This window comes from Fulvivirga imtechensis AK7 (assembly GCF_000331535.1).
Classification (GTDB): domain Bacteria; phylum Bacteroidota; class Bacteroidia; order Cytophagales; family Cyclobacteriaceae; genus Fulvivirga; species Fulvivirga imtechensis.
This window is the reverse complement of record NZ_AMZN01000016.1, coordinates 1-45,475: the sequence shown is the minus strand read 5'-3', so window position 1 is coordinate 45,475 and position 45,475 is coordinate 1. Positions and strand designations below refer to the sequence as shown.

The window sequence follows — 45,475 nt, the reverse complement described above, 5'->3', positions numbered from 1 at the left end:
CTTCACCCCGGCTACAAAGATTTACCCCCTCTGGGGGCCTCTGGGGGCTCGTTTTTCTCTTAAGTTAACGGCTATGGGAACAGGTCCGGGAGCTGGTGCGAGGGGGTGCAAAAAATTGCCTTGCCGCATAATGCAGCAAGGCGATTTTATTTACGGATATATTATGAATTACTCCCGTATGATCAGTTTTCCTCTCTTTGTAATATCCTCCATGTGTACGAAATAAAGATAAACCCCGTTTTTCAGGTCATAGGTTAAATTACTTACACCCTCTGGCAATATACCATCATGCAGGGTATTCATCAACCTTCCATTCAGGTCGTGAATAGTGACGTTAACTGATGTGGGTTTTTGAAGGGTGATCCTGATATTTCCGGTAGTGCGGCTGGGTTGTGGGTAAACCAGTACGTCATTGGTGTAGCTCTTTGTATCGTTTTCCGACTGTCCCGTTGTTCTGGCCCCGGGGTGTGTTTTGTACCAGGCGCCATTGGTATACCAGCCATCACCACAACGATAAAGATCAGCAGTTTGATTTGCCCCGTTATCGCTGAAGATCACGTTTGCACAATCAGCGCCAGTTAATGTGTATTTGTACCAGCCATCACCAATAGCCGTCATAGACACTCCTGGCCAGGTGGTGGTTTGGCTTGATGGGGTTACATTCCAGAAATATAGCTTAGGGTCGTTGAAACCTCCATTATAGTAGATATCCAGGTTGCCATCATCAACGGGCTTGCTGTCATACCACGTACCATCGACAAACCATCCCTCCTGACAACGCGAAAGATCGGCTGTCTGAGAAGCGCCATTGTTGCTGAAGATCATATTGGCACAATCAGCGCCTTCAAGGGTGTAGGAGTACCAGCCATCATCTTCCGATGCCATGGTTACCCCCGGCCAGGTGGTGGTTTGCGCTGAGGGTGTAACATTCCAGAAATATATTTCAGGATCAGTATATCCGGCTGGCTTGAAGTGTACGGTCAGACCACCACCTATTGATTCAAAGTTATATTCAAAGGTTTCTACGGCAGAAGCAGCCTCCTGATCGTCATAGGCTATTACTTTTAGCGTAGTAGTTGTTGTTAGCTCGATCGCTCCCGTATACAGAGTAGATGCCTGCGTAGGCGTTGTGCCATCCGTAGTATAGTAAATATCAGGAGATGGATCGTTATCATCAGTCGCGGATAAAGTAACGGAAACTACATCGCCAGTCATGAAAGAGCCTCCCGCAGGGTTTGCACTGACATCCGGCACTTCATTTACCGGGCCCCATTGATCTGTATCATACCAAATCCCATCGACATACCAGCCATCTTTACACCTGGACAGGTCTCCGGTTTGAGGGCTGCCACTATTATTAAAGATCAGATTAGTGCAGATTACCCCATCAAAGGTGTATTTATACCACCCGTTTCCATCATCAGTCATGGCAGCGCCTGGCCAAGATACGTCAGGAAGCGCATCAGCAGGCTCTTCAAGCCAATAATAGACCTTTGGAGCACCCCAGGCATCCGGTTTCTTAAAATACACTGTAAAGCCTTCTATAGCGCCTATCTGATAGTTTCTGGTGATGACTAATGATTGTGAACCCTCGCTGTTCACTGCCACTACTTTCACATCTACTGTTTCTGTAAAGGTTACAGGCTCTGTATATACATTCCAGGATGACAAATCACCTGCTGAGGCTGAAGGGTCTGTGGTATAGTAAATGGTAGTCGCCCATCCGTTTGGATCTGTGGCCGTTGCCAGCATAGTAATGGAGGAAGGATCATACCCGCTGGCAGGAGTTACAGCTACTGAAGGAAAGCTTGAGGGGCTGGTTTCCTCTATCAGGAGAATGCCGCTGCTGTGCGCAGGAAAGGTGGCCACCCCTGCCGCTACGGTGGTAACATGGCCGGTGTAAAAATCGCGTAGCTCAGTACCATCTGCATAGATGTTGCCCACCTGCAAGGTAGTGCTTCCGGAAGCGCCAATGGCAACTACTACCCTGTCACTTTCATAGACCCTGGAAAAGGTATAAGGATTATCCCCCAGTTTCTGGTGTGTGCCCGCGCCCACCGACAAATGATTTCTTCGGAACTGTCCGAGGGTTTGCCAGTGCTCCAGAAGTCCCTGATCAATGCTCCCCCAGTTCATAAACGAGCGCGTCCCCTGGTGAGGATCGTCCCCGGTAGGGCCAAAAGGTCGGCCTGTTTCATCGCCATAGTAGATCTGAACGCCACCAGGGAGGAGCAACAGACTGGTACCTGCATTGAAAAGATTATTTCTGTCATACAATTGTGTATCATGAGATGAAATATAGCTTAGAGCATTCCATTCCGGATCGGTATTTAAAGTGCTGGCATACGAAGAGTAAATAGACTCCAGTTGGCTCAGGTTGCCTGCCTGACCCTGGAAATTGAAATTAATCACCGAATTAAAGCCATTATCAATATGATATTGGGATTTCCCGTAGCCGTAACCAAAATTTTCAGCCGTCATCCAGAAGTCGAGATCATCGAGCTTTTTGTCCGGGTTGTTCTGTTTCCACTCCCTTAGCGCCAGTACTGCTTCATCTTTTAAGTGTCTCCAGGCCTCTCCCTCCACGTGCTTTTCGGTATCTACACGAAAGCCGTCAACACCAAATTCACGCACCCAGTCTGTCAGCCATTTGATGAAGTAATAACGAGGGGTTCGAGGGTAGCCGGTACGGTTGAAAAAAGCATCCAACTCAGCTATCTCCTGTGCTTCCTTAGCTGCGTCCCACTTGTTGAGTAGAATATCAGGCAATCCTGCTTGCTGGGTACTTTCTGTGATCACATCCGGCAGTCCGGCCAAACTCATGGTTTTTTCATCACCACCAGGAGCCGGATACCCGGGCAATCCTGAGCGTACCCAGTCACCACCCCACCAGTTGCTCCAATTGGTACATCCACTGGAATAATCTATAAACAGGCCATGTATCGACTCCCACGTTTCACCATTAGAAGGTCTCCAGCCTTTCCACGCAGGATCTACACAGCCAAAGTTGTAGTCGGTCATGTCCTGAAGCGAATTGTAGCCCACATGGTTCATTACAATGTCTATGATCACACGAATGCCTTTGTCATGAGCCGCATCAACAAACGTGCGAAATTCTTCAAAAGTACCGAAGTTATCATCCGTCTCCGTCCAGTCGAGGCCATAGTAACCATGGTAGGCATAATGTCTGAAGCTGCCGTTGCTGCCTGCCACCCAGCCGTGGATTTGCTCATACGGTGAAGATATCCATAAAGCATTGATTCCCAAATCAGTAAAATATCCTTCATCAAGTTTTTGAGTAAGTCCGGCAAAGTCTCCACCATGAAAACTCCCTATCTCGTCAAAGTCGTAAGGATTGCCATTACCATCGAGCCCGCGACCATAGGAATGATCATTGGCAGTGTTGCCGTTATAGAAACGGTCTTGCATCACAAAATAAACTGTTGCATTGTCCCACGTAAAGGGACGGTCACGTTCGGTACTCTGAGCATGCCCTTGTAAGAAAAAGGCAATGCAAAGCACCATCAATAAATTGATTTTTGTCATAGGAGTATGGGTTTTAGGTTAAAAATCCGTTGATCACTCAATCGAATAAACCACAATATCCGGGTTGGGCAATACTTTTTCGTCCTGTCTTATAAACCGGGATAAATTCATTCATAGACCTAAGTGGCAATCTATAATGTGGCACGTGAGACTTTGGAAGCAGGAAGAAGGGAGACAAAAGTTGAGCAAATCTCCCTCAACCCTCAGTTCTCCGCCCTAAGCTACTGCTTTTCTGCTCTTGAAAAATTCTCTCGGGGATTGGTTTTTAACCTTTTTGAAGGCACGGTTAAAAGTACTTTTTGAGTTGAAGCCCGCTTCATAGGCTAACGAAAGATACGTCTTATGATCATTGACGGGGTCACTTACCTTTGCAATAAATTCCTCAATTCTATAAGTATTGATATAGTCGAAGAAATTCATATCAAACCCTTCATTGATCACTCTTGATAGCTGGTGGATATTGATCTCCAGCAGATCCGCTAACTCCTGAAGTGACAGGCCCTCATTTAAGTAGGGCTTTTCCTTTTCCATTAGTTGTTCCACTTGACGGATCAGGTTTTCAAGCTCAGGCTGTGTGGCGGTGAGGTTATGCTTTACCGTAGTCACCTCCTCATTAGTTTTAAAAATTTCAGGATCTCTGATCAACAGAAATGTATACAAATAGATATTGCCTGCGAATAGGAACCAGCTAATATCCACGCAGATATTCACTACAGCAGCCAATTCCAGTGCCATCAATTCTGCAACCCCTCCGATAACATACACCATAAACCAGAAAACCAAAATCAAGCCCTGATAGATGAGCAATGTTTTTACATAAGCCAGTCGTACGAATGGCGCCTTGTTTGTAACTGGCGCTTTCCGGTAAAGCCACACGCCCAGCGACCAGCAAAACAGGTTGAATCCGAAACCGAAGGCTCCGGAAGTAGCGAAAATATACTTAAAGTCATTGTTTACTATATTAAATATAAAATCCTCATAATCAACAATAAAAAATTGAATATAAAAAATCAGCATGAGAGCAATAGGAGTAAGAAAAAGGACATGAGATATAAGACCAGGCCTCACCTCGCTTGACAGCACCTGCCGCACATACAGCAGAAATATGGGTGCATAAAGAAAGTATATAAAATCAGAAAAGACGATCAGTTGAGGATACCAGTTAAAGATATCTCGATAGTAAAGAACCAACCTAAAAAGCAGCGCCAGGCATACCAGACCAATGAGTACTTGCAGAATGGGAGTAGAAGGCTGTAAGCTTCTCACTCCATGCAGCGCAAATATAAGCAAAAGGCCCATCACCACAGGAATGATCAATGTGAGGGTGTATAGCTGGAAGCCTCCTGCTTTTAGATCTTCCCAGCTATAAATTTTATCCTTAACGACCTCTTTTTGATGATCAAACAGTATCGCTCGGTTAGGAATTGCCAGGCCGTTAGTCCTCCCCTCCACAGTTTGCCAATCACCACGCGTATACTTATAATTGAGCGTGTCGCCCGGGTAGCTGATATTGATAAAAAATCCGGAGTCTGTTTTCGTCATGATATGATTGGTATCTCCGGGATCCCAGTTATTGAAATTACCTGTAACGTAAATGTCAGCCGCTTTTGGCGTGTTACCCGGCAACTCGTCTACCCACAAGTGGTAATGCCGCGGATATGCAATATCCTCCCAGGTGCTGATGGTGTCATAAGCTTCGGAATAGGAGTCAGGCACAATGGTCCGCTCATTCCTGATCCCACCTTTCCGGTCTCCTTCTACTCCTGACCATGATCCCCTGGTGTATTTATACCTGATCGTATCGCCATATACAGGTATGTCTATAGCGTAGGTGTTTTTTAGTAGTGGTTTTAATTTGAAATGACTGTTACCCGGCTCCCAATTGTTAATATTGCCCGTAAAAAAAATGTCAGCTCCGTTGGGAGTTGTGCCCGTGGCATCTACCACCACCAGTCTGAAAACACCCTCGGGCTTAATGTCTTCCCAACTGTCTATTTTAAGCTGCAGGGTATCGTTTTTACCTACGAATGCATGAAAGCGGTTGTTGCGTCTTTTCCCCAGGCCATCGCCTTCTACGGCTGACCAGCTACCTCTTGTAAATTTGAAAAATAACGTATCATTAGCTTTTTTTTCAAGGTTGATGTAGTATCTGCCATCGGGCAACTTACGGAGCCTGTAATTTGTATTTGAAGCATCCCATTCATTACAGTTCGAAGCCAGGAACAGGGCTGCTCCGGCAGGTGTCTGATCGGGTAATGAGGTAATAAAAATATGAACAGACTGAGCATATCCGATCCCTGTCATCAGTACCATTATGAGGGCAAGCCAACTACACTTCAACGCCTGTAAATATTGATTACTCATAACGCTTCATTGATCAATTTTCGCTACCTGTTTAGAGGCTTTTATCAATGAATTTAGCTAATTCTGACGTTTTAAATAACGATTTTATTGATTTTCTGCTGCATTAAATCCATGGGAACGATTGCATGGATTGTATCTGGAGTTCGGGCCAAAATTATTATGCAAATATCTGTCACCAAAAGAGATTGATCAGCGTCTCTAAGAATGCCAATTTATGCGTTACGCTTGTCCGAAAATACTCACCCGGCAACTGTACTGGACTCAGCTTTAGGGACATCACACCGTCATGGCACTTCGGTGCGCAGGCACAAGCCCTTACTACGCTCAAGCGGCTACGCGAAGGCCAGCTTGACCTGGACGTTTTCTTTAAGCGCCCCGGAGTTTTCTTACAATCAAACTATCAAAATGATAACAGCAACACGAGACCACTGGTTTCCCGAAAAAGTCAGGTAGTCTGAACCAAATCGCTATAATCCTTCATATTACAGAATTCACTATGCCTTCTTCAATACATTTCTCTTCACCAGTTCGTCAAGTAGCGCTTTATAGTTGGCCTGCAGCAAGTGATCAGCGCCAGTAACAATTTCATTTCCCAGCGGATTGGTATAGTTTCGGATCAGGTTTTTAATTAGAGTAACAGACGCTGCTGTCGGTTGCGGCACAAAATCCCATACTCGTTTAAAGAATATCGATACCGGACTGCTGTCTGTCACAGCATCAGAAAGGTTATTAATGGATTGTTTGACTGCTTTTCTCATGATCTCCAGATTGCTCTTATTCAGTGTGTCATCGCCAGTAAGATTCCACTTATCACCTTTGTTGTTGGTAACGGGCACTCCCCCAGAGTAGCCGTTAAGAGCATCATGGACCAGCTTGGCCACCATGGTATTGCCAATAATATCCGGTTCTTTCTCCATTATGCCCTGCAATAATTTACTAAACCTGCTTGCAGAATCAATATTAGGTCTTGCGACACCAAGTATCAACCGTTCTACTGTTTCATATTTGCTAAAGGTATCCTTCAGCTTACCTGTAAAGGTTTTCCCTGCTATGTTGTCAAACATTTTTACTCCATCGGGGAGTATTTTCCCACTGGAGTTCAGCACTCTGGATTTAAAATACTGTGAAAGATCGTCCTTGTTAAAAAGATGTCCTGCTGCAAAGGCATCTGTTAGAAAATGATCACCAAAAGCATTTACAATAAGTGCATCATCTATGACCGTGCTGTCCACGCCAGCCCTCATAATCCCGATGGCCTTTTGGTGATACCTTTCCCACTCCCCTTTATGATTAGGTTTAGAGCTGGAAAAACTGGCAATATAAGCACTGCTTGTTGGAGCAAAATGTGCGAAATTGTCCTCCGCCAGCTTCAAATACCTTCCACCTGTAGCAGATTGCCAGTCAGTATCTGAAGGGTTTGACCCGCCAGCTCCGCTACCAAGTACCCTGGCCTCGTAATAGCGCTTACTTTTATCGATTAGCGTTTTTAGCTTAGCAAGCTCAGCGGCACCTGCGCGGTTCATCTGGTCATAGCTTTCGTAAAAATCGCCCATTGCGATAAGCTCGGCATAGGTAAATTTTACGCCATTGACGTCAACCTGGTAGCCGGCAGTTACAGGGCCGGCATCTACAAGGCCTGACAGCACATGTTCACCGGTGCCATATTTCGCTTCGCTGTAAACCCTGTCGCTAAAGGAAAGGGAATGCGCGGCAGCCAGAGAAGCTGTGGTAATGGTGATTGTGCCATTGCCCTCAATTTTTGGCTTACTATCGGCCAAAAGTGGGTTAATATTTGACCTTAATGCACTTACTATGTCGCCCCCTACAAATGGTATGTAGTCAGCCTTGGCAATAGTGTCTGAAATAAGCTTCACGGAGTCGTTGTATGCCGTGCTGACAGCGTTGGTAAACGTATACCCCTTCAACCAGTTGTTCCATACCTTAGTCATCATAGGCTCAGGTATGTAATTATTATTTACAGCGCCTGCTACAGCCCTCGCTCCTGCATAAAGCCAGTCGTCATTCAGTCCGGAGGCCTTACAATTCATCATGTAAACAATCCTGATCGGCAATGCCTTGCCAAAAGAATCGCGCAGCGCCCTTATGTCAGTATCACTTATACTGGCGCCATTATAACCACTAAACGATGTACGACTTCCATGCACCAGGGTAAAAATATCAATAATGTATTCCTTGTTAGCCAGGTCGTGCAGGGTAGATTTTAAGTTAGAATAAGTAGCCTTGGAATCTTCAAGGATAATGACCTCACGATACTTTTTACCCTTTGCTTCAGCAAACTTGTTAAGCCACTTTTCAAACTCCTCAGACACATAGTCAATAATTTTTTCAAGTCCCTCCTGCACCAATTTCCCCACTGTACTTTCCCATTGAAAAGGCAAGGCACCAGTATTTTCAATAAAAACTACCAGGGCAGTATTGGTAACAGCCATTTCCCGGGTCATCCATTGCTGGGCGGTGGCTGTTTTGCCGGCAATTAGTGCAGTTTCAAACTCACTTCTCAGCTTTGATTGTATCATCGGCTTAACGGCTTCATACAATCCTTTATGATGTAATTTTCTGTAAGCTTTCTGAACTTCTTCCGAAATCACCCAACTGATAGATGGCTCACCGTTCGGAGGTTGGGGCATATATTTTTCCGTTTTTGACATGAAAGTAGCCATCCACAGACATTTTGCTGCAATCTTTCTGAGTTCATCCGAGAGCTGTTTCTCATCCGTTGATTTTCCAAAGAAAAAATCGAACAGCTCAAGAATAAACACATCACCATCTACAGTGATTTCACTCACCTTCTCATGTTCACCATTAGCTGGCGTGGCTCCGTATGTCAGGCTTTTACTTTTTACCCGCACCTTCTTCGACCGGTAGGTTTTAAGCTCCTTATTTAATGATAATAATCTATTCATGGCTGTAGGTGGTTTTATTCATAAATTAATTAGTGTTTGTAAGAAAACTCTAAGTGGCTTTAAGAAAACGTCAAATTCAAGGCTTGTGAAGTCCCAAAAAGCGGGAACGTACTAGGGTACGAGAGCATTTTTGGGGCAAGCGCAACGCAGACACTGGCGTTTTCTTAGAGACACTAATTAGTTCGATATCTGTTGTAGCAGATATTCTTTTTGTTCCGGAGGAAGCTGGGAAACAGTGTAGCTCCTGTCACTCTTTCTTTGCACTATGTCCTCGGGCTTACCTGAAATACCCCAGTCGGCCAGTGATACGCTCTTCACTTCATGTCTGTTGAATTTCAGTCCTCCAAATGCGTTGATCTCAAATTCGCCCTGAAATTCAAACTGTCCGTTGCCCCATGGATCGTACGTGCCATCATACGCAAATACGATAGGCCACTCACGTGGGTCTTTCATATTGTTCGGTGGTATCTTGTCCAGCTTGGTAAAGCTTACATTCAGAGATGTTTTGCTAAATGCTGTAGTGTTTTTAAGATTCCTTCTCACATAGGCCCCTCCTATCTCTCCGTAGTCATTACCTTCAAATGTCACTTCTATCTCAGCGTCAGCAGCCCCAAATATTGGCTTATCAAAGTTGATCCACAGGATCGGATAGGTATATGATTTCTTAGGCCGGCTGTGAAGTTTTTGCCTTGCCTGTGGCGTGAGCAGCCGTTGTGCCTTATCGGAAACAATAGAAAGGCTTCCCGATTTTGTAAGTGCGGGCTGTAGCAGTGAGGCTCCTCCTAACCCCAGGTTAGCTGCCTCCACAGCAGTAAGGCCTGCTATTCCAAACAGGCCTGCTGCTGCGGGGGTTTTGGCTAATGAATACCTGGAATTAGATAAGGAATATTTTGAAGTGGCTTTTGAGACCTTTTTTCTCATGGGCCTGAAATCAGTTAATTCCTGCTGGATATTTATTATTCGATTCATAGTTGTTGATTTTTTAGTTGCAGATGGCCGGCATACTGAAGCTGGCCATTATTTGTGGCTTTAATGATGGTTTCACCGGTTATATTTTCGATCTCCGACTCTGAGAACTTGAGCCCTGCTACCTCCATATGACGAATTATGGGATAAGAAATAATAAAATGATCGTTGGAAGTGGTGCCAATATCTACCTTCCCACTAAAAAGCTGACATTTGTTCTTTTCACTTTCTGTCAAACCCTCGCAAACAGAGCGGTGGATACTAATTGGAGTATGCGCCACTTCTACCAGCGGCTCTGTCTTCCCTGACACTTCAGGCTTTTCAAGCTTATTGGTGACATCATCCGACTGCTGATGTCGCAATACCACCGCGTGGCTTTCTGAGAGAGTGTCTGACAGCAGTTTTTGTCTCAACACCTTATCGTGTCCGGTCATATAGAATTCTCCACCGACAAATAATCCTGCATAGCACCGCGGACTGTCAGATAGGGAGTTACCTTCAGCTTTTGAGGTTATCAGCACAAGGTCACCGGACAGCAGTTCGGTCGGTTGGAGCACACGCCCTCCGTTTTCCGGAGTGAGGAGCTTTTGCGGATCGTATTTTACCTCAGCCGGGGTCAACTTCTGCTCCTTCTTCACTTCCACTTCACCAGGTACGGCTCCTTTCTCAGCAGTAACCTCAGCTTCTTCAATATTTCCCTTAGTAGTGTGCTTTTCATTGATCTTCTTTAGCTCATCCTGTTCTATTTCACTTTCCATCTTGTCAAACTTCTTCTCCATTGCTATCGATCCCAGGTCATAGGAGTTGGCGTATCGCATACTCTGAGCTATCTTTTCAAATATCTTATGCTCATTTTTCGCAGGATCCATAGCCACTTCTGCTTCCTCTTCCTGTGTCTTTGGTTGCTGCTCAACCGAGGGCTTCAGTTTTTCGGCAGGTGATAGCTCCTGGCGGCCTACCGCCTTCTTCTGGTTGGGGTCAAACACCTTTTTACCCTGCAAAATAGCTTGTATGTCATTGGCAAACTCATCATCTTCCAGTTCATACGGAGTTTTAGCGGCTCCACCTTCTGTTTTTTCCCTGTTCGCTTCAAAGGTTTTCAATGCCTCCTTATCGGAAACATCTATATCTCGCTCGTAATCCCGGGTCGTTTCAACAGGCCCTGTCTGTCCCTTATCAGCCGTTTGCTTCTCTGCCTGGTCAGTCTGATCCTTTTCTACAATTTCAACATGCTTCCCTTCGGGTTGTACATCAGGATTTTTAACGATTTTTTCCAAAATAGCATCGTCCTCTTTTACCTCTTCATAACCCACTTGCACAACCTCGCTGCTTTCAAACGGTTCTACATAAAACGACTCATTCTGCAGTTCGTCAACAAAGCTCAACTGAGCCGAGGGTTCCTGGTGGCGGTAGGCATCATATATGCTCTGGTGATACATTTCCAGGTTGTACGAGAGGCTGATAGCCTTGCCCTCATCATAGTGCCTGCCTTCCACTTTTACCCTTTTTCTTTTGCTTTCCTGCTTAGGGATATATTGTTTACATTCTTTGGCAATCTGAAATAATCTACCTTTTGATGTTGTCATATCTTCAATTGTTAATTTCCAACCTGAAAACTGCATAAGGATCCAGGGTCATCACCAACTCATTTTTACCACCCTTCATGGCTTCCGGATCAACCTCTATCATCACTCTTCTGGCATCTGAGGTTACTATATTTGCCAGTTGATCATTCACTACTGCTACAGGTTCAAATTTGTGGTCAACATGCAGGTTGTCGCCTTCTATCAGCAGTACCGGTTTGTCATTACTCAAACTAAGGCTCACCTTACCCACTGACGGTGGCAATGATCCTCGTTTGGATTTTTTGATCACATCAGCGAGACTTTTGTAGTTTACCTTTTTATCTGTCACCTTTTCCAGATCAACTTTCTTTTTTTCCAGTTGCTCCAGGTCATTGACTGAAGTGATACCCATCTTACGCAAGGTCTTTTTAGTTTCTTTATCTACTTCTATTTCTTCTATTGATTTGCTATCTACCGTTATGGGCTCTTTAGTGGTTTGCCTGATTTGCTGATCAGTTATGGATGCTAATTGTATAGATAACCTGGAAGCGCCGCTCTGCCCCGGCTGTGCAGTGATGAACTGTACTTCTTCTCCGTTATAAGACGGAAAGAGCTGCAAATCCAGTGCTATGTCCTTCACTGTATAAGTGAGGGGCCTGTTGATGGCTTTCACGGCCAGTATTTCCCTCGCTTTATCAAGTTCAATCACCAGCGAATCAATAAATGATTCAAGGTTCCAACGTGTATTAGGTGCTGCGGACATAGTTCTCTTCTCCTGCTATTGAGTATCTACTGTTATGTTTAATTTCATTTGATGAAATACAGGCATGATGGTGGTATCCACATAGTACAGTGGTGGTGAGCTACCAATCTTTATTTCCCCGCTCTCCAGCACACGTATATCAAGTTGCATAGGGAAATCCAGGCTCACACTTTCAGCACGCATCACCATCTCTTCTTCTTCGGAAATAAGATAGCCTTCTATATCGCTCATCTCACTCACAAAGTCTCCCATTTCGAGCATATCCTCATCGATTATCCGATCTGTTTCATAGACGTTATCATCAAACTCCTGCTCCATTGCTTTTTCCGTTTTCGGGTACCTTTTTTGTGTCTACGGGCAGTAGGCTTACTTTTTTATCAAATAATACCTTCTGCCCTTCCAGTTTAATATCGGGAGCGCTCATGCCCTCTGCCATCGGTTGTAGTGGAAATTCCGTATATTTTGACATAGCTATTCTGATTGTGTACCAATAAAATGTACTGATGAAAATCTGGGGAACTGCACCTCTTCTTCCTGAAGTTCAGTGACCATACCACTGGCGTCAGTCGCAACCACTTTCCCCAATATGTAAGACTGAATGTTACCTTCAGGATAGGTCCATAAGGCTGAGGTTTCGCCTTTTCTGCCTCTGAAATCCACACTTACCCTGCCTACCAGACCTGCCTCCTTAATAAACTCCTCACCACTGAAAGCACTCAATTGTTCTTCCGATAGTGATGGTAATTGTTGAAGTTTGAGTAGCTCGTTATAAGCTTCAACACTTACTTCCATCCCTGACTTGATCCTGGCCCTGATCTTTCTTCTATAGCTGTCTCCTTCCTTATCATCCGCCGTATCACTGATCTTTCGTTTTTTTGTTTCCAGCTTTTTAATGTTGGCGTCTTCCTCATTGATATCGTAATAGTATTTACATTCAAAATCGACCTTCCATCTTTCATGGCTGGCAGGCCCGCCTTCCCACACCTTGTGCCAGTAGTTTCTATAAACATTTACATCATTCAATGCGAAATGAGTGACCGATGTATTCCCTGTTCTTTGAAATACATACCCGTCAGAAAACATAATATAGTGATTCATGAAAGTGCCGTAGTTCTTTTTATCTCCTTTCCAGTTAAATGTAAGCTCTACTTTCAGGTCTCTATTGGAAGGCAGCATTTTTACCTCATCAGTGGTAAGCACGATATCACCTATTACAGCTCCTACAGGCACATCTTTTATCTTATACTTTTTCTCAAGCAGTACCTCCATGCTATTGCCATCCTGTACAATCAGTTGAAAAATTCCTTTTGGGATATTCTTCAGTCCATTGACCTTACCTGGTTTCGTTTTACCTGAGTTGAGCTGAACAGGAAAAGTGATTTTCTGTCGCTTGTCGTATACTATTTTGTCCTTACCTGCTATGGATATTGCCTGGGCGTTCAAAAATTTAATCGTAAGTGCATTGCTGAATGTAGAGTCAATAGTTACTGCTGTTTTTACATTCATCGAATTTACTATATTGTCAAATGCGGGGTCATCAACTCCCGGATTGATCTTTTCGAGGTGGTCCAATTCCTGCTTTGTATGTTTCAGACCGGCATCGGCAATGGCATTAAACAGTTTAACCGGCTGATCACCAATAGCTTTTATCATATCCGGTGACAGTACTTTTTCAAGTACCGGCATCAACGCTGGTAGCGCTGCGAGTAGAGCAGGCGCAATTTTGGCCTTGCTGTACCTGGTTCTCCTGTAAGCCATGCCCTGAACGATCTTATCAAACCCGGCGTCATCCACACCAGGATTGATCTTTTCCAGGTGCTCCAATTCCATTTTTTGGAATTTTAAAGCACTATCGGATACCGCTTTAAAAAGTTTAACCGGATTGTCACCAATGGCCTTGATGGTTTCTGGTGACAGCACCTTTTCCAGTAGCGGTGCCAGTTGCATCAACGTTGCCGGGTTAATGGCAAAGTCGTGACTATATTTCTTAAGGCTTTTGGCTGTTGAATGGCCATTAGTACCATTGGTTTTGCCCAACTGCCCCTGAATAATCTCCAGGATGGCCTTGATCGTTTCCGGAGAAATGTTCTGCAATACCTGCCGGGCTCCCTCTGCACCCGGTTTTACATCCTGAGGGATGATCTTTATCAGCTCGGGTAACAACTTACCCGCTGTATCCGATATCTTCGTCACCTCCGGAGCTGTGCTTTGAAGGCCGGGAAGCAGCTTGCCAAGCATGGGTAAGGCATTGGTTAGCAAGCCCGGTATTGCTCCAAGCAAAGCATTAAAAAAGAATGCTTCGCTCATTTTATTTTCCTTCAGCCGGAAAGGCGCATTTCGTACCGCTACCGATTGAGTTCCATATATTTTATGTGGCATAGTCATCATTTTTGGTAGTTTAAAATCATCATTAAGATCAGCCATAACAGGCGCCACCGTCAACACTTCTGAGATTGCCGGAGATGTTTTGTTCCGGTCTTTGTAGCTAAACAGTTGAATGAACCTGGTACTTCTGTCAAACATTGCGGCAGGCGCACTCCACGTGAAAGAAGTCTCAAAACTTTTGTTATCAGTGACAGGGGCTTTCAACATTGTTGACTGCCTGATCACCTCATCGACAAGTTCCATCCCTCTGTGCTTTCTTTTGGCCTTCCCTAACCTGTACTCATACCAATTGTTAGTTCCTATATCAGCTTCAAAAGTGTATTTATCTATTTCCTTGCTATTCAGCTTCAATATTGCCAATGCCATATTATGCCTACATTTAAATCAAAGGCTATTTATTCGCTGTTGCGGCTTCTTTTTCTTCTTGTGAAGCCGGTCCGTACATCTGAGCAAAATTATCCAGCTTGAAGTAGTCCGTCTTAAACTGCAACTTCACGTGACCGCGCAACTTGGCCTTCAACTCATCTTCCGAAGTACTTTTAGTAGTAGACACACTAAACTGGGTCTGACGCGTACTCGAGGTATGGCCTACTCTGGGGCCTCCGAAAATTGAGCCTAGCAACCCTCCGCTAAAGCCAGCAGAAGTACCTGAAGATTTACTGGTCTTTACACCAGCCTTGTCTCCTTTGTCTACAGTTCGCTTCCCTTTAAATTCAAAATTGACTTCAGCTTCTACTTCACCTTTTTCCACTACCAGGCGTGTAACTCCCATGAGTATGGTTTCACGAAGTGCTGCCCTGTGCTCTTGTGCCATCTTGATCTTGGCATCCATGATCTTTGCCTTCACCTCGTTATCTTCCACATCCACCTTTTCACCCTGGGGGTTGGTCAGCTCCATTTTCTGTCCGCCCTTTCCATCCTCTTCCATGGTTATGCCGAACTCATCCTTGTTGTTTTCTGCCAAATAGGCGAAAGTGGTAGTATTATCGATCTGCTTTATAAAAGATGCCAGCCCTGTAGTGGCTTCCTTCATCAGACGGATGTAGTCGTCCGTCTGGGCTTTCATTACGGTAATATTGGCATCAAAAACAGCCTTGAGCAGATCTTTGACAAACTGGGGAAAATCTACAGAATCGACCAGGTCTTCAAAGGAATCTACACCTTCTTCAAAGCCCTTTTCATGACGCTTATCATCAAGCAGGTCAGAGGATTTATCTACAAAATCTCCTTTTTTCATTCCAGTCGACAATCGGCCATGCCCATTGCCCATCATTAGCGACATCTGCTCATTCATCACATCCTGATAGATCTTTTTCTGCTCATCATAAGGCATGTGTTGAAAAGAGGTTGATCGGCCTAAGATGTTCCTTGTCTGCTCCTTTGCTGCTTCTCGTATATCATTAAATTTAGTTTGCTGCATATTATTTAGCTTTACCAAAGTTGATTATAAACTGATCCTTGATTTTAGAAGTCCCATTCGTCTTCTCCGAATTCTTCATTCATTTCTGCTTCTATATCCTCCTCTTCCTCCTTGGTATAAGTTCTTCCACTTCTGCCCCCTTCACCTAGCTGACTCTGAGCAATTATGAAAGCCTCTACATTTTGAATGAAATCCTGGAATGCTGATTCGGACATTAGCCCTGCATCGAAACCGGCGATAGCTGCAAATATCTTATGTCCGCTAACGGCCGCAGTGCGCAGAGAGGATACATTAGGTTTGTAGCTAAACTCTTCCTGGCTTACCCTTTCTATCACATTCCACATTGACCTTCGATACCCCCATCCGAGTTGAGATTTCACATTATCGTCATCTAATATGGCTACGGCTTTTTCAAATTGTGTGTACATCTCGGGGAGAATGGCTTTAACCATACCGCTTGAATAGGTGGTGAGATTATACTGCAATTCCTTTATTGCCTGGTAAACAGATGATTTGGATACTACACCAAAGTTGCTGTCTTTCTGCTCATATTTGTCTATATACTTTACAGTCTCCGTCATCAAAGTATCCCACAAAGGAGTAAAATCTGTATTCACCGCCATTTGGTCGAGCACTTCTGCATCCCCAACATTAAGCACAATTTTGTAGAACATAGCCCGCTCCTCAACCGTAGCATAATCGTCACGTAGTTTATAATAGCTGTAGAGCTTTGATGCTGTACTACCCTGAGGAATATCCAACATTCCTGCTGTCCATCTCATCAGAACGGCATCTGCCACACGGAGTATGCCAAGGTCATCTGCAAGTGTTTTGAGGTAGTAAAGCGTACCTGCTGCGAGAATATTTTCCGCATCAATTCCTTGTTCATCAGCCGTTTCGAAGTAATCCACCACATAGTTAAATGCAAATGGACTTCCATTCTGATAAACGTTGGTAACCGGATCGTCCGACTTTTTAGCTTGTTTTAGCGCATTGGTATAGGCCAGGGCTAAGTATTCACTATATTTTTCCAGAACATCTGCCATTGTATTGATATTTAGTATCCGTTTTACTTTCTAATAATTAAGACATTGGATCTCTAAGGTCAATGTCATCGTCAGTATCACTATCCAGGACATGCTCATGCTCTTCCTCTATTTCCACGTCATTAAAATTAATCCCGGCTACAATTTCACCTTCTTCATCTCTTTCAGGCACGATGAGTCCGATCTCTTTCAGGAAGTTGACCATAAGCTGTCGCACCTGCGGTGTACCTTTAGCCGGATCTATTTCCCCGGATTCAAAGAATTTGTCGACCAACCTGTGAATATTACCATGGTCTACATATTTGGAAATAATACCAGATATGGCGCTATTAGGCATTCCCTTCACATATGAAATATTGGTGTTTGCGGCTGCCTTATATATCTCTTTCCTTTGAGCGGCAGTTAGGTTCAGGTGCCTATGTTCTATGGTGGCCTTGGCCAGAAGCACGTTAAAGAAAGGTTTGATCTCGTTTTCTGCAACTACGATCACTCTGTCATTGACACCATCAGCATCTTTTACTTTTTCATAGTAGATAACAAAGCTTAGCGCATATACATATAACGGCTCATTGCTCAACAGAAATTTGGTGGTATGGTCTATATTGCTCCTGTTGAGACTTTCGCTTACCTGGGCAATAGTAGCACTATACCCGTCCCGGATGAGTTTTGCTTTGGCATCACCTTTTTTGTCATCCTCCTTCATGATATCCCTAAGCTTCCACTCTTTTAGCTGCCTGGACTTATACCTTAATGGTTTATCTACCAGTTTTTTACTGATCCTTTCTACAATTTCCTTTATAGAGGGTTCTATCTTCACTCTCGGGGGTTCGATATTAAAATCAGAAACCCACAATGGCCTGGCAAAATCGAGCAAAGGGAACTTCACTGCTATGTTGCCCCCAGAAGAACCATTACCAAGAGATATACCTCCATTAGTGGTTGATCCTAAAATGTTGGTGTTCATAATATAATTATTTAATTGTTATACACTTAACTTATACTTCAACAGCTTTAATGCATCAAGCAGGTTGATCAGGCCATAGCCGCTCTTAACATTTTTAAGCGTGCTATCCAATCGGTCTGCTGTATGCTTCAGGATGTATTTTGCCTGATTATCTTTAAGGTTTCTACCGAATTTCAATGCAAATGCTTTTAATAAGGCGATAGCGCCTGCCACATAGGGCGATGCCTGAGAGGTTCCCGAGGATATGGAATACTTATTTTCAGGGTAGGTACTGATGATGTTGGCCCCTGGCGCCACAAACGATACATGCGAACCATAGGTCGAGAATGTTGCCATCTGATTGTTGTGATCAACAGCGCCAACGGCTATCACTCCTGGTAAAGCTCCGGGGTAGTAGCGGTCCTGCCTGCCATCGTTGCCCGATGCCGCTACGATCGAAACTCCCTTGCTCAGGGCGTATCTGATCACCTCTTCGTGAGGCAGGCCGCCTCCTTCATGCCTGATCCCAAGGCTCATATTAATAACATCAACCTGCTGATCTACAGCCCATTTAATTCCATTGTTGATGTTATCTATCAGCCCTGCACCCACTACTCCGTTACCTGTTTTCAGGGCTCCCAATACACGAACTGGTACTATTTTGCAAGACGGAGCAATACCGGTAGGCATTTTTATGCCTTTGGCAGCCAGTATACCACAAACATGTGTACCATGCCCTACTTCATCGTCAGGGTCGGTATCATAACCCAAATAATCGCCAACAAATTTTTCAGCTCCATCTATAATATCAACGAAATCCATTCCGGGCAATAAAGACTCTCCTATTTCCTGATGCTTTTTATCCACACCCGTATCCAGCACCGCAATTTTGATCTCCGGGCTTCCGGTGGTGTAGGCATGAGCCTGTTTCAGCAGTATCTGAGATGATGGGTCCAGCGCTGCTACAGACATTGGAGAGGCTATGGGCGGCAATGCTGCTACGCCTACATCTACCGGCTTTACTTTTCTGATATAGGGAACCAGTTTTATCTTTTCAATCAGCGCGTCAGGTATTTTTTTGTCCTGCTTTAAAATAATCCTGAAAATATTGGCCAGACCGCTTTTCACTTCTTCAGCCGACCATATATCGTTTTTGGGCTTATATTCTTTAGTATAAAGAACTGGAAGATTGTACTGATTGAATAGGGTCGACACCTCAGGCAAGAAGCGCGATGCAGCCGCTTCTTCATCCCGTTTATGTATCAAATCACCCCAATAAGGCAGTTCGTCTAGCCTCTTATCAGGAGCAGTCCAAATAATCAGGTGGTTTTTCATAAATCCCGGCGCCTATGTTTAAAGAACTTAAGTTCGATAAAAAATGAGTGCGGGTGTTGGAAAAATTAAGAGGGATGTAAACGTATCACAAAGCACAATGAAATTACAATTCACTTGTATTCAGTCAATTATTGGGTATAATTAAACCAATAGTATATGAAAACACACTTTTGCAGAAGTGTTTGGTGTCTGATGTAAGTGTGTGATCCAGTGATCGGTAACCTGTGAATGGTCCTTTAAACGTAAATCACTAACAAGGGAACAGTCCCGGTCGACCGGTCAACATCAATCAATAAGCATGTAGCTTTTTCTTGTTCTTCCCTTTGTATTTGATCAGACGTGGATAATTTTCACCATGATGAGGATTTTGTTTTTTATAGACCGGGTGCATCCTGCTTCGATACTCCATGTTTCCGTGCTGGTGGTTAACCTGTGTTGTACACTGCTTTAAGAAACACTTTGGGAGCTCGGGAATACGGTAGGTAATTCCAAATGAGAGGTAAAAAGCATTCATAGACTGGGGAATGGTAAGGTCGGTTTCCGGGATGTTTAACGTAAAGCTCTTAATATCGAAGCTTGGTTTCACAAAAACGCGGAAATACTCCGAAAGATCTCTCTCGACAGTAGCGCCTAAATTAAGATAGACACCTTTCTGGATGATGCTCTTGTTAAATTTACTAGTGAGGTTTATAGCACCGATATTGGCATCGACCGACAAGCTGTATTCGTAGTACCGGTATACTCTTGCTCCAAGCATCACATAATACTTTTTAAAGAATGTGCTCCCGAAATTGGGTTCATAACCGCTGATCCGGTCTTCGTAAACAGTAGGATTGAAATTACCCGGGCGGTGATATTCAAAGGCAAATCCTCCACCCACACGGTACCGGTCAAATTCGAAATGGATGGAGAAATTAAGTGGGATACTCATCCCCGGAGCCGTGAATTTCAATGCTGCCGAATCAGCGCTGACAATAAAGTCTGTTGATGGATCAAAGTTGATATTATTCCTACTCTGCAAGTCATTAAACCAGTAGTTATAGCCTGAACTGATATTTCCCCCTGCAATATTAAAATCTTTACCAAAAATCAGGGGCAGGCTATCCTGCTGCTGAAGTATGGCAAAATCTGAAAGATCCTGCCGGTAAAAGGTACGGCCATAGCCTGTAGAAAAGCTAAAGTGAAACTTGCTGAGCAAAACTCTAAGGGCATTACGGTTTTCAGGCTCGGCATAAAAATGGTCCAAAGGGATAGATGGCCTATCGCCCCTGCCTTTTTGTGCAAAGCTCTTTTGCGCAAAATGAAGCAGGACAAATGCCATGCACATACCAAGACAAAGTATACGTAAGCGCTTTAAGATCATCTCACCAGTTAAGCTCCTGCCACATCGCTACAGCAAAAGACGGAAAAAGCTAGCATTAAAACTCGTAAAGTTAAAAAATATTATGCTCACTCCAGTACAAACCGCAGAGTTATTTAGTGGCTTAAAAAAACATCAGTCTATGCGTTACGCTCGTCCCAAACAACTGTAATAACAGTACGGAACCCGGCTTTTTGGCACTTCACGCCTGTGTGCGCTTATAGCACTTCGGTGCACAGGTACAAGCCTCTTGCTCCGCTCAAGCGGCTAGGCGAAGGCAAGCTTGACCCTGATGTTTTTCTTAATACCACTTAGTATTTTCTTACACACTATTTCACTTCGAAAGTGTTAAGAAACGACTTAAAAGCAGGCACCTCTGAGATATTCATTTTATTGCCAACATCCTTAATTTTATCGAACTCCACCCTGGAAATACTTCTATGTCCCAAAATATCCGATTCATCATTCAGTATCAAAATACTGAGAAAGCGAACAAATATATAGGGGACTTCCATCAGATCCCTGGCTAAACATTTTATCGGATCTTCTATTCCACAACTGCGTACCTCCAGTAGTTTTTTTCTATCAAAGGTGCTATTCATACACAGGTTAATAACATTATAGAAAGGTCCCTCCCAGCGGTCAAAATTCTTCATCACATATTTCATAGCATGTGCCACAGGATCCACCTTCAGAAAATAGCCACCCTTAGACATTTTTCTAGCCAGTTTATTCAGCGCGAGCTCTTCAAACAGACTCATACTCCCATTGGCCAGCGCCATCCCAATAGCCGGGGTCATCATGATGAGTGAAAGGAAGTCATGCTCAGATATTTCAAGCATACTCACCTCATTTTCAATAAATTCTTTCCTTACTGCTATTGTTGCTTCCATTACCTCGGGAATTTCCACCATGGTAGCAATTTCATTTTCTGAAAACATATTGATGTAAGTTATCCGGTAAAAAATTTATACAATATAGGAATTTTTTCAGTTAAAAAAAGGAGGGATTCTGTAGCTAAAAGCCATTTGAAGATTCGCTACGATGAACCTCTTAACTTTCAGCCAAAAAAGGGCCGTTCCCAAAAGTCAATTCGAATCATCACAAACTGATTTTTAATCCCTTAAAACGAATAGAAGCTACGTGGGAAATGAAGTTCAGGGTAACTCAGAAGGAAACATTTGAGAACGGCCTCTTATGTATTATGCTTTAATAAAATACACCTGATCAGGCATCACCAGCATCTCCAAGCTTCATTTTAGCTTCAATTTTCTCATACCTGGCTTTAAGCGCCTGGTCTGAGTTTAGCCCTGATTTTATGGCTTTGTAGGTTTTCCCTCCATCGGGCAACATTTTGGTAGCAAGTATCTGCACTACTTCTGAAATGGCTTCCTTCCTTTCGTCCTGCATGGCAGTTATCACTTCCATAAATTTCTTTTCATAGTCTTTAGCACCCATCTCCTCTAGTTTGGCAGCATTACCATTAGCTTTTGCCAATTCCATGTATCTCCTGCCATCAATACCTTCCTGATTACGGATCATTTCATTAGTAAGACCGCTGATCTCTGCTTTCATAGCATCAACTACCTCCATCATAAGAGCGTATCTCCTCAAATCCTCATCACTTATCTCCTCTTGTGCAACAGCAGCGTTACCAGCTAACAGCAATAGCAGCGCTACAAATAAATAATTAAACTTCCTCATTGGTTCAACTCAGTTTATTAGGTTAAAGAATGTATTTGCATGTAATATAAAACCCCGAATAAAGGGCTTTTCATTCTTTAATTCAAATTTTATGCCTAAAAATTCAGAAATATATCACCAACGGGCCTACTAATAGTATGGTTGGTGACTATACTCCAGTGATGAGAAGGTTTGAAATATGGTTTTTCCCTTTTCTACATGATATTGAAACACCTGCTCGTGGTTGTTATCGATCTTTTTCGAAGACAGTTCAAGTGTTACCTGCTGGTCTCCGGCCGGCAAGGGCACTCTTGTATAATATATGCTGTGGGGAAGTGTTTGCCAGTTTCGCGTGTCAGCCTTTTCAGTCAATGCATTTAAAAAGCTAACCGCTGCACCAAGACCTTCGTCTTCCTTACGTGCCCCATGTTCTGCTGCTTTTTTCAGTGCCACCCGAAGCAGGGCCTTGCCGAATTCCTTCAACATTCGCTCTCTTAAGCTTCTAAAAGCAATCGCGTTAACGTCTTCCGCCAGCTCCAGTCCGTAACGCTGACCATTAACTCTTATAGCTGCCTCGTTAAAAAACAATGCACGTTCCTGATATTTGGGAAAGGCTACGCGGAAGAATTCCAGATCCTTAAGACTGGTGGACTCATCTTGTTTATCATAGGGTACGGTAAAAGGGAAGCTGAATCCGTATTCATCATTGGTGAAATTAACCACTCCTCCAGCACCATGCACCACAGCAAAGTTGACACTCCATTCACTTTTTACCGGACCCAGGCCATTATTCCAGAAAAAGACCAACGTACCTCCTGCATGAGGTGAATACTCATAGCTCTCCATGTCAAACTCCCGCTTATAATGATCAAACTCTTCATAGAAACCTGTCAACCAGGCAGTACGTAACAGATCTTCTTTCAGTTGATCTGGCGGGCCTATGGAAAAAATATCTTTATAATCAGTATTATAGATCTCCAGAGCATTTCTATAGGCAATAAAGGCATTGTTATAATCTTTTTTTGCATCATAGATGATACCCATCAAGGTGTGTATGAAAGCATCCTTTTGATATTTTTTTGCACTGGTATATTTATCGCTCAACTGCTGAAGACGTATATTTAATCTCCTGCATTCTACCAAAGCCTCATCATACTTTCCCATACGCAGAAAGTTTAACGCTTTGTAGTAAAGCACCATCAGGTTCTCATGATCCTCACCCCGATAGGCAGTAAACATTGGGTTAGTCAATAAAGAGGTGGCTTCATTGAGGTAGTTAACCTGGTAATCTTCAGTGTAGAGATAGGCTTTTTCGAGGTACTCATTGCTCTCCTCGTACTCTCCAAGCATGGAAAGCACAACACCTCTGTTGAGAAAGTAGAGAAGCCGGTCTTTACTTTTTTCGATTTTCTTTTTCCTGGCCAGCACCTCGTTGGCCTGCTCCAGCCTGCCACTCTCAAAATCTTCTGTAAACTCCCTATTGACCTCATAATAAGTAGCGCATGACGAAGCCAGGGTCAATAGCAGCACATAAAAAACAGGCCTATGGAAAGTGATCATAAGGTGAAGAGGCTTTATGCAAATAAAAAATGGCGGCACAGGAGTCAGAGATGACTGCCCTATGCCGTAGTAATATGAGCTTCATTAAATGCTTATGAGCATTAATTCTCGATATATTTTTTGATTTCCTCCTGACCGTACCAAACTCTTTTGTTGGTTTCCATATCAGTAAGATATAGTGTCGTGATATAGTTCACTACTTTCTTTTTGTTATAGGTATCAGTCTCTGATGTCATTGTTCCAAACAGCATCAGATTGGCTCCGTATTCCCTACCCCATTTGGCAGCCGTTTCCGGTGATGCAAACTCTTGCTGATCAGCACGCTCTTGCCTGAGCCTTTCGCGAAATTCCGGTGACTCTACCAGGTCAGCGAGCCCGGAGTTAAAGATCTCCAGCTCAAATTTTTTGATGTAGTTGTCAGAGTCGATATGTTCGCTGGTTTTGTTTTGGATGTACCCTACAATAATGGCGGGCGTCTTACCAATATCACTGGCATAAGACTGGTATCTTGGGCTGTTCAGAAACTGTTGCACCATTTTACTGGCTACCATTTTGGAGTCAACATCGTTCCAGCGTCCGCTGAGGTCTATTTGCTGGTCAGGGCTCACACGGGTTACCGACCTCTGGGAGCATGCAAAGGCTACCAGGCCCAGGCATACAAAGTAGCTCATCCTTTTCATTAGATTTATCATGTTACCTTAAGTTATATTTTAATTGAAAGCTTTACATTCAAAAACCTTGCCGACAGTGAATTAGGCACTGCAAACTGATTGTTGCTAACATCCGATATCCAGGTATAGGAAATAGCATTTGACACTCCCAGTAAGTTTAACACCTCCGCACCAACAATCACCTGCCGTCTTTCTTTATACTTCTCCTTGTTCATATAAAAGAGCTTGGAGAATCCTATATCCAGCCTTCTATACGTATCTCCGTTAAATACGTTTCTCTTTTCAAAATTTTGTGGTGGTCCAAATGGCAAACCGCTGCCAAAGAATACGTTCAGGCTCACCCGAAAGGTCGGATTGTTGGGCAGATGATCCTGAAAAAATACCGCAATATTCAGCCGTTGGTCCATTGGTCTTCTGATATATCCTCTTCCGTCACCAGCCACATCTTCCCTTGTATTCAGTATACCCACACTAAACCAGGATTCCGTCCCTTGTATAAATTCACCACTCACTCTCAGGTCAACGCCTGTTGCATAAGCCCTTGCTTCATTATTGGCATAGTACCTTACTTTGACGTTGTCGATGTCATAAGTCACCACATCGGAAAGTTTTTTATAGTACACTTCTCCCATAAATTTAAAATCGCGCCCCCACCACTTGAAATTATAGTCAAGTCCACCAATAAGATGAAGGGCTTTTTGCGCCTTCAGCTCCCTGTTCAGATCTCCTGAAGGAGCCCTTAACTCACGATAGAAGGGTGGCTGCTGGTAAAGCCCTGCTGCTGCAGTAAACACTACATCACGGGTCCATTCAGGCTCGAAGGATATTTGTACTCTTGGACTGATCAGCAATTCTTCATTGATAGTCCAATAATTAAGCCTTACCCCATATGTCGCTACTATGTTCGCCCTGAGTTGTTGTGTGTTCTGTACAAACCCGGAATACTGGCTGCTTTCCAGTTTATGATCTGCCTCCAGCGACTGGGTGTCAATCACGAAATCTGCCGAGTCTTTGAATTCATATTCACTAAGCTGATCCTCAATATTTTGCCAGGAGTATCCCAACCCAAACTCAAGTGTATTCTTTGTATTTAGCGAGTAAGTGTTCCTGTTTTCCAGGTTAATAATATTGGCTTCAAGTGTATTTCTCCCATAATCATAATTAGAGCCTATACCTCTGGTAAAAACACACTCGTTGAAAGTATCTGATCCCAGGTCTTTATCTACATCGCAGAGGCGATAGCCACCTTCCACATCGGTAAACTCTCGCTCAGAGGCATGCACCGCTGAGGCGATCAGATCAGTTTTCCAACCGTCATTTAGCTTTCTCGAGAATTTCACACCTCCCTGGTAGGTATCATATTCGAGTATTTCTCTGCCTTCAAAACCTACAAAAAGGCGAAAGGACCTGTTAAAAGTACCAAATTCTGTTTCTCTGCTCTCCGGTTCGATCAGGTATCTGTTTCTGGCATAAGAAGTAAGTACGCCTATGGAGGTTCTGCTATCCGGCCGGAAGCTGACATATGCCTGAAGGTCAGTAAATTTGGGCAGGTATTCCCCTTTTGTTTCGAGCGTATTCAGCAGATACTGTGCTGATTTATGCCGGACACCAGCTACATAGCTGAGCTTTCCGGACCCGGAAGCCCCTTCCATGTGGGCTGTTCCACCGAGCAAACCTATGGTAGCAGATGCTCCGAACAATGTGGGCTCTTTGTAATCTACGTTAAGCACTGAGGAGAGCTTATCTCCGTACTTCGGCTGCCAGCCACCTGCAGAGAATTCAATTGATTTTACTAAATTACTATTCACGAAGCTCAACCCCTCTTGCTGGCCATTGCTGATCAAAAAAGGTCTGTAAATGGGTATGTCATTTACGTAGATCAGGTTTTCATCGAAACTTCCACCCCTGACAGAGTATGTCGATGAAAGTTCATTATTACTCACTACCCCTGGCAATGTGGATAATATTTTATTGAAATCTCCAAAAGGAGTGGGTAAGGCTTCGAGCGTTTTGGGCTTTATCTTCGTCACACTTACTTCATCTCTCCTTTCACGTTCACCTTCAATGCTAACGCCTGTAAGCACCTCGGTGAGCAGCTTCAACATCACAGTTACTTCGATAGCCTCTCCTGCTTTTACTTCCACAGGCTTTTCGACAGTGGCATAACCAACATGGCTGAATACCACCGTCAATTCCCGGGCGGCAGGCAGCTTCAGTATGAAACTGCCGTCTTCTTTTGTTACTGTGCCTATGGATTCATGCTTTACCCTGACATTAACCCCTGCAACAGGCTTATCACTTTCGTCCGTCACCACTCCGGAAAGGGCGCCTTGTTGTGCCAGCGATCCGGTAAAGGTGATCAATAACAGTAGGTTTAGGAAAATGAACTTCATTCAACAGGCTTCGACTGACGACTAAACGTTTTTGAGGTCGGCTATAGTGTCCTTAGGTTCAGATGATTTAAAAACAAAGCTGCCGGCAACCAAAATATCTGCACCTGCTTCTATCAAATGCCCGGCATTACTTTGGTTCACTCCTCCATCTATTTCGATCATAGTTGAGGCCCCGGCATCAACTATGATTTCCTTGAGCTGCCTCACCTTATTGTAAGTATTTTCAATGAATTTCTGCCCTCCAAAGCCTGGGTTAACAGACATCAGACACACAATATCAATATCATGGATCACGTCTTCAAGCAGTTGTACATTGGTATGTGGGTTAATAGCAACACCAGCGCGACACCCGAGGTCTTTGATCTGCTGTAAATTTCTATGTAAGTGTGGGCAGGCTTCATAATGAACAGAAATGGATGCAGCCCCCGCCTTGTAAAATGCTTCTACATAATTCTCCGGCTTCTCGATCATCAGATGCACATCAAGTGGCTTTTTCGCATGCGCTGCAATGGCCTCTGTTACCGGGATCCCAAAAGAAATGTTAGGAACAAAAATACCGTCCATAATATCTATATGTATCCAGTCGGCTTCGCTTTCATTAAGCATTTCAACTTCACGCTGAAGATTGGCAAAATCAGATGCCAATATCGAAGGGGCTATAATAGGTTTGTTCATGGGCCAAAGATAGAAAAATATGCTTTAGTATTTCACAATTCTGTGCATCTCGGTACCTGTCGAAGAACGAAGTACCAACAAGTACAATCCTTGCCGAAGATCATCAACATATAATCGATGCTGGTTTTGATTACGCGCAAAATTAAATAGCAGGTGTTTCACTACCTTACCCGTAGCATCAATTACCCTTGCCTCTGCAGTGGTCTCCTGTCTGCAGCATGATTTTATTTTCAAGTCTTCAATAGCAACCGGATTGGGAAAAACAGAAAAGCTTAGAGAGCCCGGATCAGGAGTAGCTAAAAGTGTATAATCAGGAATACCATGACCGTAGCTGTTATCCGGAATATCGGCATGGCTTCCAATACTTTTGATCAGGTCCATTAATTCATAGTTTGTAAGCTCGGGGTATGCCTGCCATATGCCTGCTGCCAGCCCTGTGATCAATGGGGCTGCAAAAGAGGTACCCGTTCCTTTTGAGATCATCCCTGATTCATTGATTACCGTAGTGCCGCTACCCAAAGCCATTACATCGGGCTTAACACGTCCGTCAGCAGTAGGGCCCCTTGAGCTAAAGCTGCTCACCTCTCCTGTCGAATTGACTGATCCAACGGCCAGTATACTCTCCACATCAGCGGGAGTAGTGATGTAACGCCAGCTTTTATTGCCCTCATTTCCTGCACTGGCCACTATCAAAATACCCCTTTCTGAGGCCATTTTTGCAGCCTGCGCCACAATTGTAGTCTTACCGTCCATATCTTCATAACTGTAGTTCATGGAGGGATCATCAAAGTCAAAATAACCTACCGAGCTACTGATGATATCAACCCCGGCACTATCGGCTTTTTCTGCCGCTATGAGCCAGTTGTACTCTTCTATGCGATATTCCGAGGCAGCGTCTTCAGTAATAAACAACATAAAATCAGCCCCATAGGCTGTTCCTGTAAACTGCCCGGCCATGAGCCCTGCCGTTGCAGAAAATACCTTGGTGCCGTGGTTACTGGATTTGAATACATCCTGGCTATTTTCCACCAGGTTAAAAGCATACTTCATTCTGTTATCAAAAAAGATATGCTGGAATGCCGTGACATTATTCACTCCGACAAAGCCTCCATCAAAGAAGGCTACGGTGACTCCCTCCCCATGATATCCTTCACCATGCAAGGCATCTACACCCAACATCTGCAACTGCGTTGATGTTTGGGCTGGCGGTGATTCTTCAAAAGCCTCCCACTTCCGCGAGTTTTTAGTCAGCCTGACTCCCGGGGCAACATAAACCACAGAATCTACATACCCCAGAGCCTCTATTGCTTCGATCAGACTTTCATCAGCTTGTATCAATGCCCCGTTTAGCCAACGTGTAGTATAATAAACCTCTGCCCCCGTGGATTCCACACCATCCACATAAAATGGGCTAACAGGCAGATCAGCCTGTGTCAACTCTATATTCTGGGAGATTCTTCTTTGTATTGCCTTTGGCGAGAGAAATTGTTCCGGGGAGGCCAGTGAATACGGTGTACCGGATTTATTAGCAAAAAAGACAACGTACCTGTTCACCTGAGCTGAAAGTGACAGACATAGCAGACAAAAAATTATTAATAGAGCAACCCTTTTCATATCAACTGTTAATGTAGCACCTTTTTCAAAAAAGATCCTTACGAAAGACGCACTTTCAACCGGATAAGTTGGAAGCCGGTATCGTTATTTATTAGGGGAAAAGGCATATTCAGATCAAGGGATATCAGTCAGGTGGTTGGATTTTGCGAACTGTACTTTCAAGTCATTAATCCCCATCAGAAGACAAAGGGAATCAAAATGAACTCAAGTTAACTTAAACCATCCCTACAAAAATTCAATTAACGTGAGTTCGATCAAGCTCGCCTTTGCGTAGCCGCTTCGGCAGAGCAAGGGCCTGCGCAGTGCCAAAAAGCGGAGCGTACTGAGGTACGAGAGCATTTTTGGGACAAGCGTAACGCAGACATTGGCGTTTTCTTAGAGACACTAATTAATTAGTGCCGCTCTCTATAAGGTATTGTCTGTATTCATGGCCGGTCTCTACCTGCTGCTGTCCGAGGCAGTCGGTATTAGTACAATACTGAAGCTTTATATCCTCCTTGTAAACCAGTCCAAGGTGCAAGCCGTAGATCTCGTAGCGCCTGTCCAATTCAACCATAAAATCCTGATTGTCACCTTGAATTATCGTAAGCGTATTGGCTATGGTGTCCTGTCCGGGAGTTATGTATTGACTGAACAGGCTGTCCATCTGATAGTCATCCCGCGGAAGGGAATTCAGTATATTTCCATCCCAAACTTTATCATCTTTGATAGGGAACGATAATTTAACAAAAGGCACGTTTTCCTCAATCAACACCACCTGGTTGGCGTTCTTTCGGGCTGTCCATGCATGGTTTAGTTGCCAGTCTTCAGATGCAGACTGCCTTTTAAAATAATGAATAATATAAGAGATATTTCCTGTCTGGTTAAGGAACGAATCCACTACCTCAGTTTTCAGTTGATAAGTAGAGGTTACTACTTCACCTGTCACTTTATAGTCTGTATTTTCCACCTGAAAGATGCTGTAATTCCCTACCTCCAATGGGTAAAAATCAGCCCCCAACCTGGTCTCATCAGGCTCAACCTCTTCAGAGGTACATGCTGTCCAACATAGCGTCACTACCAGTGCAAAAAATAACCAATTTTTCTTCATACTAAATTCACTTCCACAAATAGTCCCTGATTTTAATTCCTTTAAATGTCCTTTGGTAAACCCCTCAGATTTCTTTGAGCACCAAATATTCTCAGGCTAATATAATACTTTCCTGAAAAGAGTTATCGTGCCGAACCAATTAAAAGAAGGTGTCAAAAATCAAAAACTTAATCAACAATCATTCTGAGGAAACCAACAACTCGTCAGTTGATTTTAAGTGTAATGACATTGCCATCAGCAAAGGAGGAACGGAGATAATAAACCACCTCGTCACCCTGGAATCGATGGTAGCGGGGAATTGGCATGTAATAAAAACTTGTCATTGGTAGGCAACGAAGAATCTTAAAGGGTACTGCCAGCAACTTATTGCCGTACTTCGTTACCGATGACGTATTATTCAACATGTTGATTTGCAACAAGTTGATATCCCATTTCTTTCGCTGCAGCTTTGCAACAGAACAATTCGTCATCTCATTTTGTGCGTTTTTGTGAAAAATGTTAAGTCTCGCAATGACGATAAGTTGTGAGTTTTCTTGAGACACTAATTATTAACTTATGGACTCTCTCACCTTGCTGCTATAATCCCGTAAGGCTGCTTTAAAATCTACTTTATCATCCTGCATTTTATTGATAACGTAAATAGCAGCAAAAACATGGGTCAACTGCTCTCCTTCATCGGAGCCGTTAACCTCAATAGCCAGAGGCACTTCGTTAACAAGGGCTTCCTCGGCAGCTATTAACTGCTCAATATTGTACTTCTCTACTAGTCGCTTTATCTCCGGTATTTTCATATTTATCAAGCTATAAGCTTTTAGCGGTAAGCTGCAAGCCCAGTTTTACATTAAATTTTTGACTGTGTTTTATTATTTTAATTTTTCCAAAAGTTCCAGGACGGCTTCCTCTTTGCTGGTGGCTATGGTATCCACTAACTTTCCGTTCTTAAAAGCTGCGAAGAAAGGCAGATTAGTTACTCCCGCCAGCTTTCTGGCTTCCGGGTTCTTTTCCGCATCAACGTCTGCAAAGCTGACATCAGAGAACCTTTCGTCACCAGAAAGTCTTTTAAACTTAGGAGCGAATAGTCGGCAACTACCACACCAGCCTGCGAAATATTTTACAATTGTCTTACCATTTTCATTGATTGTTGTTTCAAAATTTTCATCTGTAAGCACTTCTACTGCCATGATTATACTTTTTTAATTTTTAACAAACTGATTTATCTTAAGTTTCACCTCTTCAGGTATCATATCTCCGGTTACCCATGTATGCAGATAGCCTTTAAAGTTCATGTCCAGGTATTCTGCGGTCTGAGCAAATGGAAGCTCGAACCCCTGACCAGGGTCTAAGCTGTTGCTACAACTGATCACATACATGTCCTTACCTGCCAATTGCCTGGCCATTTCCTTTTTAAAGTCCAGCAGGTCTGTCAGCCGGTCAAAAAATGCTTTCATTAACCCGCTCATCGAATACCAATAAACCGGAGATACAAATATAAGCTTATTTCTTCCAGTCATCTCCTCTGCTACCTTCATAAAATCATCCGAGGTATAAGCATGCTCATAGTCATATTGAGAAATGTTATACTTTTTAAGATCAACAACATCGGCATCAATACAGATCTTCACTTCATCTACAATTTTGCCGGTATCTCCGTTGCTACGGCTGCTTCCCTGGATGATCAGTGGTTTCATTTTTATGTTCTTCTAAATGTTTACGCGAAAAAAGATATTTTCAGCTAGATTTGCCTATCTCTTTGATGGATTGTATCAATAGCTCTATAACTAATATCTATGGCTCTTAAAACATTTGTAAAAGTAAGTGCAGTAAACAACCTTTCAGACGCAAGATACTGTGCAGGTATGGAAGTAGACCTTATCGGTTTTAACATTGAAAAAGATAAACCGGGCTACATTTCTCCCGAAAACTTCAGGGAACTGACCGAGTGGCTTTCCGGCCCGGGATATGTAGCCGAGTTTGAAAGCTATTCTGCTGTAGATATTACTGATGCTGTAAAGGAATATGATGTTGACTATGTAGAGATCAGCGACATGGCGGTCCTTGGCACGCTATCACACACTACACTTCCTGTTATTTTCAGACAGAATCGAAATGAAATGGCTCAACTGCCCTTTGACCTTAATATCAAGTATCTGCTGATCACCGGAGGTGATGATCCCTTATCAAAGGAAGAGATCGAGATCATCAACAATCTCTCCGCTCATTACGATGTGTTACTTGAAGCAGGCATCACCCATGAAAATGTAGAGGCAATACTTCAGCACACAAATGCCAAAGGTATAGCCCTGCAGGGCGGCAATGAGCTACGCCCCGGCTATAAAGATTATGATGAGCTGGCTGATATTCTGGAAGCGCTGGAGGTAGATGATATGGTGTAGTTATTGGGCAATAGTCATTGGTTGACTGGTCACTAGGCTAGTGATTAGCGACCAGTTAACCAGTAACCAGTGACCAGTAACCAGTTAACCAGCCTACTTCTTAATATTACTTTTCCCTTTCTTACGCTCAGAGACCTTGGTATCGAACAGGTAAGATACACCTAAACGAAGCGCCATATTTCGGGAACGTACGGGTTCTGAAAATTGCATATCTTCAGCAAAATGCGCAAAATCATTCTTTGATTGAAATGAATGGCCCAGTTCAAAGCGTAAATCTATAACTATTAGGTGGCCCGTTAGTGGCTCAAGCATTACGCCAGTTGCAAAATTAATACCCAACTGCAGTCTATTGGGTTCAGTTACCACCAATGTTCCCAATTCTTCTTCCAAATAGTTTCCTCCAAATTGTACATCATATTCAAGCTCCATAATCCCGTTCTCGGCAAGGTCGTCTGACTCTAAAATACCATTGCCACGCCACCAATAGCTTATATTAGGCCCTACACCTACAAACCATTTAAATTCCCTGCTTCCACCGATCTTGGCTTTAAAATCCATTCTGTAGATAATTGGCAATTCAACAAAGTGGTTAATGGACCTTAACTTCAACAACTGATCTCCAGTTCCCTTAATCACTTTTCCTTTTCTGGAATAAAGAAGGTTAGTTTCCAAATAAAACCTTTTTTGCACCTGGAAGGCAACGGTAAATCCACCATGATAGCCAATTAAGGGTTCTATTTCATATTCATATTCATCCTTTAGATCTTTATCATCAAGTGTAATCCAGGATACCTGCCCTCCTATACGGGGCCCGATCAGAAGTTGAGCTTCCGATTGAACTGTTGCTAAAAAAAATAACCCTGAGAAAATTATTATTTTCCAAATAGAGTTTTTGTTGGCGAATCGCATCATTGCTGGTAAAAAATTATAATTTCTGCTTTTAATTATAAAAAAGCCAACGTTATAAGATTAATTAGTCTTTATAGACACAGAAATTTGCCTCGAATTTATAACTTTTTTTAGATTTGGCGATAAATTATTTGAAACAAATATCTCAAAGTTATGTAACTTAACCTCCAAACCCCGAAGTCTGTAGATTTTTGCTTTTTATTTTTTGGCAGTATTCATAACTAGTTGGTTTATTTTTTTAGATCAGGGATGGGTAAACTACTTGGCATATTAGTCTTCTTATTATTTCAGTCCGTCTTCCTGCTTGCGCAACAGATTCCGGTGTATAACCATTATTATACTAATCCATATCTGTTTAATCCGGCAGAAGTAGGAAGCAACGGCTATCTTAACTTTACTTTGAACCACCGTCAGCAGTGGAGAGGTATAGAAGGCGCTCCTGTGGTCTCTACCTTAACGTTCGAAGCCCCTTTTGATTATAAGAAAACCACATTAGGCATGAGCATCCGTAATTATGAAAGAGGATTGATCACCACTAATGACCTGCTGGCCACATATGCTCACACTGCTTACCTGACAAAAACCACCACTATTCACTTTGGGCTCTCTGCGGGGGTAACGAGCACAGACATTAACATGGAACGGATCGATGACCCTGATGATCCTATTCTGGCGGAATATCTGCGATACAATATGCAGCCGATTGGCAATTTCGGTTTTAAACTAAAAGCAAAGAGTGGCATCAACCTTGGTATTGCCCTTCCAAAACTATTCAATACCTCGTTTCTCAACAGCAGAAATTTCGAAAGCTATGACTTCTCTCCTTTTGACGAGATACTTTTCACAGGATATTTCAAAAAGCGGCTGGAGAAAAAGATCGTGACCAGAAGATATGGAAAAATGAAACGCAGGGTGGAAATTGAAGACCCCTATGCTCCGCTTCAAATGTATTTTGTTTATAGGTATGCCAAATTTACTGATGAACGCATTGAAGTGCTCGCTACTTTGCACCTGCATGAAGATTTTTGGGTCGGTGGAGCCTACCGGGTCAACTATGGCCCCTCAGGGCTCGTTGGCTTTAACATCTCCAACTTTACTTTTGCCTATTCTTACGAACCTGCTAATCACCTGGTAGAGGGATATACCCAGGGCACGCATGAAGTTCAGCTAACGATCAACATCGGGGACCGCAAAAAGCAGGAGCGCACCAAACCTATCCTGAGAACTTTACCAAAAACAGAAACCCATAGGGCCAGGTATTCTGTTGAAGATATATCAGAAGGCGGTGGTGAGGACAAGGGAGTAGCCAAGGTGAAAAAATATTATGTGGTGATCAAATCTTTCAAAGATTTTGATGCTGCAGACAGTTTCGTGCGCAGGCTGGAAGAAAAAGAGATCTATGCCAACATCTTCTATAATAATGCCGACAAGCGATACCATGTGTACAGCTATCAGACAGAAAAGCTGAAGGAAGCCAATGAACAAAGAAAAGCCATACAGGAGCTGACTAACTTCAAGAGTGTAACCATTATCACTGTTGAACAATAAAAATGGAGGTTACCAATTAAAACCAAAAGCGATCAATCTATACCCATGCACTACCTGACTTTACCCTTAAAAAGAAATTGTCTTCAGCCTGAACGATATGTCAGGCAAGGTAGCTGGCTTTTATTGCTCATTTCGATAGTACTGGCACAAACCACACTTGCCCAGGTACCGGTTATCAAAGAGGTCACACCCAACAAAACATACAGCGGGCGTACCATCAGCCTCAAAGGTTTTGGCTTTGTAGATGGAGCAACCGTATCCTTTGGTTCCGCCAACGGTAATGTTTTATCTACTTCCGATCAACTGATTGAAGTGGAGATTCCCGCTGCTGCCACTTATGATCATGTATCGGTGACCAATCCAAATGGATTGAAAGGCTACTCTCCCATGCCCTTTATTTTAAGTTATGGTGGTGAGCATGGGCTTGCGGCCGGTGACTTTGCTCCTCAGGAAGATTGGGGGGGGCCAAGTGGTTTATATGATGTAGCTATTTCCGACCTGGATGGTGATGGCCTTAATGATATTATATCAGCAGGTACTAATGTCACGACAGCCAGAATATTAAAAAATAACAGCACAGTTGGAAACCTGTCATTTTCCCCGCTAAATCTCGCCATTGGTATTGCAACTTTAAATGTTGTGACTGGAGACCTGAACGGAGATAACAGGCCTGAGGTAATTTTTTCCGAGGCTAATAGTGATGATGCTAAAATTTTAATTTTACCCAACGCAAGTTTGCCAGGAACAATTAGCTTTACTTCAACACTGATAATCTCTCTTCCAGGAAGCTCCACAAGAAGGATTGAGATTCGTGATTTGGATTTGGATGGCAAACCAGATTTGGTCGTAACTGACCAGAAAACTAACACTAACAAAATATGGATTCTAAGGAATACTTCTTCCGGATCTATTAGCTTTGCTTCTCCAATAAGCATAACGGTTCCAAATGCCATCAACACAGGAGGGCTTGTTGTAGCAGACCTGAATGACGATGGAAAACCGGATATTGTTGTTAGTGAATTTAACACAAACAACGCTGGTATTTTTATGGCTGAAAATACCAGCTCGCTGGGAGCTATTTCTTTTAACAGCTTTCATCAAAAGACTTTCTCAGGTACTTTGTCCAATTTAAAAGCCGCTGATTTAAATAATGATGGAAAACTTGACATTATTGCTACTAGATTTCTGAGCTCGAGTGCGGTCTTTCTGCTGAATGAATCGAGCAAAGGTGGGTCAATAACTTTTGGCAGCCCTAATTCTGTTCCGACAGATGGACTTCCGTGGGGATTGAATATAGGTGATATGGATGGCGATGGAAAGGAAGATATTCTTGTAGCCACTTTGGGGTCTGGCCTTGCGGTTAACGTTTTGCATAACACCGGTTCCGGAAGTATATCTTTTCAAAAGGTAAGTATTCCAGTTACTTATATCAACCGAAATATAAGATCTGGCGATATGGATGGAGATGGAAAACCAGATATTATTTTTGCGAGTGTTGATGACGATAATAATGGAATTCCTGCTTCACAAATATCTATACTACTCAACACCAAGTGCATAAAACCCGTGGTCGAACCACAGGGACCAAAAACGATATGCAGTGGCAATCCACTACAACTGAAAGCGCAATCCGTAGCCAATGCCACCTATGAATGGCGTAGAGACGGCACGGTAGAAAAAACAGGTCCCGACAATTTCTTTGATGTAACGTTATCGGGAGATTATACCGTTACCCTGATCAGTGGTGGTTGTAATGAGGTGTCAGAAATTGTAAATATTACTGTGGAAGCAGGCGGTGCATTGCCAACTGCAGATATATTAGACGTTGATCCGGTATGTATTGGCGTTGATCTTACATTGAGCTTAGTAGCAGACGTAGGCGCTGCAAAATATGAATGGTCCGGTCCTGAAGGTTTTTCAGCGACAGGCCTTTCCGTAACGGTACCATCCTTTCAATTCTCAAATTCAGGTAAATACTATGTAGACATTTACTCCGGCACATGCATAATTCAGACCGATACTATACTCGTTGAAGCCATCAATGCTCCTGACTTTAGTATTTCCATGTCTGGAACGGGCCCTTTCTGCGAAGGCGATAATGTTACTTTAACAGTAGCCCCCAATGATCCAAATTATAGCTATCAGTGGTATAACAATAATGGTGAAATTAACGGAGCTACATCCACATCTTATTCAGCAACAGCACCCGGCGCTTATTTCGTAAAAATGAAAGATCTTGTAAATACCGGGTGTCCGGAAATAACAGCCGATGCAGTCGAGGTAGATTTCCTCAATTCCCCACAGGCAGATTTCACCTTCCCTTCAACAGCATGCACAGATCAATCGGTCTCTTTTACAAATCAGTCATCGGTTGATTCCGAGGCCACGGCACAATACACCTGGACTTTCGGTGATGGCACCAATTCTTCGTCAGAGAACCCCGGTCACACATTCCAGGCTGCAGGCAATTATAATATTACGTTAAAAGTGAAATACGCAGGACTTGCCTGTGAAGATGAAGTAACTAAAGTATTAACCATTTTGCCGGGGCTCGAGGTGGAAATTGCAGCCAGCAATGACGTGATTTGCAGCGGAGAACAGGTGGAGCTCTCCCTGACGGAAAGCTATGCCAACTACTCATGGAGCACAGGAGAAACTACCTCGAAAATTATTGTAGATAAAGGTGGCTCCTATTCTGTAGTTGTAAAGGATGTCAACGGGTGCCAGGGTACAGACAATATCTCGATCAATGCCTTTCCGGAGCCCAGTGTGACTGCCTCTGCCGATAGGTTTAGTGTGGCGCCAAGGGAGGAAGTACAATTACATGCCGAAGGGTTAGCCACCTATAATTGGAGCCCTGAAGCTCCGTTAAACAACCCTAACATTGCCGACCCTGTTGCGATACTGGAAAAAACCACACTGTTCACAGTAAGTGGAAAAGATAAAAACGGATGTCCGGAAAGTGCGAGTGTAGAGATCTTCATTCTTAACGATCTCATCGGCAATATTATTAAACCGAAAAACTTCTTTTCACCGAATGATGGCGATAACATCAATTCGATATGGTTGATTGAAAAAATCGAACAGTTCCCACAATGTGGAGTAACAATAGTGGATCAGGCGGGAAATCTGCTTTTGGAAGCCAAGCCATACCTAAATGATTGGGATGGAACGGTACGGGGCAGAAGGCTTCCAAGCGGGGTTTATTACTACATCATTAAGTGTGACAGCGATAAAATAGTAAAATCTGGTAGCATAACCTTACTTCGATAAAATTGAAAACAAAAAAATTATTTCAGCCTTTTTTGAAGATTATGAATTATTTCCATATATTGTTCGATTTAAATTTGACAATATACCTAAATAATCTTACAAGCCGAGTTACCTTTAAACGGTCAGTGATATATAATATTGTATTATATTCACATTTGCGGTTTGTTCTATAGTGGCTGGGTATTATGTAGAATAAACACTTACGCAACATGATTAAGCCTAAACTTCTCTTAGTAGTGATTTTCCTGGTCACGCTGACAACAGCATACACACAGGAAATATGTAACAATGGTGTCGATGACGATGGTGACGGGTTCATAGACTGCTTCGATTCTGACTGCGCAAGCAGTTCGGATTGTGATGGTTTCTATATTGGCAACGATGCTTCCTGCGAAGCTGTTCCATCAGAATTTCCCCGATTTTCACTTACCCTGGATTTTGCCTCTCCTAATAAGACGGCCAATCACCTGGGCAGAATTGCTATCGGAGACCTTGACAGGGATGGCATTCCTGAAATAGTTTCTCAAAACAGGTATACGGATGAGTTATTTATCCTCAATGGTAATGATGGCTCTATAAAATACAGTACAACAGTATCCGGAGGTACAATCCCTGAATGGCGTCTGGCCATAGGTAATATCGATAATGACGATTGTGCTGAGATATTTACAGTGCTTTACGAATGGGACAGCAGAAACAGAAGGGCTAACTATCATGTAGCGTCTTTTGACTGCCAGTTGAACGAGCTGTGGCGAACCGAGCGTTTGGCATATGACCCTATACATCTTAGCCTGGCAGATTTTGACGGAGACGGACAGATTGAGCTTTACTATAAAAACGAGATCCGTGATGCTAAAACGGGCACAAGAATAGTCAGCGGAACAGGCAACTGGAACAGCATCAATGGTGGACCTGTAGCAGTAGACATGGACGGAGATAACAAACTCGAACTGGTTTCGGGGTTGACCATATATAATGTAAACCTGGGTTCCCGAACAACCGATGCTGGTTCTCTTACCGTAAAAGCGAGCAGGTCGGAATATGGGATAAAAAGACCTGAAAACAGCACCAGTATTGCTGATTACAACCAGGATGGATTTTTAGATGTGATCGCCACCGGAAAAGATAATAATGGTGTTACCACAGTTTTCTTCTGGGATGTACAAAATAATGTACTCAGAACATATGCTGACCCAATACCCTATGTTGAAGAAAATAATCTTAACTGCGCTGCAGCATCGGGAACTGATGTATATGCAAAAGGATGGGTACGAGGCACCGGGCGCTTAAACATTGGCGACCTGGATGGTAACGGACAACTCAATGTGTCTTTTGTATCCGGTAGATTTTTATATGCTTTAGATGAGAATTTCGACCTGCTATGGAGGGTTGATGTGAACGAGGAGACCTCCGGACATACCGGATGTACCCTGTTTGACTTCAACGGTGATGGCAAAACAGAGGTAGTTTATCGCGATGAACAATGGCTTTATATTATCAACGGTACAGACGGAAGTGTATTTACCCAGGTACGCTGTATTTCCAGAACCAACGTAGAGTATCCTATCGTAGCCGATGTCGATGCTGACGGATCCACTGAGCTTTGTGTGGTTTGCGGATATGACGATGTAGATGCGTGGGATAATTTCTGTAGTCTTGGATATGCAGAAAATTCGCACGTAAGGGTTTATAAATCAAACGGAGAACCATGGGTGCCTGCCAGAAGGCTATGGAACCAGCATGGATACTTTAATGTAAATGTTAATGACGATCTTTCCATCCCCGCTACCCAGCAAAAACACCACTTGGTATGGTCAGAAGGGACCTGTACAGTAGGGCCTAACCGTCCGCTTAACAACTTCCTGAATCAGTCGCCTTTCCTGAATTCCGAAGGTTGCCCTACTTATGCTTCTCCTGATCTGGATTTTGTAGATAACTCATTAACGATAGATCAACCTAATTGTCCTGAATTGGATTTTACCGTTTCCTTCCAGTTGACGAACCTGGGAGATGTGAAAATCACTGGTGATGTACCTATTTCCTTCTACAACGGAGATCCTTTCCAGGCAGGCGCAACAAAGTTGGCAACGATACCGGTGAGCCTGGATCATTTTAAAGTGGGTGATGTGCTTTCTGTAAATAACATAACGATTACAGGTCCCGGTTCTCCTTTCACACTTTATATAGTGCTGAACGATGGCGGCACCACAGTACCTACCCCCATCACTATGCCTAACACCAACTTCCTGGAGTGTGAATATGACAATAATGTACTTCAGGGATTGGTTGATCCTATACCTTTCGCACTGTCAACAGAAACGACCAACAATATCACTTGTTCCGCCAATACAACACCAGCCAATGGGTCTGCCAGAGCTTACAGACTCATCGGAGGCTCTGAAGTGACGACTGATTACATCTTCAACTGGTTTGATGGCACTTCTGCATCAGGAACGCCTGATTTTCAGGGAGCTATTTATTCGGGACTTACAGCAGGTACTTATACGGTATTCGCCACTCATAAATCAGCACTTTGTAATTCGGACACTGTACAGGTAGTAATTGAAAATGATGATACACAAGGACCTGAAGCCAACGTAGTATTGGAGATTCCATATACCAACTGTAAAAATCCCAATGGTAAACTACGAGTAGACGTGGATGGAGGAGAACCCACAGGCAAGTATACTTATGAATGGTATGTGGGAAACATAGCCGGTGTAGGTCAGATCATTAGCAAGAGTCACATTGCCGCGGACCTTAACCCCAACACCTACTCAGTGTTAGTTACCGAAAAAGCCACCGGTTGTATTACTGTTGCTACAGGAACTGTCCCTGATGAATCGGTTACTCCTGTGGTTACTGCGAATGCAACAGATATCACTTGTTCGGATACTAACTCGGGTGTAGTGAATGCTAATGTCGGGGGTGCAACTAATGGCTATACGTTCCGCTGGTACAGAGGCAATAACGTCAAGCCTGCGGCAGACTATACCGGAAGCACTGTTAACAATCTGGCACAGGGTAATTATACCGTGGTAGCTACAAACAATAGTACACAGTGTCCTTCTGACCCGGTTACGGTTACTATCAACAAAACGGTTCCTCCTACAGTGGCTGCCACTAAAGGAGCAGACAATACATCTTGTGACAATACCCTGCCGAATGGTACGGCCAGCGCCACGGCTAATGGCGGTACTTCCGGTTTCACTTTCGAGTGGTTTACAGGCCAAAATACATTGCCTGCTAACTCAAGAGGTACAGGTAGCTCTATTTCAGGGCTTCCCGGAGGAACTTACACTGTACGAGCTACCGACAATAATACCGGCTGTAGCGCTACTGCCCAGGTAACTATCCTGAACAACATTGTTGTGCCTACACTAACATTGAATAAAACTGACGCTACTACATGTGTTCCACTAAATGGATCTATTACAGCCTCGGTTTCAACAGGAAATCTTTCTGATTACACTTTCTTCTGGTATGACGGCTCGAATATCAAGGCTTCACCAGACTATGCTGAAACAGGAAATGTGTTGTCTGGCCTGGGTGCAGGAACATATACAGTGGAAGCATTTAACAATACTACCAATTGCCTTGCTGATTCGCGCACAGTTACCCTATCAGCCCCTACACTGGATATCCAGTTAACATCAATGACAGAACCGTTCGATTGTGACATATCAAATATAAGTGGTCAGATCGCAGTCGAGATAACACCCAATACGGAGAATTATACAGTTCATTGGTATGCTGATAATGTGGATCCTGGCACTGGAACACCTTTCTTTACCGATAACGGGGTTACAACATCAACCTCTCCGGGTATTTCTGCCGGTAATTATACCATAGTAGCAGTTGGTGAGACTACTGGTTGCGAGGTGCAGGAAGTAGTTTATTTACCCCAGGTAGATGGCGAACGGTTAAATCTAACCACGACAGTATCTCATAGCTATTGCGATACAGATAATGGTTCAATTACCGTAAACCTTACTCCCGCCACCGGCTTTGGAAAGTCTGATTATGAGCTTGAAATATATCAAGGTACTACCACAAGTGGACCTCTTTTCAGGCCATCACAAAATGCAGGGACCAGTGAACTGTTTGACTTGCTTCCAGCGGGTATTTATACTGTCACAGCTGTTCCAGTCAGTGCTCCTGACGTCTGTCCAGCACCAAAAGTAGTGGTAGAAGTTGAGTTTGAGGCTGTGGATCCTAATGTGACCGCCACCACTGTTGATGCTAATGTAAACTGTGAAAATGCAACCCCTACCGGGCAAATCGAAATTGAGATCCGAAGGGATAATACTGTAAGGCCCGCTTCTGAATTCACTGTACAGTGGTATGAAGGACAAGATATCTCTACTCCTTTATCAACAGGTGTGGTAAGTGGTGTAAATAATGAAATTGTCTCCGAACTTCCTGCAGGATACTATACGGTTGTAGTGGAAGATGCAACTACTTATCAGGGATGTAACACTCAACGGACATTTAGAATACTGGAAAATACTCCCATTATTGACATACCAACAGCAGGTCTAAGCATAGATCATGTGACAAGCTGTGTGCCTGGAAACAATGGTAGTTCTGTAACTATTACTGATATAATGGAAAATGGAGTTTCTGTTGGAACAGTTGACTATGAGTTTGATTGGTTTGATGCTTCAAACAACCAAATTGCAGGGAACACAAACGTTCAGACTAACCTCACCGCTGGTACTTATTATGTAATTGCCAGAAAAGCTAATTCTCATATGTGTGAAACTACCCGGTTGGAGTTTGAGATTGAAGATCATACCATTGGCGATCCTTTCTTTGAATTGGTTGCAGGAAATAATGAGCTTGAATGCTTCAAACCAGACAATGTAAATACTATGGGTAGGCTCCTTTTGACAGATGACCCGAATCTCACTTATACATGGTATGCCGGTAACGGTGTTGGTGCCCCCGGAAATGAAGTTCATGTGGGGCGAGAGTTGACAGGTGCTGCTGCAGGAGATTATACAGTACTTGTTCAAAATAACACTACATTGTGTACCGCAAGTGAAGTTTATACACTGATTCGTGAGGAAGGTATTATTCCTATCACTGCTTCAGCTTCACCTCTTACAAATTGCGATGTGGAAGATGGAAGTGTTTTCGCTACAGTCACCAATGCATTCAGCAATGAATATAACTACAATTGGTCTATAGGCAACAGTGTCTCCTCCCCTGCTGCTTTTACAGGAAAAGATGGAACCGGTTTACTGGATGGAGACTATACAGTACAAGCCGTAGATCAATCTAATGCTAATTGTGTCTCTGCTCCTGTAACGGTTACTATTGATGACGGTCGTATTATGCCAAACCTTGCAGTAGAGCAAAAATCACCTTTAACAGTCTGTGACCTGTCTAGAGCAGACGGCTCGGCTATCGCTACAGTAGATGGTGGTTTCATTGGATACACTTTCAACTGGTACGAAGGCACTACTGCCACCGGAACGCCTGTTTACACTGGTAGTGAGTTCTTCGGAATGCAGGCCATGACCTACACAGTAACTGCTACAGACAACGTGTCTGAATGTATGTCGACCCAACAGATCACTATCGAGGAAGACATTCCCGGAATGGGTGATCCTACGATAGAGATACTATCGCACGTTACAAGCTGTATCACTGACAATGGTGCACTTTCCGTATCAGTGAACGGCAATACCAGTGACTATATCTTCCATTGGTATAATGGACAGCAGGTGAAGGCGACATCGGATTTCATTGGTGAAATCTACGATAATAGAGCTGCCGGTTTTTATACAGTAACCGCAACCAGCAGAATCACAGGCTGCGTTTCAGGCCCGGCTACCGCTGAAATACTGGAAGATCCACGTTTCCCTGAATTTGAGTTCGTGGTTGGAAATGCCAACTGCGGACAGAACAATGGCTATGTGAGATTGATCTTAACCAATAATGTGGAAGTGGAAACTATAGAGTGGACTGGCAATGGTGTGACGGTGACTGGCCCGAACCTTACCGAGGTGACTGCAGGTACCTACACCGTAACCGTTACAACGGCCCTGGGTTGCAGTGTAACGGAAGATGTGGAGATCAAAACTGAGGTAAATCCTTTCAACGGTATTTCACGAAATGGAGATGCTTCCAACGACATATTCAAGATAGATTGTATAGAGAACTACCCTGAAAATATTGTTAAAATATTCAACCGTGCAGGTACTCAGGTATTCGAAGCGGAAGGATACGATAATGCCACTAAGTATTTTGACGGGGTGTCTAATAAAGGGATCAGCGTGATGGGAACAGGACTGCCTGATGGCACCTATTTCTACATCATTGATAAACGAGATGGGTCTAAACCGTTGGCCGGCTACCTGGAAATTGTAAACTAAACAACTTTTTAACCTAACCAAACGAATGAGAATTTTTCGGACTGCTTTAGTCGTTGTGTTATTAGTGGCATCTGTGGGTTGGACTCAGGCTCAACAGAATCCGGTATATTCGCAGTATATCTTTAACGGACTTGTGATCAACCCCGCTTATGCGGGGAGTCACGTCCAGTTTAGCGCTACTGCTATGTACAGAAACCAATGGGTAAATTTTGAAGGCGCTCCCAAAACCTTCTCTTTCAGTGCGCATACTTCCCTGCTGAAAAACAAAGTTGGTGTGGGGCTGTTGGCTACAAACGATGAAATAGGTAGCTACAAAAATCAGAGTGTATTCGGAAGTTATGCCTTCATCATTAAATCTCCTGTGGGTACTTTAGCCATGGGGTTGCAAGCTGGGTTTAATCTTACCTCAGCCGATTTTAGTGGTTTGAATCTGGATGATTTTAACGATCCCTCATTTGCAGGTTTTGACAATAAGATCAAGCCTAATTTTGGCGCCGGGGTGTATTTTCATAACGACTATCTCTTCGCAGGTTTCTCAGTGCCGTTCCTGTTAAATAATAACATCTCTACGGATGCTGAAGTCCTGCTCAATGAGATCAGGGAAGCACGTTATTATTACTTGCATGGCGGACTTATTCTACCTTTGGACAGATCAAAGACCGTACA

The 45,475-nt window shown here is 43.4% G+C and carries 31 protein-coding genes; 5 read left to right on the top strand and 26 right to left on the bottom strand.

Features of this window, described 5'->3' with window-relative positions:
* Positions 1 to 168: 168 nt before the first annotated feature.
* From C900_RS28155 to C900_RS06260, 25 genes are all read right to left on the bottom strand, one after another.
* Complete coding sequence (locus C900_RS28155) at positions 169 to 3,546, bottom strand: starch-binding protein (protein WP_051052793.1); 3,378 nt, start codon at positions 3,544 to 3,546, stop codon at positions 169 to 171.
* A gap of 216 nt (positions 3,547 to 3,762) precedes the next feature.
* Positions 3,763 to 5,910: a helix-turn-helix domain-containing protein gene (locus C900_RS06380; protein ID WP_040495859.1), complete on the bottom strand. Its 2,148-nt coding sequence runs from the start codon at positions 5,908 to 5,910 to the stop codon at positions 3,763 to 3,765.
* A gap of 494 nt (positions 5,911 to 6,404) precedes the next feature.
* Positions 6,405 to 8,834: a hypothetical protein gene (locus C900_RS06375; protein WP_009578862.1), complete on the bottom strand. Its 2,430-nt coding sequence runs from the start codon at positions 8,832 to 8,834 to the stop codon at positions 6,405 to 6,407.
* A 177-nt stretch (positions 8,835 to 9,011) separates the two neighbouring features.
* On the bottom strand, positions 9,012 to 9,803 hold the full coding sequence (locus C900_RS06370) for a hypothetical protein (protein ID WP_009578861.1): 792 nt from the start codon (positions 9,801 to 9,803) through the stop codon (positions 9,012 to 9,014).
* Positions 9,800 to 11,386 (bottom strand): hypothetical protein, encoded by a 1,587-nt coding sequence (locus C900_RS06365; RefSeq protein ID WP_009578860.1) that lies wholly within the window; start codon positions 11,384 to 11,386, stop codon positions 9,800 to 9,802. The genes C900_RS06370 and C900_RS06365 overlap by 4 nt, the downstream gene beginning before the upstream one ends.
* A gap of 4 nt (positions 11,387 to 11,390) precedes the next feature.
* A complete protein-coding gene (locus C900_RS06360; protein ID WP_009578859.1) occupies positions 11,391 to 12,128 on the bottom strand; it encodes a hypothetical protein in 738 nt (245 codons plus the stop codon).
* A gap of 15 nt (positions 12,129 to 12,143) precedes the next feature.
* Positions 12,144 to 12,446, bottom strand: coding sequence for a hypothetical protein (locus C900_RS06355; protein ID WP_009578858.1), 303 nt, complete (start codon positions 12,444 to 12,446; stop codon positions 12,144 to 12,146).
* A complete protein-coding gene (locus C900_RS29750; protein ID WP_009578857.1) occupies positions 12,430 to 12,597 on the bottom strand; it encodes a hypothetical protein in 168 nt (55 codons plus the stop codon). Before C900_RS29750 ends, C900_RS06355 begins: the two co-directional genes overlap by 17 nt.
* 2 nt (positions 12,598 to 12,599) lie before the next feature.
* Positions 12,600 to 14,879, bottom strand: coding sequence for a hypothetical protein (locus tag C900_RS06350; RefSeq protein ID WP_009578856.1), 2,280 nt, complete (start codon positions 14,877 to 14,879; stop codon positions 12,600 to 12,602).
* Positions 14,880 to 14,904: 25 nt separating this feature from the next.
* Positions 14,905 to 15,933: a hypothetical protein gene (locus C900_RS06345; RefSeq protein ID WP_009578855.1), complete on the bottom strand. Its 1,029-nt coding sequence runs from the start codon at positions 15,931 to 15,933 to the stop codon at positions 14,905 to 14,907.
* Between the two features lie 44 nt (positions 15,934 to 15,977).
* Positions 15,978 to 16,979: a hypothetical protein gene (locus C900_RS06340; RefSeq protein WP_009578854.1), complete on the bottom strand. Its 1,002-nt coding sequence runs from the start codon at positions 16,977 to 16,979 to the stop codon at positions 15,978 to 15,980.
* A gap of 37 nt (positions 16,980 to 17,016) precedes the next feature.
* Positions 17,017 to 17,943, bottom strand: coding sequence for a hypothetical protein (locus tag C900_RS06335; protein ID WP_009578853.1), 927 nt, complete (start codon positions 17,941 to 17,943; stop codon positions 17,017 to 17,019).
* 18 nt (positions 17,944 to 17,961) lie between these two features.
* Positions 17,962 to 19,257, bottom strand: a complete 1,296-nt coding sequence (locus tag C900_RS06330; RefSeq protein WP_009578852.1) for a S8 family peptidase — start codon at positions 19,255 to 19,257, stop codon at positions 17,962 to 17,964.
* A 289-nt stretch (positions 19,258 to 19,546) separates the two neighbouring features.
* Complete coding sequence (locus C900_RS06325) at positions 19,547 to 20,584, bottom strand: hypothetical protein (protein ID WP_185113954.1); 1,038 nt, start codon at positions 20,582 to 20,584, stop codon at positions 19,547 to 19,549.
* Positions 20,585 to 20,946: 362 nt separating this feature from the next.
* Complete coding sequence (locus C900_RS06315) at positions 20,947 to 21,558, bottom strand: hypothetical protein (protein ID WP_009578850.1); 612 nt, start codon at positions 21,556 to 21,558, stop codon at positions 20,947 to 20,949.
* A gap of 286 nt (positions 21,559 to 21,844) precedes the next feature.
* The gene (locus C900_RS06310) at positions 21,845 to 22,321 is read right to left on the bottom strand and encodes a hypothetical protein (RefSeq protein ID WP_009578849.1); all 477 of its coding nucleotides are present in this window, start codon (positions 22,319 to 22,321) and stop codon (positions 21,845 to 21,847) included.
* A 129-nt stretch (positions 22,322 to 22,450) separates the two neighbouring features.
* Positions 22,451 to 23,860 carry a COG3014 family protein gene (locus C900_RS06305; RefSeq protein ID WP_009578848.1) on the bottom strand — a complete coding sequence of 470 codons (1,410 nt, stop codon included), beginning with the start codon at positions 23,858 to 23,860 and terminating at the stop codon, positions 22,451 to 22,453.
* A gap of 101 nt (positions 23,861 to 23,961) precedes the next feature.
* Positions 23,962 to 24,552, bottom strand: coding sequence for a penicillin-binding protein activator LpoB (locus tag C900_RS06300; RefSeq protein WP_221408111.1), 591 nt, complete (start codon positions 24,550 to 24,552; stop codon positions 23,962 to 23,964).
* A gap of 11 nt (positions 24,553 to 24,563) precedes the next feature.
* The gene (locus C900_RS06295) at positions 24,564 to 26,924 is read right to left on the bottom strand and encodes a TonB-dependent receptor (RefSeq protein WP_009578846.1); all 2,361 of its coding nucleotides are present in this window, start codon (positions 26,922 to 26,924) and stop codon (positions 24,564 to 24,566) included.
* Positions 26,925 to 26,945: 21 nt separating this feature from the next.
* Positions 26,946 to 27,599 carry a ribulose-phosphate 3-epimerase gene (rpe, locus tag C900_RS06290; RefSeq protein WP_009578845.1) on the bottom strand — a complete coding sequence of 218 codons (654 nt, stop codon included), beginning with the start codon at positions 27,597 to 27,599 and terminating at the stop codon, positions 26,946 to 26,948.
* Between the two features lie 24 nt (positions 27,600 to 27,623).
* Positions 27,624 to 29,213 (bottom strand): S8 family serine peptidase, encoded by a 1,590-nt coding sequence (locus tag C900_RS06285; RefSeq protein ID WP_051052792.1) that lies wholly within the window; start codon positions 29,211 to 29,213, stop codon positions 27,624 to 27,626.
* A 388-nt stretch (positions 29,214 to 29,601) separates the two neighbouring features.
* Positions 29,602 to 30,303 carry a hypothetical protein gene (locus C900_RS06280; protein WP_009578843.1) on the bottom strand — a complete coding sequence of 234 codons (702 nt, stop codon included), beginning with the start codon at positions 30,301 to 30,303 and terminating at the stop codon, positions 29,602 to 29,604.
* Between the two features lie 548 nt (positions 30,304 to 30,851).
* On the bottom strand, positions 30,852 to 31,094 hold the full coding sequence (locus C900_RS06270) for a DUF6952 family protein (RefSeq protein WP_009578842.1): 243 nt from the start codon (positions 31,092 to 31,094) through the stop codon (positions 30,852 to 30,854).
* A gap of 72 nt (positions 31,095 to 31,166) precedes the next feature.
* Positions 31,167 to 31,484 carry a thioredoxin family protein gene (locus C900_RS06265; protein WP_009578841.1) on the bottom strand — a complete coding sequence of 106 codons (318 nt, stop codon included), beginning with the start codon at positions 31,482 to 31,484 and terminating at the stop codon, positions 31,167 to 31,169.
* A 12-nt stretch (positions 31,485 to 31,496) separates the two neighbouring features.
* The gene (locus C900_RS06260) at positions 31,497 to 31,991 is read right to left on the bottom strand and encodes a flavodoxin family protein (RefSeq protein WP_009578840.1); all 495 of its coding nucleotides are present in this window, start codon (positions 31,989 to 31,991) and stop codon (positions 31,497 to 31,499) included.
* A 99-nt stretch (positions 31,992 to 32,090) separates the two neighbouring features.
* Here C900_RS06260 and C900_RS06255 point away from each other — a divergent pair, with 99 nt between their 5' ends.
* A complete protein-coding gene (locus C900_RS06255; protein ID WP_009578839.1) occupies positions 32,091 to 32,696 on the top strand; it encodes a beta/alpha barrel domain-containing protein in 606 nt (201 codons plus the stop codon).
* 93 nt (positions 32,697 to 32,789) lie between these two features.
* Here C900_RS06255 and C900_RS06250 read toward each other — a convergent pair whose 3' ends face one another.
* A complete protein-coding gene (locus tag C900_RS06250; RefSeq protein WP_009578838.1) occupies positions 32,790 to 33,608 on the bottom strand; it encodes an outer membrane beta-barrel protein in 819 nt (272 codons plus the stop codon).
* Positions 33,609 to 33,854: 246 nt separating this feature from the next.
* Here C900_RS06250 and C900_RS06245 point away from each other — a divergent pair, with 246 nt between their 5' ends.
* The 4 genes from C900_RS06245 to C900_RS06230 form a co-directional block, all read left to right on the top strand.
* Entirely contained in the window at positions 33,855 to 35,153 is a 1,299-nt protein-coding gene (locus tag C900_RS06245) for a PorP/SprF family type IX secretion system membrane protein (RefSeq protein ID WP_083867439.1), read from the top strand.
* A 45-nt stretch (positions 35,154 to 35,198) separates the two neighbouring features.
* Positions 35,199 to 38,426, top strand: coding sequence for a T9SS C-terminal target domain-containing protein (locus tag C900_RS06240; protein WP_009578836.1), 3,228 nt, complete (start codon positions 35,199 to 35,201; stop codon positions 38,424 to 38,426).
* Positions 38,427 to 38,635: 209 nt separating this feature from the next.
* On the top strand, positions 38,636 to 44,809 hold the full coding sequence (locus tag C900_RS06235; protein ID WP_009578835.1) for a T9SS type B sorting domain-containing protein: 6,174 nt from the start codon (positions 38,636 to 38,638) through the stop codon (positions 44,807 to 44,809).
* A gap of 25 nt (positions 44,810 to 44,834) precedes the next feature.
* On the top strand, positions 44,835 to 45,475 hold a 641-nt coding region (locus C900_RS06230; RefSeq protein WP_040495861.1), incomplete at its 3' end, for a PorP/SprF family type IX secretion system membrane protein.

Coding starts and splice junctions, on each gene's coding strand:
- C900_RS28155 (WP_051052793.1), bottom strand. CDS start 3,546: ATGACAAAAATCAATTTATTGATGGTGCTTTGCATTGCCTTTTTCTTA.
- C900_RS06380 (WP_040495859.1), bottom strand. CDS start 5,910: ATGAGTAATCAATATTTACAGGCGTTGAAGTGTAGTTGGCTTGCCCTC.
- C900_RS06375 (WP_009578862.1), bottom strand. CDS start 8,834: ATGAATAGATTATTATCATTAAATAAGGAGCTTAAAACCTACCGGTCG.
- C900_RS06370 (WP_009578861.1), bottom strand. CDS start 9,803: ATGAATCGAATAATAAATATCCAGCAGGAATTAACTGATTTCAGGCCC.
- C900_RS06365 (WP_009578860.1), bottom strand. CDS start 11,386: ATGACAACATCAAAAGGTAGATTATTTCAGATTGCCAAAGAATGTAAA.
- C900_RS06360 (WP_009578859.1), bottom strand. CDS start 12,128: ATGTCCGCAGCACCTAATACACGTTGGAACCTTGAATCATTTATTGAT.
- C900_RS06355 (WP_009578858.1), bottom strand. CDS start 12,446: ATGGAGCAGGAGTTTGATGATAACGTCTATGAAACAGATCGGATAATC.
- C900_RS29750 (WP_009578857.1), bottom strand. CDS start 12,597: ATGTCAAAATATACGGAATTTCCACTACAACCGATGGCAGAGGGCATG.
- C900_RS06350 (WP_009578856.1), bottom strand. CDS start 14,879: ATGGCATTGGCAATATTGAAGCTGAATAGCAAGGAAATAGATAAATAC.
- C900_RS06345 (WP_009578855.1), bottom strand. CDS start 15,933: ATGCAGCAAACTAAATTTAATGATATACGAGAAGCAGCAAAGGAGCAG.
- C900_RS06340 (WP_009578854.1), bottom strand. CDS start 16,979: ATGGCAGATGTTCTGGAAAAATATAGTGAATACTTAGCCCTGGCCTAT.
- C900_RS06335 (WP_009578853.1), bottom strand. CDS start 17,943: ATGAACACCAACATTTTAGGATCAACCACTAATGGAGGTATATCTCTT.
- C900_RS06330 (WP_009578852.1), bottom strand. CDS start 19,257: ATGAAAAACCACCTGATTATTTGGACTGCTCCTGATAAGAGGCTAGAC.
- C900_RS06325 (WP_185113954.1), bottom strand. CDS start 20,584: ATGTGCATGGCATTTGTCCTGCTTCATTTTGCGCAAAAGAGCTTTGCA.
- C900_RS06315 (WP_009578850.1), bottom strand. CDS start 21,558: ATGTTTTCAGAAAATGAAATTGCTACCATGGTGGAAATTCCCGAGGTA.
- C900_RS06310 (WP_009578849.1), bottom strand. CDS start 22,321: ATGAGGAAGTTTAATTATTTATTTGTAGCGCTGCTATTGCTGTTAGCT.
- C900_RS06305 (WP_009578848.1), bottom strand. CDS start 23,860: ATGATCACTTTCCATAGGCCTGTTTTTTATGTGCTGCTATTGACCCTG.
- C900_RS06300 (WP_221408111.1), bottom strand. CDS start 24,552: ATGATAAATCTAATGAAAAGGATGAGCTACTTTGTATGCCTGGGCCTG.
- C900_RS06295 (WP_009578846.1), bottom strand. CDS start 26,924: ATGAAGTTCATTTTCCTAAACCTACTGTTATTGATCACCTTTACCGGA.
- rpe (WP_009578845.1), bottom strand. CDS start 27,599: ATGAACAAACCTATTATAGCCCCTTCGATATTGGCATCTGATTTTGCC.
- C900_RS06285 (WP_051052792.1), bottom strand. CDS start 29,213: ATGAAAAGGGTTGCTCTATTAATAATTTTTTGTCTGCTATGTCTGTCA.
- C900_RS06280 (WP_009578843.1), bottom strand. CDS start 30,303: ATGAAGAAAAATTGGTTATTTTTTGCACTGGTAGTGACGCTATGTTGG.
- C900_RS06270 (WP_009578842.1), bottom strand. CDS start 31,094: ATGAAAATACCGGAGATAAAGCGACTAGTAGAGAAGTACAATATTGAG.
- C900_RS06265 (WP_009578841.1), bottom strand. CDS start 31,484: ATGGCAGTAGAAGTGCTTACAGATGAAAATTTTGAAACAACAATCAAT.
- C900_RS06260 (WP_009578840.1), bottom strand. CDS start 31,991: ATGAAACCACTGATCATCCAGGGAAGCAGCCGTAGCAACGGAGATACC.
- C900_RS06255 (WP_009578839.1), top strand. CDS start 32,091: ATGGCTCTTAAAACATTTGTAAAAGTAAGTGCAGTAAACAACCTTTCA.
- C900_RS06250 (WP_009578838.1), bottom strand. CDS start 33,608: ATGATGCGATTCGCCAACAAAAACTCTATTTGGAAAATAATAATTTTC.
- C900_RS06245 (WP_083867439.1), top strand. CDS start 33,855: ATGGGTAAACTACTTGGCATATTAGTCTTCTTATTATTTCAGTCCGTC.
- C900_RS06240 (WP_009578836.1), top strand. CDS start 35,199: ATGCACTACCTGACTTTACCCTTAAAAAGAAATTGTCTTCAGCCTGAA.
- C900_RS06235 (WP_009578835.1), top strand. CDS start 38,636: ATGATTAAGCCTAAACTTCTCTTAGTAGTGATTTTCCTGGTCACGCTG.